The organism is Paraglaciecola sp. L1A13 (assembly GCF_009796745.1).
In the GTDB taxonomy this organism is placed as follows: Bacteria; Pseudomonadota; Gammaproteobacteria; order Enterobacterales; family Alteromonadaceae; genus Paraglaciecola.
The window spans coordinates 1,094,854-1,152,524 of the sequence record NZ_CP047024.1 but is presented as its reverse complement, the minus strand read 5'-3'; the positions used below and the strand labels follow the sequence as shown (position 1 = coordinate 1,152,524).

General features: G+C 43.3%; 41 protein-coding genes and 1 pseudogene (2 of these 42 only partly in view). 18 read left to right on the top strand and 24 right to left on the bottom strand.

Going from position 1 to position 57,671, the window contains the following annotated elements; genetic code table 11:
- Positions 1-391: the 5' end (the start) of a MotA/TolQ/ExbB proton channel family protein gene (locus tag GQR89_RS04720; protein WP_158772134.1), read on the bottom strand. 1,013 nt of this gene lie to the left of the window's left edge; the window shows 391 of its 1,404 coding nt (coding positions 1-391); it begins with the start codon at positions 389-391; its stop codon lies beyond the left edge, outside the window.
- Between the two features lie 13 nt (positions 392-404).
- Positions 405-1,175: a DUF3450 domain-containing protein gene (locus GQR89_RS04715; protein WP_158768988.1), complete on the bottom strand. Its 771-nt coding sequence runs from the start codon at positions 1,173-1,175 to the stop codon at positions 405-407.
- A gap of 622 nt (positions 1,176-1,797) precedes the next feature.
- Here GQR89_RS04715 and GQR89_RS04710 point away from each other — a divergent pair.
- Positions 1,798-4,131, top strand: coding sequence for a TonB-dependent receptor (locus GQR89_RS04710; RefSeq protein ID WP_158768987.1), 2,334 nt, complete (start codon positions 1,798-1,800; stop codon positions 4,129-4,131).
- A 122-nt stretch (positions 4,132-4,253) separates the two neighbouring features.
- On the opposite strand, the gene GQR89_RS04705 is transcribed toward GQR89_RS04710, so the two are convergent.
- The 3 genes from GQR89_RS04705 to GQR89_RS04695 form a co-directional block, all read right to left on the bottom strand.
- Complete coding sequence (locus tag GQR89_RS04705) at positions 4,254-6,290, bottom strand: cytochrome c/FTR1 family iron permease (RefSeq protein WP_158768986.1); 2,037 nt, start codon at positions 6,288-6,290, stop codon at positions 4,254-4,256.
- A 299-nt stretch (positions 6,291-6,589) separates the two neighbouring features.
- Positions 6,590-7,987: a heavy metal sensor histidine kinase gene (locus GQR89_RS04700; protein ID WP_233269080.1), complete on the bottom strand. Its 1,398-nt coding sequence runs from the start codon at positions 7,985-7,987 to the stop codon at positions 6,590-6,592.
- Positions 7,974-8,666 (bottom strand): heavy metal response regulator transcription factor, encoded by a 693-nt coding sequence (locus GQR89_RS04695; protein ID WP_158768985.1) that lies wholly within the window; start codon positions 8,664-8,666, stop codon positions 7,974-7,976. The genes GQR89_RS04700 and GQR89_RS04695 overlap by 14 nt, the downstream gene beginning before the upstream one ends.
- A 159-nt stretch (positions 8,667-8,825) precedes the next feature.
- Here GQR89_RS04695 and GQR89_RS04690 point away from each other — a divergent pair, with 159 nt between their 5' ends.
- The 7 genes and pseudogenes from GQR89_RS04690 to GQR89_RS04660 all read left to right on the top strand — a co-directional run bounded on the left by GQR89_RS04690 (position 8,826) and on the right by GQR89_RS04660 (position 15,163).
- Positions 8,826-10,574 carry a copper resistance system multicopper oxidase gene (locus GQR89_RS04690; protein WP_158768984.1) on the top strand — a complete coding sequence of 583 codons (1,749 nt, stop codon included), beginning with the start codon at positions 8,826-8,828 and terminating at the stop codon, positions 10,572-10,574.
- 428 nt (positions 10,575-11,002) lie between these two features.
- Positions 11,003-11,779, top strand: a pseudogene (locus GQR89_RS21700) (copper resistance protein B); the annotation flags it as partial.
- Positions 11,780-11,845: 66 nt separating this feature from the next.
- The gene (locus GQR89_RS04680; RefSeq protein WP_158768982.1) at positions 11,846-12,247 is read left to right on the top strand and encodes a copper resistance CopC family protein; all 402 of its coding nucleotides are present in this window, start codon (positions 11,846-11,848) and stop codon (positions 12,245-12,247) included.
- Between the two features lie 19 nt (positions 12,248-12,266).
- The gene (locus tag GQR89_RS04675) at positions 12,267-13,202 is read left to right on the top strand and encodes a copper resistance D family protein (protein ID WP_158768981.1); all 936 of its coding nucleotides are present in this window, start codon (positions 12,267-12,269) and stop codon (positions 13,200-13,202) included.
- 34 nt (positions 13,203-13,236) lie between these two features.
- Complete coding sequence (locus tag GQR89_RS04670; protein ID WP_158768980.1) at positions 13,237-13,725, top strand: nuclear transport factor 2 family protein; 489 nt, start codon at positions 13,237-13,239, stop codon at positions 13,723-13,725.
- Between the two features lie 10 nt (positions 13,726-13,735).
- The gene (locus GQR89_RS04665) at positions 13,736-14,263 is read left to right on the top strand and encodes a DUF411 domain-containing protein (RefSeq protein WP_158768979.1); all 528 of its coding nucleotides are present in this window, start codon (positions 13,736-13,738) and stop codon (positions 14,261-14,263) included.
- Between the two features lie 195 nt (positions 14,264-14,458).
- Complete coding sequence (locus GQR89_RS04660; RefSeq protein ID WP_158768978.1) at positions 14,459-15,163, top strand: triacylglycerol lipase; 705 nt, start codon at positions 14,459-14,461, stop codon at positions 15,161-15,163.
- Positions 15,164-15,220: 57 nt separating this feature from the next.
- Here the strand turns inward: GQR89_RS04660 and GQR89_RS04655 are convergent, their stop codons facing one another.
- The 4 genes from GQR89_RS04655 to phoB form a co-directional block, all read right to left on the bottom strand.
- Positions 15,221-17,887 carry a TonB-dependent receptor domain-containing protein gene (locus GQR89_RS04655; RefSeq protein WP_158768977.1) on the bottom strand — a complete coding sequence of 889 codons (2,667 nt, stop codon included), beginning with the start codon at positions 17,885-17,887 and terminating at the stop codon, positions 15,221-15,223.
- A 68-nt stretch (positions 17,888-17,955) separates the two neighbouring features.
- The gene (locus GQR89_RS04650) at positions 17,956-19,557 is read right to left on the bottom strand and encodes a hypothetical protein (protein ID WP_158768976.1); all 1,602 of its coding nucleotides are present in this window, start codon (positions 19,555-19,557) and stop codon (positions 17,956-17,958) included.
- Between the two features lie 247 nt (positions 19,558-19,804).
- Positions 19,805-21,115 carry a phosphate regulon sensor histidine kinase PhoR gene (phoR, locus tag GQR89_RS04645; protein WP_158768975.1) on the bottom strand — a complete coding sequence of 437 codons (1,311 nt, stop codon included), beginning with the start codon at positions 21,113-21,115 and terminating at the stop codon, positions 19,805-19,807.
- A gap of 58 nt (positions 21,116-21,173) precedes the next feature.
- Entirely contained in the window at positions 21,174-21,863 is a 690-nt protein-coding gene (gene phoB / locus GQR89_RS04640) for a phosphate regulon transcriptional regulator PhoB (protein WP_158772132.1), read from the bottom strand.
- Positions 21,864-22,120: 257 nt separating this feature from the next.
- Between phoB and GQR89_RS04635 the strand changes: the two genes are divergently transcribed.
- Positions 22,121-23,848, top strand: a complete 1,728-nt coding sequence (locus tag GQR89_RS04635; RefSeq protein ID WP_158768974.1) for a sensor histidine kinase — start codon at positions 22,121-22,123, stop codon at positions 23,846-23,848.
- A 96-nt stretch (positions 23,849-23,944) separates the two neighbouring features.
- Entirely contained in the window at positions 23,945-24,850 is a 906-nt protein-coding gene (rdgC, locus tag GQR89_RS04630) for a recombination-associated protein RdgC (protein WP_158768973.1), read from the top strand.
- Positions 24,851-24,934: 84 nt separating this feature from the next.
- On the opposite strand, the gene GQR89_RS04625 is transcribed toward rdgC, so the two are convergent.
- Positions 24,935-25,771 carry an HDOD domain-containing protein gene (locus GQR89_RS04625; RefSeq protein ID WP_158768972.1) on the bottom strand — a complete coding sequence of 279 codons (837 nt, stop codon included), beginning with the start codon at positions 25,769-25,771 and terminating at the stop codon, positions 24,935-24,937.
- Positions 25,772-26,037: 266 nt separating this feature from the next.
- On the opposite strand from GQR89_RS04625, the gene GQR89_RS04620 reads away from it, so the two are divergent.
- Both GQR89_RS04620 and GQR89_RS04615 read left to right on the top strand, forming a co-directional pair.
- On the top strand, positions 26,038-27,735 hold the full coding sequence (locus GQR89_RS04620) for a Zn-dependent hydrolase (protein WP_158768971.1): 1,698 nt from the start codon (positions 26,038-26,040) through the stop codon (positions 27,733-27,735).
- A 124-nt stretch (positions 27,736-27,859) separates the two neighbouring features.
- The gene (locus GQR89_RS04615) at positions 27,860-29,764 is read left to right on the top strand and encodes a bifunctional diguanylate cyclase/phosphodiesterase (protein ID WP_233269079.1); all 1,905 of its coding nucleotides are present in this window, start codon (positions 27,860-27,862) and stop codon (positions 29,762-29,764) included.
- A 69-nt stretch (positions 29,765-29,833) separates the two neighbouring features.
- Here the strand turns inward: GQR89_RS04615 and GQR89_RS04610 are convergent, their stop codons facing one another.
- From GQR89_RS04610 to folB, 4 genes are read right to left on the bottom strand one after another with little or no spacing between them, the layout of a single operon-like run.
- Positions 29,834-30,199 (bottom strand): histidine triad nucleotide-binding protein, encoded by a 366-nt coding sequence (locus tag GQR89_RS04610; RefSeq protein WP_158768970.1) that lies wholly within the window; start codon positions 30,197-30,199, stop codon positions 29,834-29,836.
- A 24-nt stretch (positions 30,200-30,223) separates the two neighbouring features.
- Positions 30,224-31,024 (bottom strand): undecaprenyl-diphosphate phosphatase, encoded by an 801-nt coding sequence (locus GQR89_RS04605; RefSeq protein WP_158768969.1) that lies wholly within the window; start codon positions 31,022-31,024, stop codon positions 30,224-30,226.
- A complete protein-coding gene (folK, locus tag GQR89_RS04600) occupies positions 31,021-31,542 on the bottom strand; it encodes a 2-amino-4-hydroxy-6-hydroxymethyldihydropteridine diphosphokinase (protein ID WP_199271374.1) in 522 nt (173 codons plus the stop codon). Before folK ends, GQR89_RS04605 begins: the two co-directional genes overlap by 4 nt.
- Positions 31,539-31,895, bottom strand: coding sequence for a dihydroneopterin aldolase (gene folB / locus GQR89_RS04595; protein ID WP_158768968.1), 357 nt, complete (start codon positions 31,893-31,895; stop codon positions 31,539-31,541). The genes folK and folB overlap by 4 nt, the downstream gene beginning before the upstream one ends.
- Positions 31,896-31,971: 76 nt before the next feature.
- Between folB and plsY the strand changes: the two genes are divergently transcribed.
- A complete protein-coding gene (plsY, locus tag GQR89_RS04590; RefSeq protein ID WP_158768967.1) occupies positions 31,972-32,574 on the top strand; it encodes a glycerol-3-phosphate 1-O-acyltransferase PlsY in 603 nt (200 codons plus the stop codon).
- A 118-nt stretch (positions 32,575-32,692) separates the two neighbouring features.
- Here the strand turns inward: plsY and tsaD are convergent, their stop codons facing one another.
- Entirely contained in the window at positions 32,693-33,706 is a 1,014-nt protein-coding gene (gene tsaD / locus GQR89_RS04585; protein WP_158772129.1) for a tRNA (adenosine(37)-N6)-threonylcarbamoyltransferase complex transferase subunit TsaD, read from the bottom strand.
- 218 nt (positions 33,707-33,924) lie between these two features.
- On the opposite strand from tsaD, the gene rpsU reads away from it, so the two are divergent.
- The 4 genes from rpsU to rpoD all read left to right on the top strand — a co-directional run bounded on the left by rpsU (position 33,925) and on the right by rpoD (position 38,579).
- Positions 33,925-34,140, top strand: coding sequence for a 30S ribosomal protein S21 (gene rpsU / locus GQR89_RS04580; protein WP_006991319.1), 216 nt, complete (start codon positions 33,925-33,927; stop codon positions 34,138-34,140).
- An 84-nt stretch (positions 34,141-34,224) separates the two neighbouring features.
- Positions 34,225-34,668: a GatB/YqeY domain-containing protein gene (locus tag GQR89_RS04575; protein ID WP_158768966.1), complete on the top strand. Its 444-nt coding sequence runs from the start codon at positions 34,225-34,227 to the stop codon at positions 34,666-34,668.
- Between the two features lie 157 nt (positions 34,669-34,825).
- Positions 34,826-36,592 (top strand): DNA primase, encoded by a 1,767-nt coding sequence (gene dnaG, locus GQR89_RS04570; RefSeq protein WP_158768965.1) that lies wholly within the window; start codon positions 34,826-34,828, stop codon positions 36,590-36,592.
- A gap of 145 nt (positions 36,593-36,737) precedes the next feature.
- On the top strand, positions 36,738-38,579 hold the full coding sequence (gene rpoD, locus GQR89_RS04565; protein WP_199271373.1) for an RNA polymerase sigma factor RpoD: 1,842 nt from the start codon (positions 36,738-36,740) through the stop codon (positions 38,577-38,579).
- Between the two features lie 307 nt (positions 38,580-38,886).
- Here the strand turns inward: rpoD and GQR89_RS04560 are convergent, their stop codons facing one another.
- The 8 genes from GQR89_RS04560 to GQR89_RS04525 all read right to left on the bottom strand — a co-directional run bounded on the left by GQR89_RS04560 (position 38,887) and on the right by GQR89_RS04525 (position 54,928).
- Positions 38,887-41,997, bottom strand: coding sequence for an efflux RND transporter permease subunit (locus tag GQR89_RS04560; protein WP_158768964.1), 3,111 nt, complete (start codon positions 41,995-41,997; stop codon positions 38,887-38,889).
- 5 nt (positions 41,998-42,002) lie between these two features.
- Entirely contained in the window at positions 42,003-43,067 is a 1,065-nt protein-coding gene (locus tag GQR89_RS04555) for an efflux RND transporter periplasmic adaptor subunit (RefSeq protein ID WP_158768963.1), read from the bottom strand.
- Between the two features lie 330 nt (positions 43,068-43,397).
- Positions 43,398-47,825, bottom strand: a complete 4,428-nt coding sequence (locus GQR89_RS04550) for a S8 family serine peptidase (protein WP_158768962.1) — start codon at positions 47,823-47,825, stop codon at positions 43,398-43,400.
- Positions 47,826-48,244: 419 nt separating this feature from the next.
- Positions 48,245-48,796: a cohesin domain-containing protein gene (locus GQR89_RS04545; RefSeq protein ID WP_158768961.1), complete on the bottom strand. Its 552-nt coding sequence runs from the start codon at positions 48,794-48,796 to the stop codon at positions 48,245-48,247.
- Between the two features lie 37 nt (positions 48,797-48,833).
- The gene (locus tag GQR89_RS04540; RefSeq protein ID WP_158768960.1) at positions 48,834-52,508 is read right to left on the bottom strand and encodes an ExeM/NucH family extracellular endonuclease; all 3,675 of its coding nucleotides are present in this window, start codon (positions 52,506-52,508) and stop codon (positions 48,834-48,836) included.
- Between the two features lie 387 nt (positions 52,509-52,895).
- A complete protein-coding gene (locus GQR89_RS04535) occupies positions 52,896-53,702 on the bottom strand; it encodes a choice-of-anchor H family protein (protein WP_158768959.1) in 807 nt (268 codons plus the stop codon).
- Between the two features lie 123 nt (positions 53,703-53,825).
- Positions 53,826-54,176: a ribonuclease E inhibitor RraB gene (gene rraB / locus GQR89_RS04530; RefSeq protein WP_158768958.1), complete on the bottom strand. Its 351-nt coding sequence runs from the start codon at positions 54,174-54,176 to the stop codon at positions 53,826-53,828.
- Between the two features lie 32 nt (positions 54,177-54,208).
- Positions 54,209-54,928, bottom strand: a complete 720-nt coding sequence (locus GQR89_RS04525) for a 1-acylglycerol-3-phosphate O-acyltransferase (RefSeq protein WP_158768957.1) — start codon at positions 54,926-54,928, stop codon at positions 54,209-54,211.
- Between the two features lie 186 nt (positions 54,929-55,114).
- On the opposite strand from GQR89_RS04525, the gene GQR89_RS04520 reads away from it, so the two are divergent.
- Positions 55,115-56,254, top strand: coding sequence for an HD-GYP domain-containing protein (locus GQR89_RS04520; RefSeq protein WP_158768956.1), 1,140 nt, complete (start codon positions 55,115-55,117; stop codon positions 56,252-56,254).
- A gap of 58 nt (positions 56,255-56,312) precedes the next feature.
- Here GQR89_RS04520 and glnG read toward each other — a convergent pair whose 3' ends face one another.
- Positions 56,313-57,671, bottom strand: partial view of a nitrogen regulation protein NR(I) gene (gene glnG, locus GQR89_RS04515; protein WP_158768955.1) — the 3' portion only. 48 nt of this gene lie beyond the right edge of the window; the window shows 1,359 of its 1,407 coding nt (coding positions 49-1,407); its start codon lies off the right edge, out of view; it ends in the stop codon at positions 56,313-56,315.

Sequence of the window (57,671 nt, the reverse complement as noted above, 5' to 3'; positions counted from 1 at the left end):
TACTCTTAGTATCGCCTGCGACTTGCTGCAGCACACCGAATAACTCTTTAAGAGAACCAAGACGCTTAGTTAGCGCATCGTTTAAGTCGCCTAATTTGAATTCATTTTCTTCAAACTGTGTTTCCAACGTTTCTGACGTACTAAGTGCGTTGTCACGCTGTTTACCTGCGTCACGCAACATTTGATCTTGTTCTGCGAGTTGTTGCGCAAAGTCTTTCTCACGCTGGGTATTTTGCTTAGTCTGTTGAAACTGACCTTGTTCTAGTTGCTTTAGAAGCGCATCTAAATCCAGTGCCGACTCTCTTTTTGGAAGAGGGTCAGCGGCCATAGCAGTGGTTGCCGTGAAGGTAACCAACAACGTAAGTGCAATATTTTTAACTAATTGATTCATCTTCATGGTGCTCTTAATCCGTGATCGCTACAGGCAACATCAGTAAGTCTGGTGCCATTTGTTTTTTGGCCATACGCAGGCCTTTCGTCACTTGGGTACGGTAGCTTGACGGTAACGCTTCCCACTGGTGAGCTTTCGCATTCCACATACCTTGCATGCCCGCGTCACGCGTTTGATAAATCAAGGCGGTACGGCCAACACGAAGGAAGTCAACGTTACGTTCTTGACCATCAATCGTATGTAAACCGGCGTAAGCTTCTAACGTACGTCCGTAATCCATTTCAACTTGATAGGCTTCCATCACGCGGCGGAACTTTTCAGATGGAGCAACATCGGCTTTATCCATCATGCGGTGTAAATCAGCAATACGTGTCGCACGCTCTTGTTCTAAAAACGGAACATCTAACGCTATAAATTGCTCTAATCCGTCTATCATGCGCATCATCAATGGTGTGATTTGACGCTCGATAACACTTACGTCATCAATAGCAGCATTTAAGTCAGCCATTTCTTGTACTTGACTGGCTATCTGCTTGCGCAACTGCGAGTTGTATACGTTTAGTCCTTCGGTCTCTTTATTAATCGTCTTAAACTGCTGCAATTTATTATCAATTTGATCATTAATCTTATTGATTTTTTGCTGAGACGTAGCGGCTGAGTCATTGATCTCTTTCGCTTTTTCAACGGCCGGCTTAATGTATGCATCTTCTTGGGCATAGCCAGATGCAGATAAAAGCAAACTTACACTGAGTAAGCTGGCTGATAACGTAATGGTAGACTTCATGTACTCAAACCCTATTTGGAAGGAAATGGCGAAACAGCGTAAACCTTTCGGATTAGCGTATTTCATTAAGAATTTGCGCAAGGATAGGGGTTACTCGTGGCATTTTTATTACAGCTATATGACGTATAAGTGACAGTAATATTTCATAAATGTGACAGCCTTGTGTGGCATAGGATGCCTGCTTATACGCCCTTAAAACACTTCGTACTTCAGTTACATATTTTAGCTAATTTGTTCGATTGGGTTGTTCATTCATACACGTTAGTGTGGGATTTGTGACAGCGATATTCGCGAGCACACCCAGTATATTGCGTGCGCTTTTTTCAAATTCAACGGATAGACCAACCAAATACAATCATGACTTGTATGCACAATAAGACACCGACTCTCGGTCAAACCAAGGTGAAATTTGCAAGACTTTAACGCCATACTTAGGCACAATATGCCGCCAGCTTCGCCTAGTTTTTTCAACGCGTTATCCGAATAAAGCTGATTCTACTAGTGAGAATATTCAATCAATTGATAAAGCTGAAGATGAACTGTTCGAGAAGCAAAGAAATGCGATGATAATTTCGCAGCGATACACACATACTATAACCACACATTTACTAGCGGTGACACAATGACCAACTTATCTAAAGCAGCATTAGCGGTCTGTATACACAGTGCCCTTTTCAGCCATGTTCTTAACGCTCAGGAAGCGCCTGCGGCAAAAGACAAAGGCTTAGAAAAGATCACAGTTACAGCGCAAAAACGTACGCAAAGTATTCAAGAAGTGCCCATTTCAATTGCCACCTTAAACGGGGAGCGTTTCGAAAGCATTTTTTCTGGTGGTGACGATATTCTCGCCCTTGCAGTACGTGTACCGGGCCTTTATGCAGAGTCGTCTAACGGCCGCGTTGCGCCACGTTTTTATATTCGTGGCTTAGGCAACACAGATTTCGACCTAGCCGCATCTCAGCCTGTATCCATCGTGATGGACGACGTAGTAAAAGAAAACGTAAGCCTTAAAAGCTTCCCGTTGTTCGATGTAGCGCAAGTAGAAGTTATTCGTGGACCACAAGGCACGTTATTTGGACGTAACACCACAGCAGGTATTGTTAAGTTTGACTCGGTAAAACCTACTGAAGATTTTGATGCTTACGCGAAAATGAGCGTTGGTAACTTAGGTACTGTGAATGTCGAAGGTGCTGTTGGTGGCGGCTTAGCTGAAGACCTTTCTGGTCGTTTCTCAGTGTTATCGCAAGACCGTTCAGACTGGATCGATAACGGTTACACTGGCGAAAATGATGCCTTTGGCGGCTTTGACGAAAAAGCGTGGCGCGGGCAGTTATTATTCTCGCCCAGCGAAGACTTTTCAGCCTTACTTAACGTGCATGGTCGTGAACTAGACGGAACTGCTTCTGTTTTTCGTGCAAACGTATTTACCAAAGGCAGCAACGATTTAAATCAAAACTTCGACCGTGACAAAATTTATTACGATGGCGACATCGACGGAAACGGCCCTGATAACAATCCTCAAGAATATCGCAACTACGGTGCATCGCTTAAGCTCGATGTGGGCATGGACGACATGTCATTTACCTCAATTACCGCTTATGAAGAAGCTGAAGGCTCAAGTCTTGGGGATATTGATGGCGGTGTTTATACCAACGATTTAACCACGCCTGTTCCTAGTGGACTTACTTCCGCTACGTTTAATAGTGGTTTTGAAGATGTACTGACCTTCCCAGGTGCCATCGGCTTTAGCGCGGTCACGCAGGACAAGCTAAACGACTTGGAGCAGTTTACCCAAGAAATACGCTTAGCCAGTGAAACTGACGATGCGCTTAGCTGGCAGACCGGTGCGTTTTATTATGATTCATCATTTAATGTAACCAGTATTGATGGCTATTTTGGCGCGACTACGGTGTTTCATTCAAACACGACTTGGGCATTATTCGGCCAAACGTCTTATGAAGTTAACGAGCGCTTAAATGTGACTGGCGGAGTACGTTACACGCACGATAAAAAATCATTACATGTTGGCGATCAGAATGTTGGTGGCTTTGCACTGGTTACAGGTGATGCCACCGTACAAAATTATGACGACATCAATGTTGACGATGGTCAAATCAGCTGGGAGCTAAGTGCGAACTACAAAGTTGATGATGACACTTCACTTTTCGCTCGCTTTGCCAATGGTTTCAGGGCTCAGTCAATTCAAGGCCGCGACGTGGCTTTTGAAGGCGACCCTTCAGTTGCGGATGCAGAAACGATTAACTCCATTGAGTTTGGCGTTAAATCAGACTTACTTGATAACACTTTGCGTTTAAACGCGGCCACTTTTTATTATCAAATCGATGATATGCAGTTCTCTGCAATCGGTGGTGGGGCGAACAACGTTGCCTTGGTCAATGCTGATAAAGGTACCGGCTACGGTTTTGAAATTGACGCCCAATATGTGGCTAATGATTACTTAACCTTAACCGCAGGCTACAGCTACAACAAAACCGAAATAAAAGACGATACGTTAACCGTATTGCCTTGTGGTGCTAGCGAAGCGTTTGGCTCAACTGGCAACTGTACTGTAATAGATCCACGTCCTAATGGTTTTAACGCCTCGATCGACGGCAATCCATTCCCACAGGCACCTGAATCAATCTTTACCTTTACGGCGCGTTATGCAGTCCCTATGGGTAACGATGGTGAATTCTTTGCATACACGGATTGGGCATACCAAGGCGATACTAACTTGTTCTTATACGAGTCAGTTGAGTTTCAAACAGACGGAAATGTAGAAGGCGGTTTACGCATCGGTTACGAAAACTTCGAACATAACTACACAGTTGCATTGTTCGGTCGTAACATCACAGATGAAGAAAACGTAAAAGGCGCAATCGACTTTAACAACCTAACCGGTATCGTTAATCAACCGCGTATCTTTGGTATTGAAGCGAAAGTTAGCTTCTACTAAATACGATCAACTCTTGTGTCACGCATTCTAAAGGGTGCGTGCTCAAAAGAGCTAAATGCGTAGATGCACAAAGACGAATAAGGCAGATGATTATCTGCCTTTTTTATATCTGATTTTTACGTTTACGTAACCGTATTAGGACTGGTCTCTTTGCGTGATAACAAAAGCACAAAAATTACCAACAGTACACTTTGGGCCAATACTCCTTGCCACGTAGCTGATATGCCTAGCCAACTTACCGAGACGTCCATTGGGAAAGGGGTAATAGCAATCACGGCGGCTTCTTGTAAAGCTGATATGCCCTTACCTGCCAATACAAAAGCGAGAATAAGCATAAAGTACGCGCTAAGCGAAAAGAAGCGCCCGATGGGAAGTTTCAAAGAATACTTGAGCATTAGCCACGTAATAAGCGCCAGTATCGCAACAGCCGCAATTAGCCCGTACCACACATAACTTGCTTGGCTACCGTCACCAACAGACTGCGTTAACAAAGATTGGTAGAACAAAATGGTTTCGAAGACCTCACGATAAACCGAAATAAACGCGAGTCCAGCTAAGCCCCACAGTGTGCCAGTACCTAAATGACGCTCTACGTTGTTTTGAATATATTGTTGCCATTGAGACGCTTGGGTTTTACTGTGCATCCAGTAACCCACATAAAATAGAATAACAGCGGCGAGTAACGCTGCCCCTCCTTCCATTACCTCTCGCGAAGCGCCGCTGATGTTAATCAGGCTTTGTGCTGCCCACCACGTCACGCCACCAGCAATTAACGCGGTAATCCAACCATAATGCACATAACGGATAGCATCTTGGCGCTGGGTCTTTATAAGAACCGTAATAAGCGCGATCACAACTAATAGTGCTTCTAACCCTTCTCGCAGTAAGATAATTAATGACGCAGAAAACATCGCATTGTTCGACAGTACTTCGCCAGATAACTTGTTATCCACTTGATCAAGCTGAGCTAGGATTTGCTGTAACTCTACATTCACTTGTTCGTTATTTGCTGCAACACTAAGTACGTTACGAAAGTTTAATAACTGACTTTCAACTGTTCTACGTAAACCGCTGTCTCTGGCGTCTAGGTTATTCTCAATTAGCTCAAAACCATCTAAATATGCACTAACCGCTAACGTTTGAGCCTGTGACAAATTACCCTTTTGATAAGCATCTACCGCGGCGATTAAATTAGTTTTGGCAGTAATAATAGGCGAGTCAGACGGGCTGAAAAAGACCGCCGGTGTGGCGCGCCATTGTTCGACATCGGCCAAAGCCAAATTATCGTGCTGGGCAACAATTTGAACTGGGTTATTGTTTATCCAGCTTTGCAGAGCAATTTTAAGATGAGGCGCTTTAGACATTTGCTGATTATATGTGCTCTCAGTTCCTTGGGCATCTGGGGCAAACGCTAGACTGCCTGCATAAAATGCCAACGACCAACGTTGTTGATCATTGAGTTCGGTAAAAGCGCGCATAGCCGTGTCGTTTAAACCTGCGCTAATCGCATCGTACAAACCAAGCAACGAACGATTTAACGCGCGCTCTTTCTCGGTAAAGTCCGTTGGTTGCGGGCTAAATGATTTCGCTAATGGGCCATTACCCTCCCCTGCGGGGCCATGACACGAAGAACAGTTAGTTTCGAATAATTTTTCAATCTGAGGTTTTGGTAACAAATTAGCGGGTAACTGCAATGCGGGTGACATGGCCAATAACTGCTGACGCATGTGCTGCGTAAGTTCTTGAATTTTATCCATCGAGGATTTTGCTAAAATAGCTTGTTGTAAGGCCTGGGCATTAGCCATCACTGAAGTTTGGCTTAAATCAAAATCTGCCAAATTGGCATCTTGCAACGCAGTGCCTTTTTGTAATATTAACTTAGCAAATTGCTGCATCTCAGCAAACTCATCTTCACTTGCGACTTCCCCATCAACTACGGCCTCAGAATAATCAACCCCGATATATTCCGCCATCTGCAATATTTGACGGCTTTCTTTTACCGGATCAATCTCGCCCAATTGCTGCGCCGAAATAGAGGCAGAAATAAACGTACTCATCATGAGTAGCAAAGCCAATACGAGTACTTTTGAGCCCAACAGGCTTTGGCGCAAAGTGAGTGAAGAACGTAAGCCTTGTATATAAGGGGGAGAAAATGCCATCAAGTGTATTGCCTTAGAAATATTATATGCCTTTGTTATACGCTCACCCGTCTGTAGAAACCGACCAATGCACAACAAATGAGAATCATTGTTATTCTACTTTTTCGACCATGCTTAAGCAAACTTATTGGTACACAAAGTTAGTGTTAACTAAGAAATAAAATCACAACTAACCATATGATTCATAATAAAATAATTCACATTATCAGAGTGATAATGGGCTGATATATAAGATGTTACAGAGTGAGTATTTCTCTCATTTGGCCAACGAGTACGAGCCAGCCCTCGCATTATCTCGTTTAGAAAGTCTTGTGCAGCAAGATACTAAATTCAGTTTGCCCGTTTGCTGATGCTACGTTTATCATCCCCCCCTGGGCTTCGATAATGGCTTTGGCGATGGCTAACCCTAAACCTGCACCATCACTGTGACGCTGGCGGGATGGATCAACTCGATAAAAGCGGTCGAACAGGTGTGTTAAATGTTCCTGAGGAATTGTATCGCCAGGGTTGTGTACCGAAATACTGATCATATCTGGGCTTTGTTCGCTAAGTCGAACGGTGACGGTTTCCCCAGCCAAAGTATGGCGGATCGCATTCGATAATAAATTCGTCAGCGCATGACGTAACAAGGTCTGATCGGCACTGACATAAGCCATGACACCTGTTAGTTGTAATCTAATCTGTGACTCTTCCGCTAACGCTTCAAAGAATTCAAACAAGGCGTTAATTTCATCTTTAAGATACAAGCTCTGTTTCTGCGGCTTGATTAAACCGTTTTGACTCTTAGCCAGTAATAGCATGTCGCTGATCATTTTATTCAAACGCTCTTGTTCTTCTAAGTTCGAGAATAACAAGTCACGATATTCGTCGTTAGTACGTACTTTAGACAAGCTCACTTGGGTTTGAGTAATAATATTTGTTAAAGGGGTGCGCAATTCGTGGGCAATATCAGCACTAAAATGAGATAAGCGCTGGAATCCTTCTTCGAGGCGATTAAGCATATGATTGAACGAGCGGACCATATCTTCTAGTTCTAAAGGCACAGCATGTTTATCTAGCCGCACGTCTAGCTTATTGGTTTGAATATGCCTCATTTTGTCACTCAAACCACGTAAAGGGTTCAACCCTTGATATACAGCAAGCCATGCTGCTAATAATGTGAGTAGGCATGAACCAAGTAATATGTACCATAAACTATGTCGTAATTCCGTTAGAAAATGCGTGTGAAAACTCATGTCTATAGCGCTGATAACCCGATACTCTACATTCGGAGTTTTAATTAACGTCACTACTCCTCGATACATATTGTCACCGAGCTGCCAGTGCTGAATGTCACTTTGATTGAATTGAGTGGATACGGGCGCCTCTTTCGCCGCATCGACGAAATCTAATTCTGAATTACTGAAGAAAGGCCTACTATCCCCCATAGAAACTTGATAGAAGACTCCGTGATGCCCCGCCACAGCTAGCGATAAACTCTGTTGTTCGTCAGCAACTTGTCCATTGTGCTGTACTAAGATATCTTCGATGGAATGCACAATAACAGCGAGCTCTTCCCCATCTTGTTGGATAAAATGATGTTCAATCGAGCTGATCAGTAAATGACGTACTAAAATAAGACACACTGAGATGGTTATCGCGACAAACAACACCACTCTAATGGTGAGTGACATGGGTCTTCGACTAACTATTTTCATCAGTTTTCTCTTCGTCCAGCTTATAACCCATACCACGAACGGTATGAATTAATTTCGGCTCGAAGTTATCGTCAATTTTTGCCCGTAAGCGTCGAATAGCCACGTCAATAACGTTGGTATCACTATCAAAATTCATATCCCACACCTGAGATGCAATCAGCGAACGAGGTAGCACTTCTCCACGTCTGCGCACCAATAATTCAAGTAAGCAAAACTCTTTATGGCTCAAGGAGATTTTCGTCCCATTACGCATCACTTTACGCTTAGGCAAATCCAAGTGTAAATCGGCCACATGCAGTTGATCTTGCACTTGCGTAATTTGACCACGTCTGAGTAATGTGCGTACCCGCGCGAGTACCTCAGAAAAAGCAAATGGCTTGATTAAGTAATCATCAGCCCCTAGTTCAAGGCCTTTTACCCTATCGTCAACGCTGTCTCGTGCTGACAAAAAAAGGACTGGTGTGTGATTATTCGCCTCACGCATGGACTGTATTATGCGCAAGCCACTCACATCGGGCAGCATCACATCTAAAATAATCACATCAAAGGATTCAGTCATCGCTTGATGATGTCCATCTAAGCCATTACGCGCCAAAGACACCATAAACCCGGATTCAGTTAAGCCCTGCTTCAGGTAATCACCGGTTTTCACTTCATCTTCTACTATGAGTAATCGCATATTCAGTTTTAGCCTTGGTAGATGTTCTTAAGCATGCATTAGTCTACCTAACAGTAAGGTGACCGTAAGATTACAACTTTGTCATCTTTAGGTCATGTCTATGACAGGTGCAGTTAAGTAGACTGGCAGCATTGAAATAGAAGATAAAGGTGATAAAGAATGAATTCGTTTACTCGGCAGTTTCCTGAGTCATTGCCTCGTCGCCGCTTTGTTCAGGGATTGGCAATCGGCGGAGTATTGACCTCGGTTCCCACGGTATTGCACGGCGCACCTCGCACTCAGGACTTAACCTCGACAGGCTATGCACCACAACTGAGTGGCAAGACTATTAATTTAGAAATTGGCGCTGCCCCGGTCAATTTCACCGGTGTTGTGCGTATGGGAACCACCATAAATGGCACTATACCTGCGCCAACGATTCGTCTCGTCGAGGGCGACGAAGTTACTATTAATGTAACAAACCGCTTGAACGTGCCGAGTTCCATTCATTGGCATGGCATTATTCTACCTTACCAGATGGACGGTGTGCCAGGTTTGAGCTACCCCGGTATTATGCCGGGTGAAACCTTCACCTACCGCTTCACCTTAAATCAAAGTGGCACATATTGGTATCACTCTCACAGTGGCTTCCAAGAAATGACCGGCATGTATGGCGCGTTAATTATCGAGCCAAGAGAAACCGACATTATTCAAAGCGATCGGGATCTTGTGGTGCAGTTATCTGACTGGACTGACGAAAATCCGATGAAAGTATTCGGCAAATTGAAAACCCAAAGTGATTATTACAATTTCAATCAACCTACGGTGCAAGACTTTGTTAAAGATGTATCTAGAAATGGCTTAAACAGCGCATTAGCCAACCGCAAAATGTGGAACGAGATGCGTATGAGTCCCACAGATTTGGCTGATTTGTCTAACGCTACCCTGACCTACCTAATGAATGGCACTACGCCTATGGGCAATTGGCGGGGTATATTCAAAGCCGGAGAAAAAGTCCGCTTGCGCTTCATTAACGGCTCAAGCAATAGCTTTTTCGATGTGCGCATTCCTGAATTAAAAATGACTGTTGTTCAGGCTGATGGACAAAACATTGAGCCGGTCAGCGTCGATGAGTTTCGTTTTGGCCCGGGAGAAACCTATGACGTCATTGTGCAACCTAAAAATGATGCCTACACCTTGTTTGCGCAAAGCATGGACCGTAGTGGTTATGCCCAAGGCACGCTGGCAATCGCGGAAGGACTTAACGCACCAGTGCCCGCACTAGACCCAGTTGAATGGTTAACCATGGCCGACATGATGGGCGATATGTCGAAGATGTCTGGTATGGATGCATCAATGGATCACAGCCAACATAGCATGCAAGACAACGCTTTAGCTGTCGCATCAACTAAGGTACGTCACGCGAGAACAGAGTACGGCCCGTCAACAGATATGCGCGTAGATATGCCACGTACTAATTTAGACGATCCGGGTATTGGTCTTCGGAAAAACGGCCGACGTGTTCTGACCCTTGCTGATCTGCATTCTATCGACGGGATTACCGATCATCGTGAGCCAGAAGCTGAAATTGAGTTACATCTAACAGGCAATATGGAGCGTTACAGTTGGTCAATTGACGGTCTTGAGTTTGGTGAAAGCACTCCTGTACACATGAAGCACAATCAGCGTGTAAGAGTCATTTTGCAAAATGACACTATGATGACGCACCCGATGCACTTACACGGGATGTGGAGTGATTTAGAAAACCAACAATCGGCAGTGCAAGTAAGAAGACACACAATCCCGGTACAACCTGCTCAGCGTATCAGCTTTTTAACAACTCCTCATGATGTGGGCCGTTGGGCTTGGCATTGTCACCTTTTATTTCATATGGACGCGGGGATGTTCCGCGAAGTGGTGGTCGCATGATAAATCCTCTAATAAGCCTTTCAACTGTTGGTGTCTTATTATCTGCTAGTACCATATTGACTAGCCACAACCTTGGGGCGCAGCAAAATACCACTGTAAAAACGCAGACATCAGGCGTTAAAGATCACTCTGAATTGGACCACAGTAAGATGGACATGGGCGCGAAAGATAACGCAACTATGGATCACTCCGAAATGGATCACAGCACGATGGACATGGGCGCGAAAGATAGCGCCTCCTTGGATCACTCCGAGATGGATCATAGCAAGATGGACATGGGCGCGAAAGATAACGCCTCCATGGATCACTCCGAAATGGATCACAGCACGATGGACATGGGCGCAAAAGATAGCGCAACTATGGATCACTCCGAGATGGATCATAGCAAGATGGACATGGGCGCGAAAGATAGCGCCTCTATGGATCACTCTGAAATGGGCCAATCAGCCATGGAAATGCAACCCCAAGGCGGCGATGCGCCAGAAAATGCCCGGGATCCACATGCATATTCATCTGGCTACACTCTCACCGACGGCCCTTATGCGTTAGCCGGACCTGGGCGACTGACCTTAGCAGACGAACACAGTTTTTGGTCAGTATTAGCGGACCGATTGGAATATAACGACGATGAAAATAGTACCGTCTACGACGTTCAAGGTTGGTCTGGCACCACCTTTGAGCGTGCTGTGTTTAAAGCAGAAGGCGACATTGTTAGAGGCAAACTAGTAGAAAGCCAGACTGAGTTTCTCTGGTCTCACGCGGTTTCAGCATATTGGGACACCCAACTAGGCGCTAGATTTGACCAATATGATGAAGGTCGAAATCGCCAATGGTTAACCTTCGGTTTTCAAGGACTTGCTCCCTATTGGTTTGAAATCGATGTCAGCGCATATATAGGCGAAAGTGGTCGTACCGCTATATCAGCAGAAGCGGAGTATGAGTTACTGCTTACCCAACGATTAGTACTACAAAGTCGCATTGAAACCAGTCTTAACGGCAAAGACGATGAGGTGAATGGTATTGGTAAGGGATTATCTGATCTCAGTGCCGGTATTCGTTTGCGTTATGAGTTTTCAAGACAGTTTGCGCCTTACGTAGGGATAGAGTGGACGACAAAATTTGGTAACAGTGCTGACTTTGCCCGAGCTAGAGAAGAGGAAGTAAATAGTACTAGCGTGGTAGCCGGCTTACGCTTTTGGTTTTAACCACATTAGCTCCCTAACCCTTTTTAAATAAAAAACAGTGACATCAACTCTATTATCGAGGTTCAAATGAAAAAAATTAAAATCGCAGCGTGTATTTTAGGGTTAGCTATTAGTGCCTCAAGTTGGGCGCATGTTGGACTCAAACAGGCTTCTCCTGCACAAGACGCCATACTTATGGAAAGTCCGAATGATTTGTCACTCACCTTTAGTGCCAAGGTAAGGCTTATCAAACTGAGTGTGAGTACTGACACTCAATCCTTGGTGGAATTTGGTTTCACACCAAGCGCAGAAGCATCAGTGATGTATGAATCACAGCTACCGAATTTATTACCCGGAAGCTACGACGTTAACTGGGTCGCACTGGGCGAAGATGGACATAAAATGTCTGGTCAGTATCAGTTTACCCTACATAAACAGGGCAAGATAAAAGACATGCCAGCGAAAAAAGCATCTCATAACGAACATTAACACTAGGTAAAAAAACGTAATGGATGTTTCCACTTGGTCAATATTATTACTGCTAACTAAACTGATTAGTTATGTGGGAACTGCAGCCTTCTTCGGTGGCTCGTTGATCACTTACTTGCTAACAAAAAATCAAGAGGTTATTGCTTCCGGCAGCGATGAATTCCGTTCGGCTATTTACCGCTGGCAACTGAAGTGGATGACAGCTTCCCTTGTTGCGGCCTTGCTATACCTGCCATTGCAAGCTGGATCAATGGCCGAAGCAGGCTTTAATGGTATGTTCGACAGTCTGATGTTGAACATCGCTTGGCAATCGGTGCTGGGAACACAGACCTTATGGCGTACTTTGTCCTTAATACTGATTTTAGGCTGGTTGATATGGATGAACCTACGTTATCGTCACTCATTATTACACCCGTCAAAAGCTCGATACACGCAAACTCAATATTGGGTAGGACTTATATTTGGCTTGATACTCGCCGCGAGTTTTTCCCTATCAGGCCACTCGGTCGAACTGGGCATTATCGCGCAAGTGTTGTTAACCCTACATGTCATTGCCATGGCAAGTTGGGCAGGTGCGATATGGCCGCTGTATACAAGTTGTCGTCAACTCCCGAGTGATAAATTAGGTGTCGTTATGCATCAATTTGGTCAGGTGGCTATGTTTATTGTGGCGTCACTGATTGTATGTGGCGCTATCTTAATATTCATGCTCGTCGATTCGATTGGCGAGTTATTTACCTCGCGCTACGGACAATTGCTGTTACTAAAATTAACCTTGGTCGCCAGTATGCTATTACTAGGTGCATGGCATAAATTTTCTTTGGTGCCCGAACTGATACGTAACCAAAACCCATCACCACTGAAAAAATCTATCGCGATTGAGGGCCTTATTGGTATAGGTGTGCTGATCACTACCAGTATATTCACTACATTAGTGGGTCCTGTGAGCCACTAAATTCTACTAGAAATTTAAATAACAGAGGTAAAAAATGACAAAAAACGTCCTAAATAACTCATTAATTGCAGGCGCAGTTATATTCTATGCATCATTTTCAGCCATCACCTATGCCCATGGCAATGAAGTGCATGAAACAAACAAGTCCATGTTTGCTGGGCTCGAGTTGGCCCCCGCAAAAACAGTCATGGCATTTCATCGAGCACTTCAACAGAGTAACAAAATTGCAGCTCGCGCGACGCTGGCTGATGACGTATTAATATTTGAAGGTGCCGCAGAACGCTCAGCCGATGAATACGCTAATCATCACATGTTAGCTGACATGAAGTTCTTAGCCCATATGACCAGCACACTGCTGGAGCAGCAGGTTTACGAAATAGGCGACCTTGCTTACTCAGTGGCCAGAAAGCGTACCCAAGGCGAGTATAAAGACAAAATATTGGATTATATTGGCTTTGAAACAATCGTACTAAAAAAAGTCGATAACGTATGGAAAATCACTCATATTCACTGGTCAAAATAACGAGGTGTACATGCATTCACAGCATATTATTTTTTTACTCACTTTGGCATTGTCGTTATTAATAGGTTGTTCAGAGCCAGTACCAACGTCACTAGATCAAACAACTCAGCGCATTCCTGACTCCGCTCAAAGTGAGAAAAATGTCAGCTTAAGGGTCTACAAAACACCGTCTTGTGGCTGCTGTAAAAAATGGATAAGTCATCTAGAAAATCAAGGAATATCCACCAGCGCAGTTAATTTACCGGACCTAGAAGAAGTAAGATTTAATTTCGATATATCTCCGCGCTACCGTTCTTGTCATAGTGCAGTTTCTGAAAATGGTTATGTATTTGAAGGGCATGTACCGAGTAAATTTATAAAACAGTTTTTAAACGATGTGCCAACAAAAGCTATCGGCCTTGCGGTACCAGGCATGCCAACTGGCTCCCCAGGTATGGAGATGGGCGATAAATTTATGCCTTATCAAATACTGCTATTACAGCGAGATGGCAGCAGTTTAGTATATGCAGAAGTCAGTCGTTACGAAGAGCAATTTTAGCCCTGAACTTCTCGCATCTGGCTTTACCCCTGACGCCCAATCGGGGGTTTTCTTATAAATACCTCACGCAAATTGACCTACACTCGCCCAAATTTTAATAAAAATCACAGTGCTAAAGTACTATTTCAGCTTCCACTTGGCGCATCTATATTAAGTATCGTTATCATTCTAACAACAATAAAAGAGGTCACGATAATGTCAAAAAATAAGAAGTGTCGTAAATTCCTAATCAGCTCGTTGATATGTATGCTGATACCGTTTAGCGCATTAGCATGTAAAGATGCCGTTGTGTTAGTCCACGGCAATACTGCTACCCCCGCAAGTTGGGATAATACTTATAATCATTTACTTAGTAATGGCTATAGCCCAAGCGATATTTACCGCCCAGATTGGGGTTCGAAGAACTGCGCTGCTTGTAATAACCATAGTGGTAGCGAAGAAACACCGGTACGCCAAGCCATTCAAAGTGCCTTAGTGTCCAGTTGCACTGGCAAAATTGATGTTATTGGCCATTCAATGGGTGCCACATTAGCGGCTCAGCAAATTGATAAGTTGGCGGCTGCCAGTCAAGTGGATACCTTTGTAGGGATTGCGGGCGCATTCTTAGGTTTAAAAAGCTGTGGTTATTATCCGTTTAATGTGTGGAGCTCTACCTGTGGCTCAGCGGGTTTGTCGGTATACAATCCGTTTTTGGACAGTATTTATGCCGTGCCTCTTGGGGAGAAGGTGTATTCCATTAAAAGTTACATTGATCAGATAATATGCTCGACAGGTAGCTGTAACGTTGGCGCTGTGCATAGCAGTCGTATAGCGAATGAAGACGCAACATTCACTTATGCATTAGGCCATTTTGGATTGCAAACCGACACAGCGGTAAAGCAATACCAGTTAATTCAGTAGGGTAAAAAGGCAAAAAAATAGCCGCAAAAGCGGCTATTTTTTATATGCTGAATTCACTTAGAAATCGTATTTATAGCTCAACTTAACCGTTGTGCCAATTGAACGAGTTCTGACTGAAAGTCCACTCTGTGTCACTTCCTGATCTTCGCCCATTAGGTTTTTTACCGTCAATTTGACGGTGGTGTTAAAATCTGGGTAGTAAGAATAGGTGGCATCCAATGAATGAAATGGTTGTTCAAACGAATCTTCACGGCCATTAATACCTGACGCTAAAATACGCTCACCAAAGACGTTGTAAACCAACGAGCCACTGTGGTTACCGTTTGCAGAATCATAACTGAGCTGCATATTAACCACATATTGAGAATGACCTGTCATCCGCTTAGACGTATTGGTTAAATTCCCTGCTGAAGCAGCGTCAATTTTCACTTCAGAATCACTTAAGGTGATATTACCTGAAGTAAAGAAGCCATCCGCTGCCCAGCTCAAGTCATATAACCACTCAGCTTCAACACCATAAACTTCGGCGGTTTCACCGTTAGTGAAACTGGCGGTATAACTTGAATCACCCACATTGAGTACGGTTTCAATCGGGTTAGCGATATCTTTATAAAAACCAGAAATGGCTAAGTTATCCCCATCGTCGAAATATAACTCGTACCGTAAATCGTAGTTTTTTAATGTTGTTGAGCTAAGCGTAGTGCTACCCGTGGTGCGAATATCCGTTAAGGGATCGTTATAGCCAACCGGCACAACTTCACGTAAATCTGGGCGAACTACGGTTTCACCATAACCGAAGCGCAACTGGTAATCATCGCCACCGACGTAAGTCAAACTTAGCGCAGGATAGAAGTCATCATCATTTACGGTACCGTTAAGAATGTCTTCTTCACTGTAATAATTATCTGAATCTTCTTTGGTGAATATCAAACTCGAAGACGACAACGAAACTTGCTTAAATGATTCGTATCGCAAACCACCGCTTATCCGCCAAATGCCTTTGTAGAAAACATCAAAAGCGGCATAACCTGCATCAATTTTCTGCGCAGCTAAATAATCATCAGCTTCTGGGGCAATGGGTTCGTTAAAGTTAATCAACATATTCGTATCGATGAACTCGTCTGTCAGGTAGTTCGTTATCGACAGAATGTCTGACTCATTATCGTTCACAACAATCGACGAGTTGCTATTATCAAGAAAGAAGCTCGAGGTTGTATAAAGACGAGCACGGTCTACAAAATCCCAACCGCCTTTTAATTCAACTTCCAAATTCTGGAATGTTAAAGGTAGCGTGACATTGCCACCCCAAGACTTCATGTTGTCTTCCATATCAACAAACTGGTAGTTAGCACGCCCCTGAGCACCATCAATAAATGACCCAGTATATGCGCCGTCGTCATAAGTATCCGTAAACTCATAAGCCACATTTAAAGGGTTATTTGTTTCAGCGCTCGACTCAGTGTATTGCCAATCAACGCCAACACCCATGTAGTCAAGGAATGTATGTTGCCCACGGAACTGGTCTACATCCAGGGTGCGTTCTTCGTAGTTGAAGCTATGGGTACGATCGGCTTCGTTGTCAGCAGCAATCGTAATATTTTGACTCGGATTTTGTGAAATAGAAATTTCCGACTCATCTTCATTATCTTCGATATAAATTTTGGTATAGCTGACGCTATGGTTATTTAACTTGTAACCCACGCTAAACAGCCCATTTAGGCGCTCTTCCTGCGTTGTCATCTGTGACTCTGCAAAGGTATCAAAACAAGAATTTTGAACATCTTCTGCAGTCGCAAGTTCACTAGAACAATCACTTGTTGGTGTGGCACTGGTCACAGCGCTAGAGCGGTCTGAATACGTCCACTTGTTGTCATACGCTAAAGACGCTAAAAAGCCGATTTGACCACCTAAATATTCTTCATCGAAACTATTCCCGATAAAGGCTTGAGCAGAGTAGTTGGGGTCTAGCGATTCATCTTTTAGTGTCAGGTTCCGAGGAACCGACTTGGCTAGCGTTTTATTAATCACGTTTGCTTGCGCTGCAGCAGTGGTATCACCCGAGACCAAGTTATCTTTAGCGATAATATTCGCTAAGCCAAAATCGCCACGATAATACGGAATAGCATCGGTTAATGCCTGAGGAATGCCACTGTCATCACGGCTGTAAGTATACCCGTCAGAATTGTTGCTATTGCCCTCAATACCAATTTGAATACCTGAGACAAATTGGGTCGGTATCGCTTTGGTACGAATGTCGACGTTACCACCACCAAATGCGGCTGGCATATTCGGCGAATAGGCTTTTTGTACCGATAAGCTTTCAATCACGTTTGCCGGGAAGATATCCAAGGGAATAACATTACGTGTTAAATCGGGGCTGGGAATGCTTGCGCCGTTTAAACGGGCGCTAGAGTATCTCTGGCCTAAACCGCGCACATAGATAAACTTACCGTCTACTAATGTTAAACCTGTCACTCGGCGCAGTGCAGATGCAGCATCACTGTCGCCAGTTCGTGAGATTTGCTCTGAGCCTAGAATATCAGCAACAAATGCCTGATTTTTACGTTCTTCGATAACGGCAGAAGCTGTTCCTTGTAGTCGAGATCCTGTCGCGACAACTTCTTCCATTACCTGGCTTTCTTGCGCGAACGCTGTACCTGTACTAACCAAAAGTCCTAATCCTACCGAGTAGGCGACTTTTTTAAGTTTGTATTGATTGCTCACCTTAAACTCCTAGCTATAAATCGAAAAATAGGCGCTACTAGGCGCCTATTTATCTAATACAAAATTGGTTACTCGTCTGCAGCAGCGTTAACAAACGCGTTATTCGCCCAGTTGTACCAATCTGACGTAGTATCGGTGTCTGATACCGCACCAATGAAGTCAGTTGCTTCAAAGAATGCATCTAGTGTAGAGGCATCAAATGCAGGTACTGTTATGTCAGTGCTAGTCGTTAAGGTAGCGAAACCATTCGCTGCTAGTACGTCTGCGTTGCCGCCAACGACTTCGCTCGAATTAGCTTCAAACCATTCTTGTACTGTTGTTGAATCACTACCAGATGTTACTGTTTCATTACCGGTATTAGCCAGTTGTGCACAGGCAGCAACAGAGTTATGTATTGATACGGTGCCGTTAACAATAACCTCAGCTGCATCGCCGCTGTAATTAATACACCACGTTTGGGTTGCAACAGGCTTAACTAGTAGCGTGTTATACCAAGTAGCAGAAATCATATCGTCTAGCTTAATAGCAATTGATTCGTCATCATCACGGATAGATAAACCGTCAGTGGTTAATACGGTTACGTTTGCGATAATCGGGGCAGATGCAGGCGCTTCAGTTGAAGACGTCCCCTTAACACCATCAGATTCAAAACCACCATTACCCATGTTAACCGTTACGCCACTTGCATTGACAACAGTGCCTTGTTTGATAAGGACATATTGAGCGCGCCCCTGCCAACCCGCATCGATATCTAAGCTATCATCTTGTGTGTCTGTAATGACGATGTGCTTGAGGTCAACTGCACCACCGAATAATTCAATGCCATCATCGAATCCTTGATATATATCGACATAATCGATTTCGGTGCCTGAACCAACCGCAAACAAGCTAAGGGAGTTCAAGTCATTTCCTGCTTCTTGGCCTGCAGGTAAACCACCTGCATAGTGAATTTTTACAAACTTAATTGTGCCGCTATCATCCGCGTTGTCACTGCCGCCGTAGTAGCTAGTAACACCTTCACTTTCTGCGCTACATGTTATTGCTGCGCGTTGAGCATCTGTACATTGGTCAGTAATGCCGAAGCCGTCAATCATCATGCCGCCCCAGTCGCCATACTGAGGACCATTTCCTACTGAATCAAGACGGGTAAATTCATTCACCGACGTAAATGTAATAGGATCATCAAGCGTACCTTCAGCTTCGATATTCGCGCCGCGATTCACCAATACGAATGAAGTTGATTGATTAAATGCGACGGTCGCGCCGGCATCTACGGTTAAAGTAGGCCCGTCAGTTTCAATGCTACAAGTACCGCCGTCCGTGTTACAGCCCTCACCTATCACAAGAGAGCCTAAAAAGTAATGAACACCATCGTCGCTCAAGTCAGCAAGGGTCACATCTGTTGTTAATGGGTTACTCGCACTTACGAACGACGTAGAATATGAACAATCTTGGCCGTCATATGTTCCTTGAACCGTCTCACCGCTAGTATTCTCGTAAGAGGCACAGACATTCGTTGTGCTGTCACCACCATCCGTTGTTGGGTTAGACACGCTGTTGTCTACACTATTATCTATAACCGTTGGAGTAACATTGATGTCTCCACCACAACCAGCTAGTAATAAAGCAGTGGCTACTGCTGATGCTTTGAAAAGATTCTTAAGTTCCATTGTGCTCTCCGATAAACGAGTATTTTTTAATGTGTTTTAAAATTTGCACGAAGATTACCGTGGCTCGGTGACATTTTTGTTACATATAAAAAGTGTCAGAAAAGTTTAATAAAAGTGTCATACAGAAACGCATAAAAAAGCGGGGAGATTCAGCGGAATATTAGAAAATTCTTTTTATTTCAAGTGACTAGTGAGATGACACAGATTGATATATAAAAACTCGGGCTGTGTCATCTTGCAAAGTAAGTTAATTAAGATGCTGTTTTACGGACAGTTCAGGGGAGAAAGAAAACGAAAACTCACTGCCCTCTGCTACTTTACTTTTAATACTTAAGCGTGAGTTATGGTGGTTTAAAACGTGTTTAACGATAGATAAGCCCAAACCAGAGCCCCCTGTTTTGCGTGAACGCGCTTTGTCTACCCTATAAAATCGCTCCGTTAAACGATCAAGGTGCTTTGCTTCAATGCCGTAACCGTTATCGGTCACTATATATGTAGCTTGTTGGTCTATAAGCTTCCACTGCACATGAATGGCACCTTTGTCTTGGGTGTAATGAATTGCATTAAACAGTAAGTTTGAGAACGCACTGCGCAGCTCAGTCTCTACTCCATAAATTCGAAGGTTTGGGTCAACATCCATAGTAATCGTGTGCTGTTTACTGGCGTTTAATGTGTCGGCTTCAATTTTTATGGTACGCAGGACTTGCGGCACATCTACGATATTTTCTGTTCCGCGCTCACTACTCGCTTCGATACGTGACAAGACGAGTAACTCTTCAATCAGGCATTGCATGCGGGTAGATTGAGAGCGCATTTCTTCGAAAGCTTTGGCTAAAAAGGCTTCTGGAATATTTTTCGCACCGGGTAGCGTTTCTAAGTATCCATTAATTACGGTCAATGGAGTACGTAATTCATGGGACACATTTGCTACAAAGTCTTTACGCATTTTTTCAATTTGAGTCAGCTTGGTCACGTCCCTTATTAACAACAGTAAGTGTTGATCACCGTAGGGCATAATACGGTACTCAAGAATACGTTGGTCGTTAACTGGGGATGGAACCTCAATGGGTTTTTCATAATCTTTGTTATGATAAAACTCAACAAACTGGGGGTGGCGAACCAAGTTATAGATCCTGCGACCGGCATCGTCTGGCCAGCGTAAGCCTAACTCGATACGCGCCAAGCGGTTACACCAAATGATGGCCGCGTTAGCATCAACTACCACTGCTGCATCCGGCAGGGCTTCAGACCCTTCTCTAAAGCGCTTAACTAATATTCCTAGCTCTTTTCGTTTTGCTCTATTTCGCCGTTGTAGCGTATAGATACCATCATAGATATGTTCCCATACACCATTCACTTTAGGGGGTGTTATTTTTTTACTCTGCCACAGCCAGTGATTAAGACGATAAATATTCCAATAATGACTAGCAAGCAGTAGTAATGCGCCAATAGCCACAGCCAAACTCGGTTCTGAGAAATACCAGCCGAGTAGAATAACCACCAGAAAATAGGCCGCTAAGCGACCCAGGCTTTTAAGCCAAGAGAAAGGGTAATACATGGCAGCAACTGTTCTCCTTTGCAGCCGAGTTTAGGTACGAAAGCTGAGCGCCCTCTGACTAGACCTTCACAGAAAATCGATAACCAGAGCCGCGTACAGTTTGGATCATGTTGTCGTGGCCAAACCGTGATATTGCTTTACGCAAGCGCCTGATGTGTACGTCGACGGTACGATCTTCCACGTAAACATTGGTGCCCCAAACATTATCTAGCAACTGCTCTCGACTGTATACACGTTCAGTATGAGACATAAAGAAATGCAGTAGCTTAAATTCGGTCGGGCCCATGTCTAATGGCTCATCGTTTGCTGTCGCCCGATGAGAAACAGGGTCGAGCTTTAAACCACTAAACTCAATGAGTTCATCACTTGAAGTGGGAGTTACACGTCTGATAACCGCTTTAATACGCGCTACAAGCTCTTTTGGTGAGAAAGGCTTTGTCACATAATCGTCTGCGCCGGAATCCAAACCACGTACTTTATCTTCTTCTTCACCACGGGCGGTAACCATTATAATCGGGATGTCACGGGTAAATTCGTGTTGCTTTAAACGTTTAGCTAATTGAACACCGCTTCCACCAGGCAACATCCAATCCAGTAGGATAAGATCAGGATAAGGTTCAACCACCTTTTCTAAGGCAACATCAAAGTCTTCCGCTTCGATGGTTTCATAGCCAGATTGCTCTAAGACAAATTTTAACATTTCTCTGATCGGCGCTTCATCTTCAACCAGTAATACTCGTTTGGCCATTTTTGTTTTCCTGTTCATGACAAAGTCCGCAATTATTCGTTACCTTCGTGACATATTTATTAAAGTTACCATAAAGAGTGTAATAACCTTGCCTAAATCCAGTAATATTTACCCTAAACTTGTCATATTTGCGAAATATATTGCTTGTTTTCAAACACTTGCTTTTCATTACAGCTAGATTGCAATAATTCACAGTGACTTGTTAATTTTATCTATAGCGCATATTCTTAATTTTCATCGCCTTCATGGATTACCAAATGACTAACGAAAAAAGCACGCTATCAAAGAAGCTTTTGACACGTGTTCTGTCTGTTTATTTTATATTAACCTTGATAGTTACTGTGGGACAAATAGTTACCGAATATGTGAATGCTAAAAGTCACATAGCCGGTGAATTACAAACCCTGAAAAACACCTTTAGTACCAGTTTGACAAGGGCTATGTGGGAATTAAACATGGCACAAGCTAAGTCAATTGCCACTGGATTAATGGAGTTGCCCATAGTGGAGGGCGTACAAATACGAGATGAGAATGGTCAGTATATTGCCAATTTAGGTCGCACCGCTGAACAGCCTCAATCGCCTATTCTCAAGGGTATGGAACAGGATAATATCGGTGGAACATTTGGTTATAGTTTCCCTTTAATATTTGAGTTTTCTGGTAGAACGTCGTTAGTCGGCGATGTTACTCTGTACTCCAGTGCACAAATTATATTCAGTCGAATTGAAGTGGGTATTTTCTTTCTCATTGGCAATGCCATCATTAAAACTGCCTTTCTGGTATTTCTGTTTATGAGTGCATTTAGAACCATGTTAACTAACCCGTTAAACGAATTGCGCCAACAAATATCAGACTTCGATATTGACGATTTAGAATCATCAAAACTGCATTTAAACGTCGCCGAAGATAATGAATTTACCTTGTTGGAACATGCATACAACGGCTTGGTTGACGGGATGGCTGACTTTCAGAATCGCTTAAACGGTACTCAGGTCGAACTGCGAGAAGCCAACCGTATGCTTGATGATCACAATATTTCATTGGAACAGGAAGTCGCTAAAAAAACCGCCACTTTAAGTAAGATAATGCTCGATCTAGAACAACAAAAAGATGAGCTAATTGTTAATCAGCGAGAGTTGCGTCAAGAAAATGAAAACCGTCAGTTTATCGAGGACGAACTTCGAAAGCGCAACAGTGAATTAGCATCATCGATGGACACCCTACAATTAGCCAAAGACCAGTTGGTAGAGTCAGAGCGCATGGCGTCCCTCGGTGGCTTGGTTGCGGGTATAGCTCATGATGTAAATACACCTTTAGGAGTCGGCGTTACGGCCACCAGCTTCTTACAGGAACGTTTAAATACACTTGAAAAAGCCTACCAGGAAAAAACCCTAACTGGCAGCACAATGAGTACGTTCATATCTGATGCGCAACAAACCATCACATTGTTGACCAATAACTTAAACCGCGCATCAAACTTAATTTCCAGCTTTAAACAGGTTGCCGTCGATCAAGCGAGTGAAGCTGAGCGGGAAATTAATATTAAGGAATATCTTAACGAAGTCATTCAGTCTTTAGCTCCTAGCCTTAAAAAGACTCAACACGTAATCAATATTAGTTGCCCAGATAAGGTCATAATTGTGTGCGCGCCCGGTATGTTGGCGCAAATTTTCACTAATATGATAATGAATTCTATTATTCATGGGTTTGAAGACATCACTAAAGGCACCATAGATATTAAGATTTGTCAGCAACCTGAAACGTTAACCATTGACTACCGTGATAACGGCAAAGGGCTGCCAAAAGATTCACTTGCCAAGCACTTTGATGCATTCTATACCACTAAACGCGGAAAAGGCGGAAGCGGTTTGGGTACACATATTATGTATAACCTAGTCACTCAAACCTTGAAAGGCGATATTGAGGTATCCAGTAAGCCAGGACAAGGCTTACAATACTTAATCACCATCCCGTTACATTCTTAACGCTAGGTTTGGCAGTTTTGACTAAAGACTGCTAGGCTAGCGGCCATTTTTATTTATCCCCAATCGTATTCATCCTTTATCAACGGACATTAATTTATGTGGTTCAAAAACCTTAAACTTTATCATCTTACCCAAGTACTCGATTTAACCGAAGACGACATCCAAGATAAACTCGCCGAATTTCCATTTCGCCCTTGTGGTTCACAAGAATTAGCCACTATGGGTTGGACGTCGCCTCTTGGCCAAGGCGATATGCTAGTACATAGCGCAGCCGGTAAGTTCTGGGTAACACTGAAGAAGCAAGAGCGTTTACTGCCAGCTGCTGTCATCAATGCTGAACTTGCGGATAAAGTTGCACTGGTCGAAGCAGAAACGGGTTCAAATGTGGGTAAAAAAGCCCAACAAGAAATGAAAGAAGAAATTGTGCAGCGTTTGCTACCCCAAGCGTTTACCAAAAATAGTTTTAGCCATGGTTTTATTTCTACGCAAGATAATCTGGTCGTCGTAGATGCCAGTGCTGATGGTAAAGCAGAAACATTTTTAGCGATGTTACGCAAAGCACTTGGTTCGTTGCCAGTAGTGCCACTAGCGAAGCAAAGTGTACAAGAAGAGTTAACGCATTGGCTTACTGATAATTCAGTACCTAATGATGTGGTTATACTTGAAGAAGCTGAATTGCGCTCAATGGAAGAAGACGGTGCAATTGTGCGCTGTAAGAACCAAGACCTTTCCAGTGAAGAAATAATGAATCATCTAAGCGCAGGTAAAACTGTGCAAAAAATAGCCATTGAATGGGATGAGACCTTCAGTGCTTTATTGCAAGAAGATATGGCAGTCAAACGTTTAAAATTCACCGATGTAATGACTGAGCAAAATGATGATATTCCCAGAGAAGATAAATTAGCCAAAATGGATGCCGATTTTGCACTTATGTCTGCTGAAATTGTGCGCTTTTCAAAACGTTTGGTTGAAATTTTCAATCTGCAACAAGATAGCGAATAATTCTTCGTTAAATCAAACCTTATAAAAAAAGCCAGCTGAAGCTGGCTTTTTACTTTATTGCACAATAATAGTTCCTGCTAAGTTCTATGCAAAAATAGCGAGTGCACTATCGTATAATTCCTGATAATCATCAGATTGCAGAACTGACAAGTCTTTAAATATTTCTTTTTGAACGGCTAAATTTAGGATCGTATCTTTTTGACTATCAAATTGTCCGGCCATAACCGCACCTAAACGCGTGAAATCAAGATATGAAATCAGGTTCGTTTGCACCGTCATATCGCTCCAACTTCTCGCTACGCTGACAAATTCATTTTCAAAGCCCCATTCGCGCATAATACTTGCGCCAATTCGACCCGCTAATTTATCGATTGCCACATTTAAGAATGTAGGATTAGCGAATACTTCTGGGTGACGCTCTGCTTCGGTCAGAATAGGCAATACACCGATATTGTGAACTAGTGCCGCTAAGGTCATGGTGTCAAGATTCAGGGTACGATTCTTTGTTTCTTTGACATGCAGTTGCATCACAGCCATCGCTGCAGCAACCACTTTCAAATTCTGCTGCCACACATCGTCCAAATAGATTTTCACGATCTCGTTTTTCGATACAAACAACTGCTCCATGGCGAGCGCGGTGGCAATATTTTTAATCTGACGCAGACCGATACGCGTTACAGCTTGCGAGGTAGAGGTCACTTTGACACTGCGGCCCATATAAGAACTGTTAGATATCTTGATCATACGCGCACAAAGCGAAGGGTCTTGCCCAATCACATCAGCCATCGCATTTAGATTGATATTCGGATCATCAGCGGCTTTACGCACTTTCAATGCGATCGCCGGGAGCGTTGGTAAGACTAACGTATCGTTGTTAATTTTTTCGACCAAGATGGTTAATAACGCATTTTCTGTAGACATGTTTCAACCTATTGAGTGTCACTTAATATTAAGCTAGCTGGCCTATATAGGCTACCTAGCAGCAATATGCATCCAAGCGTTTGATATTATTGACGAAGCTATTTTTAGAATAGCTTGTGCTGTTTCATCCGCGACGTTCAAATAATCCTAACATAGAATTTTACTTCTACGATGAGACTTTAAAAATATCTGTGCGCTTAGCTAATTTACTCGACGCTTTTGTCATGATAAAAGAATGCTTACTTTTACCATTTTAAGGTTTCATCATGTGGAAAAAATCCATTGTCAGCACGATATGCTTAGCCGCATTGACCTCGGGCTGTGCTTCATCGACAAATTCAGTTTCAAGCGCCTTACCTAAACCTATTGTAGCTTCATCATCTCTTCATGTGCTTCCTGATGCTAAAAATCGCTTAGATATATATCAATCCGTGCTATTAACCGCTGACTTAACGTCTCTTTCTAACAATCAAAAAAACATGCTAGCGCTGTTGATCGACGCAAGCCAAATTATGGACGAATTATTTTGGCAGCAAGCTTATGGCTCAGATAAAGACCAATTTTTAAGCCGTATTAGCAATAATGACGTGCGTCGCTTTGCGGATATTAACTACGGCCCTTGGGATCGGTTAAACGGTGATAAGCCATTTTTAAATAACACCGAAGAAAAGCCACTAGGCGCTAAGTTTTACCCTCAAGACATGAGCAAAGCAGAATTTGAAAACAGCGAATTTGCCGATAAAACGGGCCTTTATTCTATGGTTGTGCGCAGCCAAGACGGTTCCTTGGAAGCCATACCCTATGCACAGTACTTTGCTGCTCCATTACAAAAAGCGGCGACCTTATTAAAACAAGCGGCTGAGCTTGCCGATGATGCCACTTTTGCGAACTACTTACGCTTACGTGCAGATGCGTTACTAAGCAATGAATATCAGATTTCTGATTTCGCTTGGATGGACATGAAAAGCAACCCCATTGAATTAGTCATAGGGCCTATAGAAACTTATGAAGACCAGCTATTTGGCTATCGGGCGGCGTTTGAGGCTTACGTACTACTTAAAGATCTCAGCTGGAGTGAACGCCTGAGCAAATATGCAGCTTACTTGCCCGAGCTACAAACTAACTTACCGGTTTCTGATATTTATAAGCAGGAAATGCCGGGGGCCAATGCTGACTTAAACGCATACGATGTGATCTATTACGCAGGTCATTCAAATGCTGGCAGCAAAACAATTGCCATTAACTTGCCAAATGATGAGCATGTGCAATTGGAAAAAGGCACTCGCCGCCTGCAACTTAAAAACGCAATGCGGGCTAAGTTTGAGAATATTTTAGTGCCTATCGCCCAACAATTGATGGTCCCCGAACAACGAGATAACATTACCTTTGATGCGTTTTTTGCTAATACCATGTTTCATGAAGTCGCACACGGGTTGGGCGTTAAAAACACGATTAACGGCAAAGGCACCGTGCGCCAAGCCCTAAAAGAGCATGCTTCAGCATTGGAAGAAGGCAAAGCAGATATCTTGGGATTATATATGGTGAGCCAACTATTAGATAAAGGTGTTATCACAGAAGGTAAACTCGAAGATTATTACACCACATTTATGGCTGGGATTTTCCGTTCAGTGCGCTTTGGTGCATCAAGCGCCCACGGAAAAGCGAATATGATCCGCTTTAATTTCTTCCAAGAACATGGTGCATTTAGCCGTAATGCTGAGGGTTTATACGCAGTGAACATGAATAGAATGGGTGAAGCCATCGATGCGTTATCAAGGGAAATACTCACTTTACAAGGCGACGGTGATTACGACGGCGTGAGCACTCTAGTGGCAGAAAAAGGCATAATTAAAGCGACGCTTGCCAATGACTTACAACGCCTGACTGACGCAAACATTCCTGTCGACATCACGTTTGAACAGGGTAAAAAGGTGCTCGGTTTAGATAGTCATTTGTCTAATTGACCGATTAATATGCTATAGATATGATTGGCTGTGCTAAATTAATTGCTATACCGGCTGTAGGGAAGTAAATATTATTAACAGCAATCAATCTCTTAACAAAAAAGCCCAACAAGACGCCGCCGCAATGCTCTACCAAAATAGCATCGGCGGTATTCTTGTTTCTTTCTTTGCTGCAACCATGCTGGTTTTCGCTTTTGACAACTCCAATTTAGCAAGCTTTAAATACGCTTGGTGGGCTGTAATGGTTGTAGTCATTATCATCCGATTTATTGATTCAACTTGGTGGCGCATCAAACAAAAAGGCCAAGAATATGACGGTCGACGCGCTATTCTACGATTTATAACAGGTACTTTTGCTACCGCAATAATGTGGTGTGTTTACTGCTTAGGTGTTTACTCGACCGCAGATACCGTAGAGTTAGCCAGTACCATTATTATTGTCGCAGCCATGGCCGGAGGCGCAGCAAGTGTTCTAGCTGCACATAAAAAAACCGCTATGGCTTATTCGTTTATCTTGCTAGTACCTTTTTCAATTGCATTACTGTTATCTAATGATGATTACCGCCAAGTGTTAGGCGTATTAGGTATCTCGTTTGGATTAGTGATGAGCATCAGTGCCAAAAAAGCGGCTGAATTTACTAGCCAAGCGATACGTCTAAAAAATGAGAATGCGCTGCTTGTACAACATATGGAAGCGCAGGTAGAAAAGCGTACGCGTAAAATATACGAACTCTCAAACCTTGACCCATTAACTGGCCTATTCAATCGCACTGCTTTTTTAAACCATTTAAAGTCGACGCTCAATACGTGTATTGAGAAACATCAACCCATGGCATTGTTATTTATCGATTTAGATGGTTTTAAAAAAATTAATGACACCATTGGTCACGATGCTGGTGACCAGATACTGACGCAAACCGCCCTGCGTTTAAAAGAACATTGCGAAGATCAACAATTATTATGTCGTTGGGGTGGTGATGAATTCTTAATTGCCCTGCCCAATACGCAACAATCTGCAGCGGTTGCCCAAGCAAAAACCTTAATCGATTTTATATCAGAAGCGTATTTATTTGATAATGCTCAGCTTTCTCTGGGCGCAACAATAGGTATCTCGCTTTATCCACAACATGCCGACAACGAACTAAAGCTTATTCAGCTTGCCGACATGGCTATGTATCATCAAAAGAAGCGCGCTATTTCTACCTCTGGGGTCTTTTCAAAGGAATTGGGTAGCATGTTGACCCGAGAACAATTTCTCAAAGATGGTTTAGCAAGAGCCCTGGAAAACAAAGAACTGAGTCTGTGTTTTCAACCTATAATGGCTTCTGACAACAGTGAAATATGTGCATTTGAAGCCCTTTTACGCTGGAAAAAAGACGAAGAGCATATTTCTCCGGTGGAATTTATTCCTATCGCAGAGCAACACGGTTTAATTCGGAAAATTGGTACTTGGGTATTAAACAGGTCGTGTATTGTCGCAGCTTCTTGGCCTAAACCCATAGCGGTGAGTGTCAACGTATCTGTAAGCCAATTACAGGCAGATGATTTTATAAATATTGTTGAAGAAGCGCTGCTCGCCAGTGGCCTCAAACCGACACTATTACACTTAGAGATCACCGAGTCGGTCTTTTCATTTGATAAAGACATCATGATAGACCGGATCAAAATATTACAAAGCCGAGGTATTAAAGTCTCAATCGATGATTTTGGTACTGAGTATTCGTCTTTATCTGTTATGCAAGATCTAGCCGTTAATACCGTTAAAATCGATCGTTCGTTTATTAGTCGTCTAGATTCAAGCGGCTTAGCCATCGTAAAGGCGGTTATCAATATTGCTCATGCATTTGATTATTTAGTAGTGGCGGAGGGAGTGGAAACCAAAGAGCAAGCGATAGCCCTGCAAAAACTAGGCGTACACTTTTCTCAAGGTTTCTATTTTTCTAAACCGATAATTGAGCAGGACGTTGTGAGCTTTATCAAGAAGCCTTGCCTTAAACTAGCGCAACAAAGCGCGAGTATTACGTCTTAGTAGCAAGAACGAATAATACTGAATAAGGCAAAGGAACGTTTTCATTTGGTTACTTTGCCTTTTACTCGATTACTCGATTTTTAGCTTGTCACTATAGGGCGGCCAACCAAGGGGTTTTCCAGCCAAAACGTGTAAGTGAATATGGTACACAGTTTGTCCACCATATTCGTTACAGTTCATTACTGTTCGAAACCCTTGTTCCGCTAAACCATGCTCTTTGAGTATATGGGCCGCAACCCATGATAAATGCCCAACCATTTCACGATCTTCTCTTTCAATATCATTGATAGTGGCAATCGCTTTTTTCGGTATAACTAAAAAGTGCATCGGCGCTTGAGGATTAATATCTTTAAACGCCAAAGCGATATCATCTTCATATAAAATCTCTGCGGGGATGTCTTTGTTAATGATCTTAGTAAAAATAGTGTCACTCATTCTGATACTCCTTTTTCGTCGCCGTTAAGCGAATACAAACCATAATAGGATCGCACCTAACACCATGCGATAGATCACAAATGGCGTCATGCCCATACGTGAAATCCACGTTAGGAATAGATAAATACATGCATACGCGCTAACAAAAGATAATGCGGCGCCAAAAAGTAATGCATTCCAATCAACGGCATCGGGTGAACTGACTAAATCCAGAGTGGCCAATAGCCCAGCACCTAAGATCACAGGTATCGACAACAAAAATGAGAAGCGAGCGGCGCTCTCTCGGTCAAGGCCTAGCATTAACCCTGCAGTCATGGTGATCCCTGAACGCGACGTACCCGGTATAAGCGCCACAGCTTGCGCCATGCCCACAATAAGAGCGCTTTTCCATGTCATATCGTATATATGTTTATTCAGTGCTGCTTTTTTGTCGGCATACCATAATAGCAAACCGAAGCCGATGGTTGTGCAAGCTATTACCAGCGCCGAACGTGCATATTCCTCAATAAAGGCTTTACCAGCAAAACCAAAAATTAACGCCGGAATAGTAGCAATAATAACCCACCAAGCTAAACGACTGTCATCTGTTTGATTGCGGCTAAAACCTGAACCAAACCAAGCCACCAGCATGCGGCCGATATCGCCACGGAAGTAAATCATAACAGCGAGTAAACTACCCACGTGAACAGCGACGTCGAACGCCAACCCTTGATTATCCCAACCTAAGAGTACCGAGGGTAAAATAAGATGAGCTGAGCTCGAAATAGGTAAAAACTCAGTAATACCTTGGATAATTGCAAGAATAATAATTTCAGTAAGAGTCATTGGCGACTAGCGCTCCATGTAAATGTAATTGGCCATAACTGTTGTTGGGACTTATCGTATTGTTGCCAAAGTGTAAGGTAACTTTTTTTAACGAGCGGATGTTCTACTTCAGGTGCAATTTCCGCTAGTGGCTGCAATACAAAGGCATTATATAGGATCTCCGCGCGAGGAAGTTCCATAGGTACTTGCATAATGACATCGTCAAATGTCAGTAAATCAAGATCGAGTGTGCGCGGGGCAAATTTTTTACTTTCCCGTGTGCGTAAATTTTTCGCTTCAATGTTTTTTAAAATATTAACAACTTCAGCAATAGAGTGCTCGGTGGTCGCTTGCACGACTAAATTATAAAAATTATTGCCGTCAAACCCTACCGACTTGCTTTCATAAACCGACGACAGTGTGAGATCACCAAACGCCCTATGCATAGCATCTAGACCCGATTTTATATGCTGCTCTCGATTAATATTGCTACCTACACTGATAAAAATACTGTGCTGACATATCTTTTCACTGATCATTCTTTGCGCTCACGAGTGAACTCTACCGCCACATTTGTCGCAGTAGGCAGAATATCTGGCTTGCTTAGTTTAAGGGTGATTTTTTGCACTGGAAATTGTTTGAATATTTGCTCTATCATGGCCAGCGCCAACGCTTCTATAAGTGCAAATGTGCTATTTTCGGCCACGGCTGACACTGCATCAGCCACTTCAGCGTAATTCAGGGTGTCAGTTACGTTGTCACTTAACGCCGGCTTATTTAAATCACTGAACAATACAATATCGACCAGTAATCTCTGCTTCGCATCCCGCTCCCAATCGTACACGCCTATTAGAGACTGAACCTCTAAGCCTTCAATGTAAATTTTATCCATGAAAGATCCGCGCTGTTATTGGTTAACTTTTAAGGTAATCTTTAAGAATTGTACCTCGTTTACAGAACATAAGTACATGACGTCACTTAGCATTTTAATTTTTTGTAGCGCTTATCTTTTAGGCTCAATATCCAGCGCGGTATTGATCTGCCGTTTATTTAGGCTACCAGACCCAAGAAATACGGGCTCGAATAACCCCGGAGCCACAAATGTACTGCGTATTGGCGGTAGGCTACCCGCAGCCTTAGTGCTTATTTTTGACGTATTAAAAGGCACCCTGCCGGTTTATCTGGGATACTTTTTAGGATTATCCCCCATCGTGTTAGGGCTTGTAGGATTAGCAGCGTGTTTAGGGCATATTTATCCGCTGTATTTCAACTTTAAAGGCGGAAAAGGTGTGGCGACCGCCATCGGAGCGATGTTGCCTTTGGGATGGGAGTTATCCAGTATTCTGCTTGGTTGCTGGCTAGTAATGATCTTTATTAGCGGTTATTCATCATTGGCAGCCATAATTTCGGTCAGCCTAGCACCGATTGTTACTTGGTTTATTAAACCGGACTATACCGTGCCTGTGACTATGCTTTGCTTACTTATCATCGTACGTCACAAGCAAAATATTACCCGCTTGTTAAATGGTCAAGAAAGTAAAGTCTGGGACAAAGGTAGAACCAAGGAATAACACCTTAAGCATCCCTCCTTTATTTCTTCACCAGAACGTTAATCACATTGTTTAGATTGAACGACGCAGCATCGTATTTTATCGGCATTTGCGTTGCGCGTCGTTTATAGGCATGACCTTAAATGGCGGGCAATTCGTCTAAAGACCAACGAGGCTGCGCTTTAGTCGATAGTCCTTCATGCTCACCTGCTTTAAGGCGTTTCAAACCCGCGTAAGCGATCATAGCACCGTTATCAGTACAAAATTCTAAGCGTGGATAAAAGACCGTACCTTGGAGCTTTTTCATCATTAAATCGAATTCAACACGGAGTTGCTTGTTAGCACTTACTCCGCCTGCAATCACTAATCTTTTTAGACCTGTTTGCTTCAATGCTCGCTTACATTTGATGGCAAGCGTATCTACTACCGCTTCTTGAAACGCAAAAGCAATATTCGCCTTGGTTTGCTCAGACTGGTCAGAACTTCGAATGGTATTTGCCGCAAAGGTTTTTAAACCACTAAAACTAAAATCTAGTCCTGGTCGGCCTGTCATCGGCCGAGGAAATGCATAATGACCTGCTTCGCCCTTTTCTGCCATTTTAGCTAACAATGGCCCACCAGGATAATCCAGTCCAAGTAACTTGGCAGTTTTATCGAAGGCTTCACCGGCGGCGTCATCGACAGATTCACCCAGAATTTCATATTGGCCAATACCATCAACACGTACCATCATTGAATGACCGCCTGATACCAGTAAGGCAACAAATGGAAACTCGGGGGCAGGTTCGTCTAACATAGGCGCGAGCAAATGCCCTTCCATATGATGCACACCGATTGCTGGAATATCCCAAGCGAATGCTAAACTACGCGCAACAGATGACCCCACTAACAAAGCGCCTACTAATCCAGGTCCTTTGGTAAACGCAATCCCATCGATGTCTTTCTGAGTGCAATTGGCGTCTAATAAGGCTTGCTTGATAAGCGGGACAATTTTACGCACATGATCTCGGGATGCGAGTTCGGGTACCACACCACCATAATCTGCGTGCAGCTTTACTTGACTATAGAGTTGATGGGATAATAAGCCCTGATGTTCGTCGTAAACGGCGATGCCTGTTTCATCACAGGATGTTTCAATACCAATAACGCGCATAGTAGAAGTGGTGTTCCGAGTTAAGTTAGGGCGCACATTCTACCTTTCTCGGGATGATTTCACCATATTAGAGTGAATAATCAGCGTCTATTCCAATATTTCCCATATCGGGTCTTTACATTGTTAGCGTATATGATTAAAATTCCGCACCATTTTTAACCGAGCCGGTTATTTTTTGCGCTGGCAGACAAAGTATTTATTTTTGAGGTGAGATTTTAATGCCAATCGTTAAAGTTAGAGAAAACGAACCATTTGACGTAGCGTTGCGTCGTTTTAAACGTTCATGTGAAAAAGCAGGTGTTCTTTCAGAAGTTCGTCGTCGCGAATTTTTTGAAAAACCTACTTGGGAACGTAAGCGTAAGAAAGCAGCAGCTAAAAAACGTCTTTTGAAGAAGTTGTCTCGCGAAAACGCACGTCGCATAAGATTGTACTAATTCTCTCCTAGGGTGTTTGGAACATCAAACACCCTTTGCAGTTTTATCTTAGGTTCATTTTAAGTATTTCTTCGAGTCAATTTCATGTCCTTGTTAGATGATTTAAAAAATGCCCAAAAAGACGCAATGCGCGCTAAAGACAAAATTCGTCTTGGCACTATTCGCATGGCGTTAGCAGCGGTTCAACAGCGTGAAGTTGATGAGCGTATAAAGCTCAACGACAGCGATGTCATTGCTTTGCTTACTAAGATGGTAAAACAGAGAAAAGACGCTGCGAGTCAGTTCGGACAAGCTAATCGTCAAGATTTAGTGGCGATAGAGCTTGCCGAGATCGATATCTTGCACACTTTTTTGCCTCAGCCTTTGAGCGAAGAAGAAATCAGCACCTTGATTGACCAAGCGATGGTTGATACACAGGCAAGCGGAATGCAGGATATGGGCAAGGTCATGGCGTTGCTAAAACCTAAAGTATTAGGTAGAGCTGACATGGGTAAATTAAGCGGTCAAATAAAAGCTAAGTTAGCTTAGCTAGAACCCTTGAGATAGCCTGTATGTTTTTATAGGCGCCCACATAGTTTACTGTAAACAAGCCGCATTTATTTGCGGCTTGTTTGTTTAAGCAGAGCACGTATAGTGCTGTGCTGCATCATTTTATGTAGTGACACGATTATATTGAGAAGTTGACATGAACGGCCGTATACCTCGTGAATTTATTGATGATCTTATCGCACGCACCGATATAGTTGAAGTGGTGGATAATCGCGTTAAGCTCAAAAAAGCGGGTAGAAACTATCAGGCTTGCTGCCCCTTTCATAATGAAAAAAGTCCTTCTTTCACCGTAAGCCAAGACAAACAGTTTTATCACTGCTTTGGTTGTGGCGCTCATGGCAACGTAATTTCCTTTTTAATGGAATACGATCGTTTAGAATTTCCAGAAGCAATTGAAGAGTTAGCTCAGTATCACAGTATCGATGTGCCCCGAGAAAAGAACTCTACTCCCGCGCCGACTCCAGCGCAAAAGCAGCAAAAATCCGACGACTATGAGCTAATGGAAACCGTATCTCGATACTTTTCCCAACAGCTTAAAGTGCACGCTGATAAAGATAAAGCCATCGATTACTTGAAGAAACGTGGGTTAAGTGGCGAAGTTGTCAAAGCCTTTGGGATTGGTTATGCCCCTACTGAGTGGGATGCTGTACTAAGTACCTTCGGCCGCACGCCAGAGGCTCAACAACAATTACTTGACCTGAAATTAATTACAGAAAACGATAATCGACGTCGTTTTGATTTCTTCCGCGAACGCATTATGTTTCCCATTCGGGATAAACGCGGACGAATTGTTGGCTTTGGTGGCCGCGTGTTAGGTGACGGTACGCCTAAATACCTTAACTCCCCTGAAACGCGTATTTTCCATAAAGGCAACGAGCTTTATGGCTTTTATCAAGCTAAACAGGCTTATCGCAATTTGCCTCGCGTGATGATAGTTGAGGGCTATATGGACGTGGTCGCCCTTGCCCAATTTGACATAAAATATGCAGTCGCCTCTCTGGGCACCGCTACCACTGCCGAACATATACAAATGCTTTTTCGTACCACTAGTGAAGTCGTGTGCTGTTACGATGGAGACCGAGCAGGCCGCGAAGCAGCCTGGCGGGCATTAGAAAATGCACTACCCTATCTAAAAGATGGGGTTGAAATGAAATTCCTATTTCTACCCGATGGTGAAGACCCTGATACCTTGGTACGTCAAATCGGCAAAGACGCTTTTGAGCAAAAATTAATGATTGATGCTGTTCCTTTATCGAAATTCTTTTTTGATAATTTACTTCAGCGTCATCATATTGGCAGTGCTGAAGGTAAAGCCGCGTTAAAAGCAGAAGCGATGCCTATGATTGAACAAATACAAGGTGAGAATCAGCGCGCTATTCTGACCTCTGAGCTAAGTAAGCATATGGGCGACCAAAATCGTCATCGCTTAGAGCAAGACGTTGCAAAAGCGGACCAACATAAAGCCGGCGCTAAGTTGGATTTTACAGCGCTCAATAAGGCTAAGATATCACCGGTCAGAATGATGATTCGTTTGTTGTTAGACCAACCTGGGATTGCAGTGCAATGCCAGCACACGAACCCCGCAGCACTGGGCAATATGCAAATACCTGGATTAGATTTTCTTAACGAACTTTTTCAGTTTTGCCTTGCTAAGCCTGACGCCAATACCGCCCATGTTTTAGAGTATTTTAGGGAGCATCCTCAAAGTAAAAATTTATCTAAATTATTAAGCTGGGAGTATGCCGAAGAAAATCAGGTTATGGTCTTCAAAGACAGTTTTGCCAAGTTACTAGATTGGCATTTTAAGAGTAGAATGGATGAGTTGTTGTCAAAATCGCGCTTAGGAAATCTTAGCGTAGATGAAAAACAAGAGTTAAACCTACTTGTAAAAGAACAAAAATGACCCAACATATAGCCCAAAGGGGGTCGAGTCTGCTATACTGGCTAATTCGCTACAGCCTCGAGCCCAAGCAAAGTATTTAGCATTTTTAGTGCGTTTCATCGCACTCGGGATGCATTTTTAACCCAAATCGAGAAGTGTAAGGTATATGGTGCAAAGCAAGCAATCGCAGATAAAACTCCTCATTGCAAAAGGTAAAGAACAAGGCTACTTGACCTTTGCCGAAGTAAATGATCACCTGCCACAAGACATAGTTGACTCAGATCAGATCGAAGACATCATTCGCATGATTAACGATATGGGAATTAAGGTGTTTGAAAACGCACCCGATTCTGACGAACTATTAATGCAAGAAAACGCGCCTGATGAAGAAGTCGCGGAAGCAGCAGCCCAAGCCTTAGCAACGGTCGAGAGCGAAATTGGTAGAACCACTGACCCAGTACGTATGTATATGCGCGAAATGGGTACAGTTGAGCTACTAACCCGCGAAGGCGAGATTGTTATCGCCAAGCGCATAGAAGAAGGCATTAATCAGGTTCAATGTTCTGTTGCAGAATATCCTGAAGCCATCACCTATTTACTTGATCAGTGGGACATGTTTGAAGCCGAAGAAATTCGTCTGAGTGACATCATTGTCGGCTTTGTCGATCCTAACGAAGCAGACAACATAGCCCCCACCGCGACCCATGTTGGTTCTGAGTTATCTGAAGAAGAATTAGATGACGAAGATGATGATGGTGATGACAGCGATGATGAAGACGAGGAAGAAGAAGACACAGGTCCAGATCCAGAAGAGGCTCGTGAGAAATTTACAGAACTTCGTGTGCAATATGAAAAAGCACGTGATGTTATCGCTTCTAAAGGTCGCTCACACGCTAATTCGCGTAAAGAGATAGATGCCCTAAGTGAAATTTTTAAAGAGTTTCGCTTAATACCTAAGCAATTCGACCGCATGGTTAAAAACATGCGCAGCATGATGGATCGTATCCGTGTACAAGAGCGCATAGTGATGAAACACTGTGTTGCTACGGCTAAAATGCCTAAGAAAGACTTTATTAAAGCCTTTTCTGGTAATGAAACCAGTACCGTTTGGTTATTTGAAATTCTTTCTTCTAATGCACCTTATGCAGAAGAAATGAAAGTGCATCAAGAAGAGCTTGAACGTGCTATCGGCAAAATGAATGCCGTTGAAGAAGAAACCGGTTTGATCATAGCCGACATAAAAGACATTAACCGTCGTATGTCGATTGGCGAAGCGAAAGCTCGTCGCGCTAAGAAAGAGATGGTTGAAGCTAACTTACGTTTAGTTATCTCGATTGCGAAAAAGTACACTAACCGTGGCTTACAATTCTTGGATTTGATTCAAGAAGGTAACATTGGTCTGATGAAAGCGGTTGATAAGTTTGAATACCGTCGTGGCTATAAGTTCTCTACTTATGCTACTTGGTGGATCCGTCAAGCGATCACGCGTTCAATTGCAGATCAGGCTCGTACTATTCGTATTCCTGTGCACATGATCGAGACCATTAATAAGCTAAACCGTATTTCTCGTCAAATGTTGCAAGAAATGGGTCGCGAACCAACACCAGAAGAATTGTCAGAACGCATGATCATGCCTGAAGACAAAATTCGTAAGGTATTGAAGATCGCTAAAGAGCCAATCTCAATGGAAACGCCAATAGGTGATGATGAAGATTCGCATCTAGGTGACTTCATTGAAGATAGTACGATTGTACAGCCTCTTGATTCTGCTACTGGTGGCAGCTTGAAGAATGCAACTCAAGAAGTTTTAGCTGGCCTAACCGCTCGTGAAGCGAAAGTATTGAGAATGCGTTTCGGTATTGATATGAACACCGATCATACCCTTGAAGAAGTAGGCAAGCAGTTTGACGTTACCCGTGAGCGTATTCGTCAAATCGAAGCTAAAGCACTTCGTAAACTACGTCACCCTAGCCGTTCTGAGCAGCTACGTAGCTTCTTAGACGAGTAATCAAGACGTCTGATATGTTGTAATACAAAAAACCGGATTTAATATCCGGTTTTTTTTCGTCTACTGTTTACCTATCGCGCCTGCTGATTATCAAAGCGAGAACAATGTTGCCGGCAACGAATACATGTCTTTGCTTAATGCTTACACCGCAGATTAAGACTCGTTGGAATACGCTTGTATCTGTGTCAACGTTTAATCACCTTATGAAGACATTGAGCTATTTATTATTCATAAGATGCAATAAGACGCCGGATACAAAAAAAGCGGCTTAGGTTACCCTAGCCGCTTTAATGACATCGATAGTAGACTAGAAATCATCGCCTTTTTGATACGGAATTTCTTCTTCTAGTTTTTCTAATTTCTGGGTGATAACTAATGGAGAACCTGTATTTCGCGCTAACCAATAATAGGCGGTCGGTACAACAAAAAGTGTCAATAAGGTTGAAACTAATACCCCAGCGAATATCACCATGCCAATAACAGTTCTGCTTTCAGAGCCTGCTCCGCTTGCAAAAACTAATGGTAAAGAACTAAATACAGTCGTAAAGCTTGTCATAACGATAGGGCGTAAACGCAGCATCGCTGCTCTTTTAAGGGCTAACTCAAACTCTACACCTGCGTCACGTAATTGATTGGCAAACTCAACAATCAAAATACCATTTTTTGCGGCAAGACCAATCAACATCACCAAACCAATCTGACTATATATATTTAGCGTCATACCAGCAAAATAAAGCCCAATAAATGCGCCTACTAAAGCAAGAGGCACGGTTAGCATAATAACTAAGGGATGAACCCAGCTCTCGAATTGGGCAGCAAGGATCAAATATACAATGACCAATGCCATGAGGAAGATAAACAAAATTGAGTTGCCCGACTCTTGATAGAGTTGAGATTCTCCTTTGTAATCGACTGATACACCTTCAGGGAGTTCAGTATCCACGACATTGCGTAAATACTCTAACGCTTGACCGACCGTATATCCCTCAGCTAAGTTGGCGCTGATAGTGATACTACGCATGCGGTTATACCGGTTTAGCCGTGATGATGTAGCTCGCTCTTCTACCTTGAGCAAATTATCCATAGGAATCAGCTCGCCAGTGCGGAACGAACGTACATACAAATTATCAATACTTTGTGGACTACGATAATCTTCTCGGCGTCCTTCGAGTATCACGTCATACTCTTGGCCTCTGTCTAGGTAGGTTGATACACGACGTTGGCCTAGCATGGTCTCTAATGTGGTTCCGATATCACTTACCGATACGCCTAAATCAGCGGCACGCTCGGTATCAATGTTGACCAATAGTTGCGGCAGCGTTTCTTTATAATCTGAATCTAAGCGCAACAGGTTAGGGTTTTCTTGCGCTATAGAAAGCAATGTATCTCGCCACCCTACAAGTTCTTCATAGGTGTTGCCCTGCAAAACAAATTGCACGGGACGCCCTACTCCACGCCCACCAAGACTCGAACGCATAATAGCAAATGCGCGTACATCAGGAATAACAGAGAGTTTTTGACTTATTTCGTCCATTAACTCAAAGGTAGAACGTTTTTTGTCTTCTCCGATCGGTGTGCCAACAATCGCAATACCAGCACTACTGCCAAACCCTGGTAGACGAATAAGGACGCGCGTTGCATCGCCGCTATCTAAGTAAGGCAGTATGATTTCTTCAACTCTTCTCATGCTCCTACTATTTTCTTTAAAACTTGCACCCTCAGCTGATTGAATTTGAATAAAGAAGTTACCGCGGTCTTCCTTGGGTACAAATTCGCTTGGTAAAACCTCTAATAAACGTAATAAACCTAAAATACTGACAATAATAAGCAACGTCATTAAAATAGGTTGATGAATGGTTTTACCCAAAACTTTAAAATAATTACCTTCGAATTTAGTAAAAGATTTGTCCATCCATGCACTGAATCTAGTTTTATGCTGGCTTTTCTTCAATAACTTAGAGCTAAGCATCGGTATTAGCGTCAATGCCGTCACACTTGAAAATGCCACAGCCGCAGCAATAGCCAAAGCGAACTCAGTAAATAAACGCCCAATGTTACCTTGTAAAAAGACTAAAGGAACAAACACCGCAATCAACACTAATGTCGTGGCTATAACCGCAAAACCTACCTCGCGCGCACCGCGATAAGCTGCCAGCAATGGCGGTTCACCGAGCTCTATCCGTCGAGAAATATTTTCAAGTACAACGATTGCATCGTCGACCACCAGCCCGATAGCAAGAACCAAGGCCAATAAAGTGAGTAGATTTATTGAGAACCCGAGGGCATACATAACCGTAAATGCCGCAACGAGTGAAACTGGGACTGTAACAGCAGGTATAATGGTTGCTCGAAAATTACCGAGGAATATGTATATAACAAACACAACCATCAACATCGCAATAGCAAGCGTCTCATATACTTCATTAATTGATGCTTCAATAAAGACTGAAGAGTCATAACTTGGCACAATGAAAATATTATCAGGCAAGGTTTGCTTGATTTCCTCAATAGCAGCTTTCGCAGCTCTTGCTACCTCTAGCGTATTGGCTTTTGATTGTTTAGTAACACCGATACCAATCATATTTACACCATCGCCGCGAAACTCCGTTTCATCGTCTTCAGCGCCCAACTCGACTGTCGCCACTTCGCCTAATCGAATAAGATAACCATCACTACCTGCCTTAACGGGTAATCTTGAAAAGTCCTCAGGGCTCAAGTAACTGCGCGCAACGCGCACATCAAAATCGCGTTGCGTTGATTGTACCTCTCCAGCGGGTAACTCGACATTCTCCGCTTTAATGACCTGCTCAATGTCAGCAACCGTAATCCCTCTAGCAGCCATGGCATTGCGGTTAAGCCACACTTTCATGGCGTAACTGCGTCCGCCACCTAAACGCACGTTTGCGACCCCATCAGCCACTGACAATCGGTCAACTAGGTAACGATCCGCGTAATCGGTTAACTCCATTACACTCATATTGTCGCTACGTAAGTTGTACCAAACAATTACATCATCATCTGATGTAGATTTTGATACCTCGGGAGGATCGGCTTGGTCGGGTAAGTTATTCAGTGCCCGGCTGACGCGTTCACGTACATCATTCGATGCAGCATCAATATCACGAGAAAGGTTAAATTCTACATCAATTGAGGAGCGCCCATTCCTGCTGCTCGACTCAATATTTTTGATCCCTTCGATACCACTAATGCGATCTTCTAGTAATTGCGTAATACGGCTTTCGATAATGGCTGCAGATGCGCCAGTGTAAGTCGTGTTAATTGACACTATAGGAGGATCAACATCTGGATATTCACGTAAAGATAAAAACGTCACAGCGACGATCCCGAATACGACGAGTAATAAATTTACAACAGATGCAAAAACCGGACGTTTAATTGATATGTCAGATAACAGCATAAGAATTACCCTTGCGACGTGTGCATGGAAAGTACCTTAACGGCCGAGCCTTCCCGTAAACGAAGGGCTCCCTCGACAACAATTTTATCGCCTTCTTGCAAACCAGAGGTAATTTGTGCGATTCCAGGTTTGCGCAAGCCTACTTTTACTTCTTGACGGACAACCTTGTCATCCTTAATCACAAAAACGAACTGCTGATCTTCAATAGGTACCAGTGCGCCCTCGGGTATCGTTAACGTATCGAGTATTTCTTTCTGAAGATTAATTTGTAAAAGCATGCCAGGGCGAAGTTTTAGGTCTTTATTATCGATTGTCGCGCGGATCTGTATTGCACGTGTCACGGGATCTACCCGTGAAGCGATACTTGATATTTTACCTTCAAAAGTCTGCCCAGGGTAGGCAACCGAAGTAGCAGAGACCTTCTGACCTTTATTGACACTCGCTAAATGTGACTCTGCAATAGTGAAATCCATCTTAATGATATGTAAATCATCCAATGTCGCGATTAGGTCACCCGGCATAATCAAGGCACCTACACTGACCATACGTACACCCAGTAACCCGCTGAACGGCGCGCGAAGCTCTAACTCATCCAGTTGCGCTTTAGCTACTTCTAATTGAGCTTTAAATGCTTTTACATTCGCCTCTTGTTCATCAAGCAATTGCGCTGAAGCGGCACTTTTTTGTGCCAAATTATCGATTCTCTTTAACTGACGCTTTGCTTCTTGCAAATTGATGTCTAGTTCGTTTAATCGAGCCCGTTCTTCTCTATCATTGAGCTTTAATAATAGTTGCCCTTTTTTAACCAAATCACCATCATCAAACTCTATTCGTTGCACTATGTCTGATTTTTGCGCCGTCAGCATCACAGATTCATTCGCATTTGCGGTACCGAGTGCCTCTACCGTCACTGGAAATTTCTGCTCAACCACAGTATATGCTGTTACCGGGGTTGCACTTGATTCACGTTTTTTTTGCTCCGTATCATTGGGCAGATATAAGTAAACCAATAAACCACTAACCAAAATCAGCGCGATTAAGATAGGTGAAAATGAAATTCCTTTGGACATGGAGAAACCTTTTTATAAGTTGAGTTTTAAGTGTATGTTTTCTACGACTAACGTCGCTATTTGGTTCGATATTACGTTAATTTTTTGATTATATTAGTTACATTTACGCTTTCTTACACTTTTAAATTAAATAAGCTATTGGGCTGAAAAATACGTAATTTCACCGCATTTTAGAAAGCGCAGAGAATGGAAAATTTATAGATAAATACAAAACGGAGGGATTAACGTCTCATTATTTTCTTTAGTTAAAGCAATAAAAATATTCTCACAAAAAAGGGCGCTCATATGAGCGCCCTTATAATACTGCACTAAATAGTGCGAGTTTATAGCTTAATTAACTGCACAACGTGAACGTGTACACATACCTTGTAATAATCTTACGTCGGTATAATTCACCTGTCCATCTTCGTTAAAATCGAAACTCATATCGATGTCTTGACGAAGTTGAATAGCTCTTGTCAATGCACGTATATCAAGCATATCGACATCGCTATCGCCATCCCAATCGCCTGCAACCGCTACGACTGCATTATCGTTGACAGGACTGACCGCCATTTTCGTACCGATATTATTAGGCAAGGTCGACAAAGCCAGTAACTGAATAGGACCGCCGGCATTATCTTCAGTGACTTCAAGGGTAAACGTCAATAACTTAGTATTGTCAGGGTCTTGCAACCTTAAGCATATTTGCGAACCTGAAACGATATCCGTCTCAATATTACCTATTGATTCACTGGCATCCCCTACATAATGAGTCGTTAAACCAGTCATCCCATCGATTGATTCAAAACCGATCGAAGTCCCTAGTGTATCCGCCATTACATGCGTCACATCGCCGTAGGTGAATATGATGTCAGGCTCATTACCAACGGGCGCATTGTTGAAGATGACTTGAAAATCAAGAATATCATCAGCTACAGCAGCATACGGACGCATATTATCCCACTCAATAATAGTGAAGGCACCCGCGGTTGCAACAGAAACACCCGATTCATTAGCGTTATCAAATATCATATCGCGCCAGAAAGGAGCTAAGAGTCCATTTGCTGGATTCTCATCAGGCATTAATTGGTTTACCCAAGGCGTTGTACCTACATCGCCGCTAAAGCTGATGAAACCATCATCAGTTACGCCAATTGAATCATATGCTTGACCCAGTAACGAAGCAGGAACATTAAAGTTTGCCGTGACAGTATCACCGTCAGCATCAGAGAAACCGATGCCAAATGAGGCTAAATCAAGATAACCTGAACCCTGACCAAAGTTAGGATTTGCGCAAAATGCATCATTTTCATTAGTGGTAACAGAATAGGAAGCGGCTTGACCTTTAATAGATTCTTGTACCACGTTCCACGTTAAGGTGCCGTCATCGTCAACGGTTCCATCAGCTAAAGAACCTTCCACCAACTTTACGCCGTCTGGCAACGATAGAGCAATATCATATAATCGGTCTTCAGAGGTAAAGTTTGCGCCTACTTGTATGGCGTAATCTATTTGATCACCGGCTACTAGAAATCCATCGCTACCGCCAACCACTTGAACATCATCCGCTATTCTATCAAGATTAACGACGACCAGACCAAAGTTACCGGCTGAGTCAGCACTGGAGCCCACATCAAATGCACCAAAGTACTTATCACCTGCAACCGCATCAATATCCCAGCCAACACGAATGTCAAACGGGGTAATTGCCGCAATAGAAGATGGCGCATCAACGGTAAGGTTATCACCTAACTCACCATCGATTAACGCGGTAACAATGGTAAATTCGTCGCTAGCACCTGGCGCTGAAGCGCTCCAATTTTGGGTTACGATCCAATATGTGCCAGATTGAGGTTCAACTAGACTGACTTTTTCTAAAGCTGTGCCCGTCGCACTTGATCCTACAATTTCATTCGTCTCAGGGATCCCGTTTTCATTGGCATCACGCACAACAAACAAGTCCAAATCAGGAGATTCAGAAGCGGTAATTTCAGCCACTAAATATTTAGCGTTCTCTGGTACTTCCAGAGTAAGGACATGCACACCATCTTCCAAGTCATCTAGAGCATTACTATTATCGCTGTCTTCTAGAATACTTTCGGTTACACCTGTGGCTTTAGTTAAACCATACGAGCGCGCCGTAAAGCCATTTATCTCAACCGCTACTAAGTCAGATATCACACGGGTATCCGCACTTCTGTCAGCTGAAATATTAAACTCATTTGGAATATTACTGGTTGTCGCAATCACCGCAATTGGCATATGCAAATCGGGGGAATTATCTGAGGTAAGATTCAACTGGGCGAATAAAAATTCATCACCACTAACATCAGCCGATGCTGTTACCGTAATTACCTGACTGGCACCTGCCACAAGATCAAACGACTCAGGACTAACTGTAACGCTTACGCCATCAGAAATACCCACACCTGAAACAGACCACGAACCGTCTTTTGTTGCTGTTACCGTTCTCGTCCAGCGGCAGGCGCCTACACAGTTATCATCTGCCATACTGGGAATATTGAGTGTTTTAGGATCCCCTTCTTCATTCGGGTTAGCCGCAAGATAATTTGCGCCTGATTCATCCATCACCAAACCCGTTTGATTAGCCAAGTCTACCTGAATGCGTCCGGAGCCCATATCAAACCAATCCGCCGGCGTTTCGCCGTCTTCTTTACGCATATTAGTGGTAGCCGTCATCATCAACGCAGACCGTATATTGTCTGGTGTCCAACTAGGATTCGCCGCCATTAACAACGCTGCGGCGCCTGCTACATGAGGGCTAGCCATAGACGTTCCACTTAAAAAAGCAAAATCACTCGGGTCAGCTATATGGCCATCGTGACCAAATTTTTGGTCAGCGGAAGCCGCATAAATACTCACCCCTGGCGCCGCAACTTGTGGCGTGATGGTACTGATTGAAGGATTAGGTCCTCTGGATGAGAAATCGGCTAAGTCATCCCCTGCAGATAGGACTAATTCTCCTTCTGAGGGAGTGATGGTCGCCATATGGCCTTCACCACTTGCTAGCCAGTTACGCAGCAATTCAGCTTGTGCTGCGTCGATATGGATACCAGGGATCACGTATGCGTCGTTGTCGACACTACTGCCACCGTTAAGCACATTCCCTAATACAAACCCTTCTGCACCACCTGAGGCAACATTTTGTGCTTTTTCAACTCGGGCAATTGCACCGCGGTCACAAAGGACTATTTCTCCGCTGAAGGTGCCTTCTGGGAAAGGTTGTAAACACTGAGCAGGGTCTCCCGCTGGATCATTTGCATTAGCATAGTCCCCTGCGTAAACGATAGATGCGGTGATACCTAAAGAGTTACTGTTACCTGTTAACGTTCCTAGTTCGCTATCACCACCGGTAAATTGGCCAATTTCTTTTGAATAATCGATTTCACGTCCATGCGTAGACGCTGCAACAGCGGTGTACCATGGAGCATGTTTAGAAGTTGTGGCAGCATCAGGACCTGAGTTACCAGCCGATGTAGCCACAAATATACCAGCATTTCTAGCCGATAAAAATGCCATATCAACATCACTACTCCAGGGGTACCCTCGGCCACTAATAGAGTAGTTCATTACGTCGACACCATCCGTTATCGCATCCTCGATACCTGCAAGGATTGCCGCTCCTGGACAGTCACCATAGGTGTCGCCCGCATCAGAACGTCCCGGATAACAAATTTGATAAGCAATGATGTTGGCATGAGGTGCAACACCCGAAATTTGCGCAAATTCAAATGATCCAGGAATACCGTGACTTTCCTCACCTGCCCCTGGTGTCAGCACGGGTACATTGGACAATATATTACCAGCAAAGGTGCCCGCGGTGTGTGAACCGTGTCCACTATAGTCTTCGCCGTTTCTAGGTAAGTTAGGGGGGAAAACATCCGTATCCCCATAATCATCGGTTATTCTGGTGTAACTGCGAACACCAATGAGTTTGTCATTACATATCTCTGGGTAATCACCTGCGCAATCGCCTACATAAACGCCAGCACCCCGAGGGTTAGTATGATCATAACCGTCATCACCAATATCTGCGAATGAACGGCTACCGGTATTCACTCCTGAATCTATGGTGGCAATAATGATGCCTTCACCTAGCGTACCCACGCCGGAATTAGTGACTGAGCCATCCCATACATTCGGTGCGCCAATTTTCACCGGGCCTGTATCAGTATCCATTTTATACATTGTTTCACGTTCAACACGTTCAACGCCTGGAAGTTTAGATATTGCTTCAGCTTCATCAGGGGTAACTCTAACCGCCACACCGTTTACGCTGTATTTGTATGACTCAATAACCCGCAGACTATTTGCGACTCTTGAGGCTCGTGTGATAAATGAACTCTGAACACCTTTGAGGTAAGACACATAGGCTTTCACTTCTGGGGCTTCAACGTCGAGTTTACCGGCTTTCTGGGCGCCTTGCGCTCTAGCTAATGTTGAGGTTGTTTTTTTCGGGTTAGTGGCTTTTAGGTCTTTAATTCCACCATCATAAGTCGCCACTGGCTGGTCGGTTAATCTTACAATGTAGACATAAGGTTTATTTTCTATGCCTTTTTCGACTACAAACCTTTGAGCAATATTGGCTACAGGTGCTTTTTGATTTTTGTTTTTGTTGACCGATGTCGCGTCTACGCTTTTGATTGCGACTGATGTGACATCAAATTTCGATATTCCTTCAGCTAACTCATTAGCCGAGTGCGCTGACATAGACATCAATGCTGCAGATACAGCTATGGACAGTGTATGTTTCATTTTATCTCCGTTTCCCTGATGGGTTATTTTATAACCTTGTTATTAGATGTTTTACTTCAAAAGTACGGATAATTAAAATGCCTTGATATTTTGCCATCATGGCTACAACAGTAGTTTACCCGAACGGGTGTTAGCTTATTTTTAACTTACATATTACTTAATTGCAACTCAGTAAGTTGAATATGAATGGATTTAATTTTAATTAAATTGTATTGCCAAGTTTGCAGTCAAACGACATCTTGATCTCCGTTAGCATAACGCATTTTTGGGTAGGAATAATAGCCGTTATAAATAAACAAATTCATAAAAATTTCAAAAAAAAAGGCGGTTAATCAAGGATTAACCGCCTTTTCTGTTCATACTTCAAACAAACCAAAATCACTCACTAAGTGTGTACGAGCCTGGCTTGCTGATTACCTTTACGCTTTGCGTCGAAAGCCAAATAATGCCAAGCCAGCAAGTCCCATCAATGCCATAGAGCCAGGCGCAGGTACCGCGATGCTAGTAGCCGAGGCGCTTGTGTCTAAAGATGTTCCATCAAAATCATTTTCTCCGAACAAAGTCGTAGTCACCAATGAAAATGAAGACTGGCCTTCGCCAATGGCCAGCAAATCAAACGTTGCAACTAGATAATTTCCGGCGCCATAAACTACAGGAGCTAAAAAGTCTTGGTATAGATTAGTAGAAACAAGTCCAGCAGCTGCAGTGTCCACATCCAACCCACTGAATGTAACGTAGTCAAAAAGTGGGAAGTCAGAGCTGGCGCTACCATCTACATATGCAAAAAGACTGCTATCAAAATTCAGACCTGCGAAAAAGGCAGTAAAGTCTTCCGTAATACCTATCATATTGATATTAACAGACACTGTATCCCCAACTGATGGGTTTACATTATCCAACTCGATATTGATCATATTGGCGTTAGCGGTGCCAAAAAACATTGTACAAACTAATAAAAGTACTTTTTTCATTTTTATTTTCCTACTGTTAATTAAAGGGTACAACCTATTAAATAGCGCAACTTGTGCGAGTACACATACGTTGCAATAATCTTACATCGGTATAAGTTACCTGACCATCTTCGTCAAAATCAAAGCTGTTGTCTATAGTTTGACGAAGTTGAATCGCTCTTGTTAGTGCGCGAATATCCATAATATCCACATCACCATCAGCATCGAAATCGCCTTCCACTACTTGAACATCTGACTCTAACTGTAACGAAATCACAACAGGATCGTGATCAGACATACGATAAGCATCGGGTGCAAAATATTTCACTTGCTGAACTTCAGACTGAAAATCAAGGTTATAATCCAACACTACTGGCTCATCTGCATTGATGTGCCATTCGGTAGTATCAACTACACTGTCCAGAATACTAGCACTTGCTAAAGCGTGATCTAAGTACCCTAACTCACCATCAAACGAGTAAGAATAAGCTTCTGCTCCACCAAAGTAGTTAGCAAGGTCGATGTAACCCGCACTCATAATGGCGCTAATAGGGTCTTCCTTAGCATACGAGTTCAAGTCACCGATAATTAGCGCAGGTGTATCACCAAACTGTTCAGTAATAAAGGTTGTCAATGCTTGCGCGGCACGCGTACGTGTAAGGTTACAATTACCCTGCCCCGTAGTCGCATCATCATCACCAGTGCCACAACTTGACCCTTTCGACTTAAGGTGATTGACACTTACGACTAAGGTTTCACCGTTTTCAACTAAAGCAAACTTCTGCGCTAAAGATGGACGGTTTTTAGTGTCATCAAACAGAGCTCCGTTGTCGTCAGTAATCGAGTTATCGCTAGTTAATACCGCCAACTCACCGCTTAGGGTTACCGATGCGGGCTTATAAATAAGTGCAACGGTTATGGCATCAGTGCCAATGGTGCTGCCACCATCAACAACAGCATACGTATCCTCACCCATTTGCGCATTAATACCCTCAACCAATTCAATGATCGCACTGTCTGGACCAAAACCGTCATTCTCAATTTCCATCAAGCCAACAATGTCAGCATTCATTGCCACAATGGCGGCGACTGTTTTAATTTTTTGACGGTCGAATTCGCTTAGCCCATTTGTATCGGTGCCATTATCATCTGCACCTCGGCACTCAAAACCGCCAGTAGGGCCACATATATCCTGTCCAGCATCGATGGTATTGAAGAAGTTCAATACATTAAGGCTAGCGACTTTGAGGTTACCTAATGTTAATTCCGGTTGGCTGGTGCGTGAATTCGTCGCAGCAAAAGTCGGCGCTTCGGTTGGGATAACACGATACTCACTAAAGCTATAGTCAACGACTCCGGTCAATGCTGAAACCGTATCTCCCATTCTCAGGGTGTTATCTGCCGATAAACCGCCTGTGGGGAAAGGAACAACATCAGGGTTGCTAGTGTCGTTGCCATCATCTAATAACAGACGATTTAAACTATTGCTGGCAGCTAATGATACCGCTTCAGCAGAGCCTGGTGTAAAGATGTTAGTTGGGTTGTAAAGACGCCCATTAGATAAGGTAAGTTGACCAAAACGCCCTAAGGTGAAGTTGTCTGTTACCGTCAAGGCCGCTGAGCTTGTCACTAACATGCCTTCTAACGCTTCAAAATCGTCTAGAGATGTAACTGGCAAGATGAAATCAGTCGCCGAAACTGTGGCGGTACCACAGACCAATGGCGCTGACGAAAGGGTTATTTGAGTACGATCAAAGAACTCAGATACCGTTCCTTTCACTGATACGACATCCCCTACCGCTGGCATGCTAAATGCGCCGCTGTCGTTGAACACTAATACACCTTCAGACGTACTAGGATCACCATCAGTATCCGCGTCCTCTTCTTGGACATAGAAAACGTTAGAGTCAGGTAATACCGCCGTGACAACCGCCTGCACTAATACAGTTTGGTCCACTAAAGCGCTTGCACTACCATTGCCTTGCACTTGATGTATAAAGGTATCAGGCGCATTACAAACTAATAATTCTGCGGTGCTAAAGCTACTGATAAAGTCAGCCGCAAGCATATCAGGAGTGCCATCTTCATCAACGATTGAATCCGCTGGCAGCGTCAGAGTACACATATCATTGCCACTAAGCTCAGTGGTAGGCGTTAAGGTGAAATCTATTCCATTTAGCGCGCCATCTAAAGCCACTTCACCACTTATATTACAAACCAAGTTAGGCCATTGTGTCACCGTGACACTTTCACTGAATGTTATATTGATAACGCTATCTACGCCCACATCAGTTGCGCCTTCTACAGGGCTAATATTAACCACGGTAGGCGCTAAGTCCGGGACAGCACAGCCTGCAAATGATGTTCCATCAAGCTTGGTGCCTGGTGAAAATAAAGCACCATTGGCTTCGGAAACACTAGCATGCGCGCTGTAACTTTCACCTGTTACGTCAGGATTTAGCGTCAAAGACTGGTCGTTAGCGCCTTCAGAACCATACACAACGTCAAAAGTACTGATACCGTTGCTCACCGTGATGGTATCACCACCATTGTTTAAGCCAACAGTACCTGAAGATGCCGCCTGGACTAACGCTCCACCGAACACACCTTGGGGAGTTCCACCACCAAATACCACTGCGGCACATCCGGCTTCAATTACTGAGCCAGAAGGGAACGTATGGCGCACTTGAACCGCGTCACTTATCGTCCAACCGCTTACATCAATGGCACTATCGCCTGCATTCACCAGCTCTACGAACTCGTCATCACTAGAGTCGCGAGTGCCGTCTCCATTAGCATCACCGCTGATATCAGCAGCGGGGTCCGCATGGAATTCATTAATCACAAGACTTACCGTCGCGCTGTTGTCTATAACGGTAAAAGAGACGATGACATCTTCAGCCATATTATCTGGCTCGCCATCTAAATCAGTCACATCAATGGCGCTAACAGTAAAACTACAACTATCACCTGGTGCGAAGTCTTGATCAGGATTGAGCAAATAGCTTGTGCCGTCGCCCGATGCTGTAACAGTAATGGCAACGTCACTGGCACAATCGATAGTGTTATAAGCGCCAATAACGACCGGTTCATTAAAGGTTAAACTGATATTGGCATCAATTGCCACGTTTGATTCGCCATCTGCGGGGCTAACCACAACGCTGGGCGCGCTGTCTGTTACTTCACCACCAAAAGACTGACCGTTATTAATACTATCTGGTGTTTCTGCTGCTTCGGCTTGCCAGCTAAAATCAGCATATTCACTGCCGCTTCCAGATAACTGTAAAGATACGCCTACTGGCGTTGAGGTTGACTCGGCGACACCGATGTCAATACTTGTCAGGCCTATAGCGGGGCCACTGGCCGCTTCAAAACTGCCTTCATAACTTAGAAATTGTACGACATTCCCACCCGCATCAATTAACGCCATACCATCTGGCGCACCATTTTGAATGCTGTTGGGATAAACCGTAGCAAAGCCGTAGCCGCCACTTGGGTTTATAACAGTGCCAGAAAGATTTTCAGTTGAGTAATCAGTGAGCTGGGTTGGCGATCCGTTGTAAAGCACAACCGACCAACCGGTTAAATCAGTACCTTGAGGCGCCGCGATTTCAATAAATTCGCCAACATCCCCACCTATATTGTCATAGTGAATTTCGTTAATAAATACGCTGGTTGCTTGCGCCGTTGAGGCACAGAACAACGCCAGCAGAGCTGGGTATTTTAATTTCATAGTTTCTCCTGAGATTTTATTGCCAGTTATCCGGCTTCTTATAATTTTTAAGGTGGCAATGTTCTTATAATTCTATGACATCTATATGACGGTCAACTAAGCGTCAGTATGCAGCACCTATTCTCGATATTGTCACAGCATTGTTTAATATTCCAGCAGACTTGACCAAATAGTCAGTAATTAACTTCCTGACGCCAAGTTTCTTTACCCATCAAAGGGTTAGTAGTTGAGTAATGTGGTATTTTTGAGTGAAAAACATACAATTAAAACGTTTAGTTTATAGATAAATATTTTTGCAGGAGACGGATATGAGAAATGGAAATATAGCGAGGTGAAACGGGTGCTTAAATAACGTTTAAAACAGCACCCGCTTAATTTATTTTAACTTTAGCGCTCCTGGCTAATCCGCTTTTTGCTTAATCGAAATAAGGCAAAGGGCAATAACAACACGGCTAACCAACCCGCGCTGCCTCCACTTGCTTCAATGACCACGACATCGGGTTCAACATAGATAACTTCGTTGTTCTGACTTTCAATACTGACAAGATAGAGATCTGCATCGCTGTATCCGTCTGCTACCGCTAATAACTCATTGGTGAACGCGTCGTAAACCTCTATTAAAATTTCGTAATCATCAGGATAAAAACCGCTTAACAATTCCGTTTCAACAGTCAGTTGATCATCAGCACTATCGGCATCGATATGAAAATCTGCGGTGGTATGATACTCACGAAATTCCTCTCCAATACCCAAGTATAATCTTGCGTAAACGTCGCTGTGGTCATATTGCGTATCCACATCAATATCCACACTAAAATGATGGTAGTAACCATCGTAGTCACTGTCTGTATGCAGCGTAACGTAGGCATCGTAAATCCAATATTCTTGATTAACTTGCGTTGCTGCAGGCCGAGCCGCCAATTTAAGCGCAACTTGCCCGGGGAGTACTTCCTTTGAAGCTGTTTTTTGTGCTTGGCTAGGACTGTCTTGTTCAGTGCTGTGGGCACTTGTTTGCTGCGCTAACGCCACTGAAACAGCGGGAACGTTGGCAATTGTTGAAGACTTTTCTAACGTCGCTAATACATTACCTGCTTGGCGGTCGGTAGATTTAGCAGACCACGGTAACTCATCTGCCTGAGCAGACAAACTGCATATGACTAACAATGCGCAGTACTTAACAAATGATATTTTCATGATGCACTCCCTTAAAAGATATAGGGAGTGTGAGATTGATTGCATGAACAAAGGCTGAAGATAAACTTACACTAAGTTAATATGCCTTTGTACAGATGGGCTAAGCATCGGAAATACCTCCACTTACTCTATAAAATAGGTACCCCAACCGTCAAAATGTACTTTTTGTTTTTTTGCTATAGCCAATAACTTTACCGTGTCGGCATTGATCAGCTCGACGTCGAGTAAACGCTCTACTACCGCGTCAAAACAAAAAATGGTGCCGCCGTCATCGAGCATTAACTCTTCGGCATCACCTACTTCAAAACCGGCTTTAAACGCATCGACGGCGGCTTTTTCTAAAATATCGAAATCATCACCAGCAAAGTGGTACTCAATCGTATGCGGCTTAGTGCTGTCACTGCCATCCTCAATCAACGCTTCGACAGTCTCTTGATTAAATTCAAACCATTCTGCTTGTTCGTCTTCGCTCATATTTAATCCTGTGTTCAATTTAGGCCGCTAGTTTATCTGTTGCTTGCGGCAACTTCACTGTCTAATTGCGCTATTTTATCTTGCATCACCTGATGAAAGTATTCTGTCCACTCGCGGGTGGTGCGACTATCATCGAGCTCATAGGGCTTACCCACATCTATGATCAACGTGCCGTTATCCCATCGATTTAACTTGATCTTATTCTCTAGGTTGCTCGCCGCCACGATAATAACAGGTCGTTTAGCCAGTTTTGCAATACGAAATGCGCCTGATTTAAATGGTAATAAACCACGCCCATAGCTGCGCGTTCCTTCAGGAAAAAACCACACGGAAAGTTTACGTTTGCCCATTTTGTTAACTGTGTTTTTGAGCGTATCCATTGCCCGACCAGAGTTTTTGCGGTCAATCATAATATTACCTGACAACCAGTATACTTGACCAAAAATAGGAATCCATTTGAGGCTTTTTTTACCGACCGTAACCGTTCCCTTCAACGCGGCTGCGCAAATTGTAAAAATGTCATAGCTATTTTGATGATTAGCGATAAATATGTAAGGACCGCCACGCTGAGCTTCTGGCGCTATTCGTACCTCAAGCTTCAGACCCAGCAGTCTGCAGGTAGAACTATACAATTTTCCGGCCAAATGTACGTTGTCTCGATGAAAGGGACGACAAAGGCAAATCAATACCAGCAATATATTGATTAAAAGAAAGTAAAAGAAAACAGAAATAATTCGAAGCAAAGCCAGCACGCGAGATCCTATGGTTTAAAAGACGGCTTGATTATAACGTTATTTTCAAATTAGGATGTCTGATCAGTATCGTCTTTTAGTGGTATAGCGTTGATTTTAAGTTAAAAATCTCATTATTCTCGATTTATAGCCGATAATAATGAATATTCGTATCGCATACATACTTGGATTAGGGCGTTAGCATACATGCAACAGTTTACTCACGAAGATCTTGATGAAGACATTCTCACCGACTTGCTCGAAGAAATTAACGAGCTATACGAAGCCAGTGAACAGACCCTAATTGAACTGGAAATAAAGCCCAATGATAATGAGCTACAACGCGCATTATTTCGCTCGATACACACCATAAAAGGCGATTTGGGGCTGGTTAATTTCACCCCGATGATCCCATTATTGCAACACGTCGAAGATTTACTCGATTTTCTTCGTAAAGGCCAGATAGAGTACACCAGCAATATGAGTGATTTGGTGCTCTTGAGCATGGATCGAGTGAAAATATTTGTTGAAAACTGTATTCAAAATGGCAAGGCTGAGTATGATGCCAGCTTATTCAATTTACTTATCATCCAAATTTCGAAAATTTCCCCTAGCAATAGCGCTGAACATGACAAAATATTATCCGAAGCAGTACTGTTACTCGACCCAAGTTTAGATGTCCGAGCATTTAGTGCAGACTTACAGCATGGTGACAACCGCCCTCCTCCTTCGAAACTTGCGACAACCGGAATACCCAAACATTTAAGTCAACAAAAACATGGCGACATTTTATTTTTCCGTGAACTAATGAAGCCAATAGAAAAACGTTCAATGTATTGGAATGGACGAGGCGATCGCATCGCTAAACTAGCCGCTTATGTAAATAAAGTGGCGGGCTTGCCAATTGACGAAGATCAACTGGCTGTTGCTTGTTACATGCATGATTTCGGTATGGCATTTATGCCTATCGAAATCCTACATAAACAGGGCCGAATGACTGAAAGTGAATTTAATTTAATGCGCTCTCACGTGTATAAAAGCGCTCGCCTACTGGAACATTTAGACCACTGGGATGAAGCGCGAAAAATAGTGATGCAACATCACGAACGTACGGATGGAAGTGGTTATCCCCTTGGTTTAAAAGAAGCAGATACCTGCGATGGTGCAAAGCTACTGGGCATATTAGACACCTTTGATGCTATTACCCATAACCGAGCGCACAAAAGTCATGTAGTACATCCCAAAAAACGCGCCGTCATCGAAATTAATCGGATTAAAGACGGTCAATTTTGTCCTAAATGGCTGGGCATGTTTAATAAGTCGATGGCAGTCTTACTGACTAAATAGGCTTGCATGCAGATCCAGCATTAAGATTTATTTTTTATCAATACTGAATCTGTTTTATTTACATATTGAGTTCTTTCAGTTTTCGGGTGAGCGTATTTCGCCCCCAACCCAATCTCTTCGCTGCATCTTGTTTATGACCATGAGTGTGAAATAGCGCACGCTCAAGCAATACTCGCTCAAATACCAACATGGCTTCATCTAGAATATTATTGCGCCCAGATTGCAGTTGCTCATCAGCCCAACTGGCGAGCAAGGTTTGCCAGTCCCCTGAAGCTTCCTGGTGATCTTTACTAAGAGGTAATTCATGAATTTCGGGAGGCAAGTCATGTGGCAGCACCTCTTGACCACTAGCCATAACGGTAAGCCAGCGACAAACATTTTCTAACTGACGCACATTACCCGGCCAGGGAAGTTGCATCAGAATTTTCTTGGTCTCTTTGCTTAAACTTTTGACTTCAACACCTAACTCTATTCCTGCTTTTTGTAAAAAATGCGCCGCCAACAAGGGCACGTCTTCTTTACGTTCAGTCAAGCGTGGAATATGAATACGAATAACGTTTAACCGATGGAACAGATCTTCCCTAAACTTACCATCGGCGACCCGTTGCTCTAGATTTTGGTGTGTGGCGGCAATAATACGCACGTCAACGGTAACCGGATTATGGCCACCTACACGGTAGAATTGCCCATCTGCGAGCACCCGTAACAAACGCGTTTGCACATCCAGTGGCATATCGCCTATTTCATCCAGAAATAAGGTTCCTCCATCTGCTTGTTCAAATCGGCCTTGACGCGCATTTTGCGCACCTGTGAAAGCGCCTTTTTCATGGCCAAATAATTCTGACTCAATCAAATCAGCCGGGATTGCGGCCATATTTAGAGCTATAAATGTTTGTTTGGCTCGAGGACTGTGACGATGTAAAGCTTGAGCAACTAGCTCTTTACCTGTACCAGATTGACCGTTAATCAATACGCTGATACTCGACCGAGATAGTCGTCCAATCGCTCTGAATACCTCTTGCATAGCGGGCGCTTCGCCAATGATTTCCGTAGCTGTGGCTAGGGCTGGTCGATGATTACTTTTAGCCTGTTCACGCACATGCGTTAACGCTCTGCGCACCAACCCAACCGCTTCTTCTATATCAAAAGGTTTAGGCAAATATTCAAATGCGCCGCTTTGATAAGCATTTACCGCACTGTCAAGATCAGAGTGTGCTGTCATAATAATGACAGGAATAGACGGATAACGCTTATGTACTTCTTCAAGTAATTCCATGCCATCCATTTGTGGCATACGTATGTCTGAAACAATCACCTCTGGAGGCTGATCAGTCTGCAATTGTAAGAGAAGGTCTTCGGGATTTTCAAAACTAAAACAAGGTATATTGGCAGATTGTAACGCTTTTTGTAAAACCCA

Coding starts and splice junctions, on each gene's coding strand:
- GQR89_RS04715 (WP_158768988.1), bottom strand. CDS start 1,175: ATGAAGTCTACCATTACGTTATCAGCCAGCTTACTCAGTGTAAGTTTG.
- GQR89_RS04710 (WP_158768987.1), top strand. CDS start 1,798: ATGACCAACTTATCTAAAGCAGCATTAGCGGTCTGTATACACAGTGCC.
- GQR89_RS04705 (WP_158768986.1), bottom strand. CDS start 6,290: ATGGCATTTTCTCCCCCTTATATACAAGGCTTACGTTCTTCACTCACT.
- GQR89_RS04700 (WP_233269080.1), bottom strand. CDS start 7,987: ATGAAAATAGTTAGTCGAAGACCCATGTCACTCACCATTAGAGTGGTG.
- GQR89_RS04695 (WP_158768985.1), bottom strand. CDS start 8,666: ATGCGATTACTCATAGTAGAAGATGAAGTGAAAACCGGTGATTACCTG.
- GQR89_RS04690 (WP_158768984.1), top strand. CDS start 8,826: ATGAATTCGTTTACTCGGCAGTTTCCTGAGTCATTGCCTCGTCGCCGC.
- GQR89_RS04680 (WP_158768982.1), top strand. CDS start 11,846: ATGAAAAAAATTAAAATCGCAGCGTGTATTTTAGGGTTAGCTATTAGT.
- GQR89_RS04675 (WP_158768981.1), top strand. CDS start 12,267: ATGGATGTTTCCACTTGGTCAATATTATTACTGCTAACTAAACTGATT.
- GQR89_RS04670 (WP_158768980.1), top strand. CDS start 13,237: ATGACAAAAAACGTCCTAAATAACTCATTAATTGCAGGCGCAGTTATA.
- GQR89_RS04665 (WP_158768979.1), top strand. CDS start 13,736: ATGCATTCACAGCATATTATTTTTTTACTCACTTTGGCATTGTCGTTA.
- GQR89_RS04660 (WP_158768978.1), top strand. CDS start 14,459: ATGTCAAAAAATAAGAAGTGTCGTAAATTCCTAATCAGCTCGTTGATA.
- GQR89_RS04650 (WP_158768976.1), bottom strand. CDS start 19,557: ATGGAACTTAAGAATCTTTTCAAAGCATCAGCAGTAGCCACTGCTTTA.
- phoR (WP_158768975.1), bottom strand. CDS start 21,115: ATGTATTACCCTTTCTCTTGGCTTAAAAGCCTGGGTCGCTTAGCGGCC.
- phoB (WP_158772132.1), bottom strand. CDS start 21,863: ATGGCCAAACGAGTATTACTGGTTGAAGATGAAGCGCCGATCAGAGAA.
- GQR89_RS04635 (WP_158768974.1), top strand. CDS start 22,121: ATGACTAACGAAAAAAGCACGCTATCAAAGAAGCTTTTGACACGTGTT.
- rdgC (WP_158768973.1), top strand. CDS start 23,945: ATGTGGTTCAAAAACCTTAAACTTTATCATCTTACCCAAGTACTCGAT.
- GQR89_RS04625 (WP_158768972.1), bottom strand. CDS start 25,771: ATGTCTACAGAAAATGCGTTATTAACCATCTTGGTCGAAAAAATTAAC.
- GQR89_RS04620 (WP_158768971.1), top strand. CDS start 26,038: ATGTGGAAAAAATCCATTGTCAGCACGATATGCTTAGCCGCATTGACC.
- GQR89_RS04615 (WP_233269079.1), top strand. CDS start 27,860: ATGCTCTACCAAAATAGCATCGGCGGTATTCTTGTTTCTTTCTTTGCT.
- GQR89_RS04610 (WP_158768970.1), bottom strand. CDS start 30,199: ATGAGTGACACTATTTTTACTAAGATCATTAACAAAGACATCCCCGCA.
- GQR89_RS04605 (WP_158768969.1), bottom strand. CDS start 31,024: ATGACTCTTACTGAAATTATTATTCTTGCAATTATCCAAGGTATTACT.
- folK (WP_199271374.1), bottom strand. CDS start 31,542: ATGATCAGTGAAAAGATATGTCAGCACAGTATTTTTATCAGTGTAGGT.
- folB (WP_158768968.1), bottom strand. CDS start 31,895: ATGGATAAAATTTACATTGAAGGCTTAGAGGTTCAGTCTCTAATAGGC.
- plsY (WP_158768967.1), top strand. CDS start 31,972: ATGACGTCACTTAGCATTTTAATTTTTTGTAGCGCTTATCTTTTAGGC.
- tsaD (WP_158772129.1), bottom strand. CDS start 33,706: ATGCGCGTTATTGGTATTGAAACATCCTGTGATGAAACAGGCATCGCC.
- rpsU (WP_006991319.1), top strand. CDS start 33,925: ATGCCAATCGTTAAAGTTAGAGAAAACGAACCATTTGACGTAGCGTTG.
- GQR89_RS04575 (WP_158768966.1), top strand. CDS start 34,225: ATGTCCTTGTTAGATGATTTAAAAAATGCCCAAAAAGACGCAATGCGC.
- dnaG (WP_158768965.1), top strand. CDS start 34,826: ATGAACGGCCGTATACCTCGTGAATTTATTGATGATCTTATCGCACGC.
- rpoD (WP_199271373.1), top strand. CDS start 36,738: ATGGTGCAAAGCAAGCAATCGCAGATAAAACTCCTCATTGCAAAAGGT.
- GQR89_RS04560 (WP_158768964.1), bottom strand. CDS start 41,997: ATGCTGTTATCTGACATATCAATTAAACGTCCGGTTTTTGCATCTGTT.
- GQR89_RS04555 (WP_158768963.1), bottom strand. CDS start 43,067: ATGTCCAAAGGAATTTCATTTTCACCTATCTTAATCGCGCTGATTTTG.
- GQR89_RS04550 (WP_158768962.1), bottom strand. CDS start 47,825: ATGAAACATACACTGTCCATAGCTGTATCTGCAGCATTGATGTCTATG.
- GQR89_RS04545 (WP_158768961.1), bottom strand. CDS start 48,796: ATGAAAAAAGTACTTTTATTAGTTTGTACAATGTTTTTTGGCACCGCT.
- GQR89_RS04540 (WP_158768960.1), bottom strand. CDS start 52,508: ATGAAATTAAAATACCCAGCTCTGCTGGCGTTGTTCTGTGCCTCAACG.
- GQR89_RS04535 (WP_158768959.1), bottom strand. CDS start 53,702: ATGAAAATATCATTTGTTAAGTACTGCGCATTGTTAGTCATATGCAGT.
- rraB (WP_158768958.1), bottom strand. CDS start 54,176: ATGAGCGAAGACGAACAAGCAGAATGGTTTGAATTTAATCAAGAGACT.
- GQR89_RS04520 (WP_158768956.1), top strand. CDS start 55,115: ATGCAACAGTTTACTCACGAAGATCTTGATGAAGACATTCTCACCGAC.